Source organism: Paenibacillus sp. FSL H3-0469, assembly GCF_038051945.1.
Classification (GTDB): domain Bacteria; phylum Bacillota; class Bacilli; order Paenibacillales; family Paenibacillaceae; genus Paenibacillus_AQ.
In genome coordinates, this window is the sequence record NZ_CP150302.1 from 806372 (window position 1) to 864042 (window position 57671).

At 49.1% G+C, this 57671-nt stretch carries 48 protein-coding genes, 1 pseudogene and 1 other annotated feature (2 of these 50 running past the window's edge); of the genes and pseudogenes, 40 read left to right on the forward strand and 9 right to left on the reverse strand.

The genetic code is table 11. The features are described from left to right. Positions 1 to 2130, forward strand: the 3' portion of a protein-coding gene (locus tag NSS83_RS03345) for an excinuclease ABC subunit UvrA (RefSeq protein WP_341186802.1). It extends 153 nt beyond the left edge of the window; 2130 of the gene's 2283 nt are visible here — the last part of the coding sequence; its start codon lies off the left edge, out of view; it ends in the stop codon at positions 2128 to 2130. Here the strand turns inward: NSS83_RS03345 and NSS83_RS03350 are convergent. Together NSS83_RS03350 and NSS83_RS03355 are read right to left on the reverse strand one after the other, a co-directional pair. After that, positions 2081 to 2734, reverse strand: a complete 654-nt coding sequence (locus NSS83_RS03350; RefSeq protein ID WP_341347660.1) for a DUF2306 domain-containing protein — start codon at positions 2732 to 2734, stop codon at positions 2081 to 2083. The genes NSS83_RS03345 and NSS83_RS03350 overlap by 50 nt on opposite strands. A gap of 19 nt (positions 2735 to 2753) precedes the next feature. After that, positions 2754 to 3794, reverse strand: a complete 1041-nt coding sequence (locus tag NSS83_RS03355; RefSeq protein WP_341347661.1) for a DJ-1/PfpI family protein — start codon at positions 3792 to 3794, stop codon at positions 2754 to 2756. A 177-nt stretch (positions 3795 to 3971) separates the two neighbouring features. Here NSS83_RS03355 and NSS83_RS03360 point away from each other — a divergent pair, with 177 nt between their 5' ends. The 9 genes from NSS83_RS03360 (at position 3972) to NSS83_RS03400 (ending at position 12777) form a co-directional block, all read left to right on the forward strand. Further along, positions 3972 to 4658 carry a response regulator transcription factor gene (locus NSS83_RS03360; protein ID WP_341347662.1) on the forward strand — a complete coding sequence of 229 codons (687 nt, stop codon included), beginning with the start codon at positions 3972 to 3974 and terminating at the stop codon, positions 4656 to 4658. A gap of 1 nt (position 4659) precedes the next feature. After that, on the forward strand, positions 4660 to 5997 hold the full coding sequence (locus NSS83_RS03365; RefSeq protein ID WP_341347663.1) for a HAMP domain-containing sensor histidine kinase: 1338 nt from the start codon (positions 4660 to 4662) through the stop codon (positions 5995 to 5997). Positions 5998 to 6111: 114 nt separating this feature from the next. After that, positions 6112 to 7119 carry a LacI family DNA-binding transcriptional regulator gene (locus tag NSS83_RS03370; protein ID WP_341347664.1) on the forward strand — a complete coding sequence of 336 codons (1008 nt, stop codon included), beginning with the start codon at positions 6112 to 6114 and terminating at the stop codon, positions 7117 to 7119. A gap of 301 nt (positions 7120 to 7420) precedes the next feature. Continuing rightward, the gene (locus NSS83_RS03375) at positions 7421 to 7801 is read left to right on the forward strand and encodes a hypothetical protein (protein ID WP_341347665.1); all 381 of its coding nucleotides are present in this window, start codon (positions 7421 to 7423) and stop codon (positions 7799 to 7801) included. Further along, on the forward strand, positions 7798 to 8811 hold the full coding sequence (locus NSS83_RS03380) for a CehA/McbA family metallohydrolase (RefSeq protein ID WP_341347666.1): 1014 nt from the start codon (positions 7798 to 7800) through the stop codon (positions 8809 to 8811). The genes NSS83_RS03375 and NSS83_RS03380 overlap by 4 nt, the downstream gene beginning before the upstream one ends. 19 nt (positions 8812 to 8830) lie before the next feature. Continuing rightward, complete coding sequence (locus tag NSS83_RS03385) at positions 8831 to 9532, forward strand: glycerophosphodiester phosphodiesterase (RefSeq protein ID WP_341347667.1); 702 nt, start codon at positions 8831 to 8833, stop codon at positions 9530 to 9532. After that, a complete protein-coding gene (locus tag NSS83_RS03390; RefSeq protein ID WP_341347668.1) occupies positions 9517 to 10446 on the forward strand; it encodes a sugar ABC transporter permease in 930 nt (309 codons plus the stop codon). Before NSS83_RS03385 ends, NSS83_RS03390 begins: the two co-directional genes overlap by 16 nt. A 16-nt stretch (positions 10447 to 10462) precedes the next feature. After that, positions 10463 to 11308, forward strand: coding sequence for a carbohydrate ABC transporter permease (locus tag NSS83_RS03395; RefSeq protein WP_341347669.1), 846 nt, complete (start codon positions 10463 to 10465; stop codon positions 11306 to 11308). A gap of 65 nt (positions 11309 to 11373) precedes the next feature. Beyond that, a complete protein-coding gene (locus NSS83_RS03400) occupies positions 11374 to 12777 on the forward strand; it encodes an extracellular solute-binding protein (RefSeq protein WP_341347670.1) in 1404 nt (467 codons plus the stop codon). Between the two features lie 82 nt (positions 12778 to 12859). Here NSS83_RS03400 and NSS83_RS03405 read toward each other — a convergent pair whose 3' ends face one another. Continuing rightward, positions 12860 to 14623, reverse strand: a complete 1764-nt coding sequence (locus tag NSS83_RS03405; RefSeq protein ID WP_341347671.1) for a HAMP domain-containing sensor histidine kinase — start codon at positions 14621 to 14623, stop codon at positions 12860 to 12862. Next, the gene (locus NSS83_RS03410) at positions 14620 to 15345 is read right to left on the reverse strand and encodes a response regulator transcription factor (protein ID WP_341185738.1); all 726 of its coding nucleotides are present in this window, start codon (positions 15343 to 15345) and stop codon (positions 14620 to 14622) included. Before NSS83_RS03410 ends, NSS83_RS03405 begins: the two co-directional genes overlap by 4 nt. Positions 15346 to 15554: 209 nt before the next feature. Here NSS83_RS03410 and NSS83_RS03415 point away from each other — a divergent pair, with 209 nt between their 5' ends. Next, the gene (locus tag NSS83_RS03415; RefSeq protein WP_341347672.1) at positions 15555 to 16595 is read left to right on the forward strand and encodes a M23 family metallopeptidase; all 1041 of its coding nucleotides are present in this window, start codon (positions 15555 to 15557) and stop codon (positions 16593 to 16595) included. A 299-nt stretch (positions 16596 to 16894) separates the two neighbouring features. Next, a complete protein-coding gene (locus tag NSS83_RS03420) occupies positions 16895 to 17674 on the forward strand; it encodes an MBL fold metallo-hydrolase (RefSeq protein ID WP_341347673.1) in 780 nt (259 codons plus the stop codon). 31 nt (positions 17675 to 17705) lie between these two features. Here the strand turns inward: NSS83_RS03420 and NSS83_RS03425 are convergent, their stop codons facing one another. Then, positions 17706 to 19307 (reverse strand): M4 family metallopeptidase, encoded by a 1602-nt coding sequence (locus NSS83_RS03425; RefSeq protein ID WP_341347674.1) that lies wholly within the window; start codon positions 19305 to 19307, stop codon positions 17706 to 17708. Between the two features lie 742 nt (positions 19308 to 20049). Between NSS83_RS03425 and NSS83_RS03430 the strand changes: the two genes are divergently transcribed. The 3 genes from NSS83_RS03430 (at position 20050) to NSS83_RS03440 (ending at position 23198) form a co-directional block, all read left to right on the forward strand. Continuing rightward, positions 20050 to 21414 (forward strand): MFS transporter, encoded by a 1365-nt coding sequence (locus NSS83_RS03430; RefSeq protein ID WP_341186801.1) that lies wholly within the window; start codon positions 20050 to 20052, stop codon positions 21412 to 21414. A 69-nt stretch (positions 21415 to 21483) separates the two neighbouring features. Further along, a complete protein-coding gene (locus tag NSS83_RS03435; RefSeq protein WP_341185733.1) occupies positions 21484 to 22710 on the forward strand; it encodes a macrolide family glycosyltransferase in 1227 nt (408 codons plus the stop codon). A gap of 56 nt (positions 22711 to 22766) precedes the next feature. Beyond that, positions 22767 to 23198 (forward strand): DUF4259 domain-containing protein, encoded by a 432-nt coding sequence (locus NSS83_RS03440; RefSeq protein ID WP_341185732.1) that lies wholly within the window; start codon positions 22767 to 22769, stop codon positions 23196 to 23198. 118 nt (positions 23199 to 23316) lie between these two features. Here the strand turns inward: NSS83_RS03440 and lpdA are convergent, their stop codons facing one another. Next, positions 23317 to 24693 (reverse strand): dihydrolipoyl dehydrogenase, encoded by a 1377-nt coding sequence (lpdA, locus tag NSS83_RS03445; protein WP_341185731.1) that lies wholly within the window; start codon positions 24691 to 24693, stop codon positions 23317 to 23319. 163 nt (positions 24694 to 24856) lie between these two features. On the opposite strand from lpdA, the gene NSS83_RS03450 reads away from it, so the two are divergent. From NSS83_RS03450 to NSS83_RS03460, 3 genes are all read left to right on the forward strand, one after another. Then, positions 24857 to 25441, forward strand: coding sequence for a TetR/AcrR family transcriptional regulator (locus tag NSS83_RS03450; RefSeq protein ID WP_341185730.1), 585 nt, complete (start codon positions 24857 to 24859; stop codon positions 25439 to 25441). A 53-nt stretch (positions 25442 to 25494) separates the two neighbouring features. Beyond that, positions 25495 to 25738 (forward strand) — a binding site (T-box leader). A gap of 69 nt (positions 25739 to 25807) precedes the next feature. Then, on the forward strand, positions 25808 to 27664 hold the full coding sequence (locus NSS83_RS03455) for an alanine--tRNA ligase (protein WP_341185729.1): 1857 nt from the start codon (positions 25808 to 25810) through the stop codon (positions 27662 to 27664). 337 nt (positions 27665 to 28001) lie between these two features. Continuing rightward, positions 28002 to 29465 carry a 4-hydroxyphenylacetate 3-hydroxylase N-terminal domain-containing protein gene (locus NSS83_RS03460; protein ID WP_341185728.1) on the forward strand — a complete coding sequence of 488 codons (1464 nt, stop codon included), beginning with the start codon at positions 28002 to 28004 and terminating at the stop codon, positions 29463 to 29465. 33 nt (positions 29466 to 29498) lie between these two features. On the opposite strand, the gene NSS83_RS03465 is transcribed toward NSS83_RS03460, so the two are convergent. Next, positions 29499 to 30173, reverse strand: coding sequence for a FadR/GntR family transcriptional regulator (locus tag NSS83_RS03465; RefSeq protein ID WP_341185727.1), 675 nt, complete (start codon positions 30171 to 30173; stop codon positions 29499 to 29501). 216 nt (positions 30174 to 30389) lie between these two features. Here NSS83_RS03465 and NSS83_RS03470 point away from each other — a divergent pair, with 216 nt between their 5' ends. From NSS83_RS03470 to NSS83_RS03520, 11 genes are all read left to right on the forward strand, one after another. Beyond that, on the forward strand, positions 30390 to 31346 hold the full coding sequence (locus tag NSS83_RS03470) for a sugar kinase (RefSeq protein ID WP_341185726.1): 957 nt from the start codon (positions 30390 to 30392) through the stop codon (positions 31344 to 31346). Between the two features lie 30 nt (positions 31347 to 31376). Then, positions 31377 to 32042, forward strand: coding sequence for a bifunctional 4-hydroxy-2-oxoglutarate aldolase/2-dehydro-3-deoxy-phosphogluconate aldolase (locus NSS83_RS03475; protein WP_341347675.1), 666 nt, complete (start codon positions 31377 to 31379; stop codon positions 32040 to 32042). Between the two features lie 3 nt (positions 32043 to 32045). Then, positions 32046 to 33194, forward strand: a complete 1149-nt coding sequence (gene dgoD, locus NSS83_RS03480) for a galactonate dehydratase (RefSeq protein ID WP_341347676.1) — start codon at positions 32046 to 32048, stop codon at positions 33192 to 33194. A gap of 389 nt (positions 33195 to 33583) precedes the next feature. After that, the gene (locus NSS83_RS03485; protein ID WP_341185723.1) at positions 33584 to 34039 is read left to right on the forward strand and encodes a GNAT family N-acetyltransferase; all 456 of its coding nucleotides are present in this window, start codon (positions 33584 to 33586) and stop codon (positions 34037 to 34039) included. Positions 34040 to 34197: 158 nt separating this feature from the next. After that, the gene (locus NSS83_RS03490; RefSeq protein ID WP_341347677.1) at positions 34198 to 34965 is read left to right on the forward strand and encodes an ABC transporter ATP-binding protein; all 768 of its coding nucleotides are present in this window, start codon (positions 34198 to 34200) and stop codon (positions 34963 to 34965) included. Then, positions 34952 to 36883, forward strand: a complete 1932-nt coding sequence (locus tag NSS83_RS03495; protein ID WP_341347678.1) for an ABC transporter permease — start codon at positions 34952 to 34954, stop codon at positions 36881 to 36883. Before NSS83_RS03490 ends, NSS83_RS03495 begins: the two co-directional genes overlap by 14 nt. Positions 36884 to 36896: 13 nt before the next feature. Next, the gene (locus NSS83_RS03500; protein WP_341347679.1) at positions 36897 to 37265 is read left to right on the forward strand and encodes a YxeA family protein; all 369 of its coding nucleotides are present in this window, start codon (positions 36897 to 36899) and stop codon (positions 37263 to 37265) included. Between the two features lie 22 nt (positions 37266 to 37287). After that, positions 37288 to 39486 (forward strand): M1 family metallopeptidase, encoded by a 2199-nt coding sequence (locus NSS83_RS03505; RefSeq protein WP_341347680.1) that lies wholly within the window; start codon positions 37288 to 37290, stop codon positions 39484 to 39486. A 36-nt stretch (positions 39487 to 39522) separates the two neighbouring features. Next, the gene (locus tag NSS83_RS03510; protein WP_341347681.1) at positions 39523 to 40269 is read left to right on the forward strand and encodes a response regulator transcription factor; all 747 of its coding nucleotides are present in this window, start codon (positions 39523 to 39525) and stop codon (positions 40267 to 40269) included. After that, the gene (locus NSS83_RS03515) at positions 40266 to 41681 is read left to right on the forward strand and encodes a HAMP domain-containing sensor histidine kinase (RefSeq protein ID WP_341347682.1); all 1416 of its coding nucleotides are present in this window, start codon (positions 40266 to 40268) and stop codon (positions 41679 to 41681) included. Before NSS83_RS03510 ends, NSS83_RS03515 begins: the two co-directional genes overlap by 4 nt. 59 nt (positions 41682 to 41740) lie before the next feature. Continuing rightward, positions 41741 to 41902 (forward strand): hypothetical protein, encoded by a 162-nt coding sequence (locus tag NSS83_RS03520; protein ID WP_341347683.1) that lies wholly within the window; start codon positions 41741 to 41743, stop codon positions 41900 to 41902. A 312-nt stretch (positions 41903 to 42214) separates the two neighbouring features. Here the strand turns inward: NSS83_RS03520 and tnpB are convergent. Both tnpB and tnpA read right to left on the reverse strand, forming a co-directional pair. Then, positions 42215 to 43287, reverse strand: a pseudogene (gene tnpB / locus NSS83_RS03525) (IS200/IS605 family element RNA-guided endonuclease TnpB). Positions 43288 to 43293: 6 nt separating this feature from the next. Next, positions 43294 to 43695, reverse strand: coding sequence for an IS200/IS605 family transposase (tnpA, locus tag NSS83_RS03530; RefSeq protein WP_341346249.1), 402 nt, complete (start codon positions 43693 to 43695; stop codon positions 43294 to 43296). Between the two features lie 162 nt (positions 43696 to 43857). On the opposite strand from tnpA, the gene NSS83_RS03535 reads away from it, so the two are divergent. The 11 genes from NSS83_RS03535 to NSS83_RS03585 all read left to right on the forward strand — a co-directional run. After that, entirely contained in the window at positions 43858 to 44295 is a 438-nt protein-coding gene (locus NSS83_RS03535; protein WP_341347684.1) for a hypothetical protein, read from the forward strand. Between the two features lie 142 nt (positions 44296 to 44437). Next, positions 44438 to 44905, forward strand: a complete 468-nt coding sequence (locus NSS83_RS03540) for a DinB family protein (protein WP_341347685.1) — start codon at positions 44438 to 44440, stop codon at positions 44903 to 44905. Positions 44906 to 45117: 212 nt separating this feature from the next. Then, positions 45118 to 47430, forward strand: a complete 2313-nt coding sequence (locus tag NSS83_RS03545; RefSeq protein ID WP_341347686.1) for a helix-turn-helix domain-containing protein — start codon at positions 45118 to 45120, stop codon at positions 47428 to 47430. Between the two features lie 157 nt (positions 47431 to 47587). Continuing rightward, positions 47588 to 49222, forward strand: coding sequence for an extracellular solute-binding protein (locus tag NSS83_RS03550; protein ID WP_341185714.1), 1635 nt, complete (start codon positions 47588 to 47590; stop codon positions 49220 to 49222). 41 nt (positions 49223 to 49263) lie between these two features. Further along, complete coding sequence (locus NSS83_RS03555) at positions 49264 to 50154, forward strand: ABC transporter permease subunit (RefSeq protein WP_341347687.1); 891 nt, start codon at positions 49264 to 49266, stop codon at positions 50152 to 50154. A 15-nt stretch (positions 50155 to 50169) separates the two neighbouring features. Then, a complete protein-coding gene (locus NSS83_RS03560; protein WP_341185712.1) occupies positions 50170 to 51069 on the forward strand; it encodes a carbohydrate ABC transporter permease in 900 nt (299 codons plus the stop codon). A gap of 39 nt (positions 51070 to 51108) precedes the next feature. Beyond that, on the forward strand, positions 51109 to 52947 hold the full coding sequence (locus tag NSS83_RS03565; RefSeq protein WP_341185711.1) for a hypothetical protein: 1839 nt from the start codon (positions 51109 to 51111) through the stop codon (positions 52945 to 52947). A gap of 323 nt (positions 52948 to 53270) precedes the next feature. Then, a complete protein-coding gene (locus NSS83_RS03570) occupies positions 53271 to 53936 on the forward strand; it encodes a GntR family transcriptional regulator (RefSeq protein ID WP_341347688.1) in 666 nt (221 codons plus the stop codon). Positions 53937 to 53956: 20 nt separating this feature from the next. Next, the gene (ilvD, locus tag NSS83_RS03575) at positions 53957 to 55645 is read left to right on the forward strand and encodes a dihydroxy-acid dehydratase (RefSeq protein WP_341347689.1); all 1689 of its coding nucleotides are present in this window, start codon (positions 53957 to 53959) and stop codon (positions 55643 to 55645) included. 511 nt (positions 55646 to 56156) lie between these two features. Then, complete coding sequence (locus tag NSS83_RS03580; RefSeq protein WP_341186800.1) at positions 56157 to 57011, forward strand: ABC transporter permease subunit; 855 nt, start codon at positions 56157 to 56159, stop codon at positions 57009 to 57011. Positions 57012 to 57024: 13 nt separating this feature from the next. Beyond that, a protein-coding gene (locus tag NSS83_RS03585; protein ID WP_341185708.1) for a carbohydrate ABC transporter permease crosses the window boundary here: on the forward strand, positions 57025 to 57671 show its 5' portion. 235 nt of this gene lie beyond the right edge of the window; the window shows 647 of its 882 coding nt (coding positions 1–647); it begins with the start codon at positions 57025 to 57027; its stop codon lies beyond the right edge, outside the window.

Genomic DNA, 57671 nt, shown 5'->3' on the forward strand with positions numbered 1-57671 from the left:
AGTGTCGAAGCTCAGCGGCAGCTTAATGAGACGTTCTCCGCATACATCCGCAACCGGATGCCCAGGTATAGTCAGCCAGACGCCGATCTCATTGAGAACTTGTCTACAGCCGTTGTCATCGATCAGAAAAGACTCGGTGGCAACTCCCGTTCAACGGTTGGCACGATCACGGATATCTATGCGATGCTCCGGCTGCTGTTCTCCAGAATCGGCAAACCGCAGATCGGCAATTCGCATGTATTCTCCTTTAACGACCCGGCCGGTATGTGCTTGGAGTGCTCCGGAGTGGGACAAGTGGTGCAGTTCGATGTAGAGAACCTGCTTGACAGGTCCAAGTCGCTGAATGATGGCGCGATCCTGTTCCCCGCTTTCAAAGTGGGGGGCTGGTTGTGGAATACCTATGCCCAATCCGGACTGTTCGACAACGATAAGCAGCTCGCTGACTACACACAGGAAGAAATGGATATCCTCCTGCATGGCAGAGAGAGCAAGATCGTCTACAACACCAAAGGCGGAGCCATCGAATCGGATTACGAAGGCCTGCTGTCCAAGCTCACACGCCTGTATCTGAAGCGGGACAGCAGCGAGCTGTCCGAAGCCAAACGTGAATCCATTGACCGGTTCTTGTCCTACAGTGAATGCAGCCTGTGTAAGGGCAGCCGGCTTAATCAGGAAGCCTTAGGCTGCCGGATTAACGGATACAACATCGCAGAGTGTGCGGAAATGGAGATTGGCGGGCTTATTCGTATAGTCGAAGCCGTTCAGGACCCCGTTGCCGGGCCCATGAAGGAGGGAATCCTGACCCGGTTGAATCATCTGGTCTCGATCGGGCTGGAGTATCTCAGTCTGGACCGGCAGACCTCAACGTTGTCGGGCGGGGAGTCGCAACGTATTAAGATGGTACGCCATCTAAGCAGCAGTCTTACCGACATGATCTATATTTTTGACGAGCCAAGCGTCGGGCTGCATCCGCGGGATGTTCATCGTCTGAACGGCATGCTGCGCCAGCTCCGGGACAAAGGGAATACGGTACTTGTTGTTGAACATGACCGCGAGGTGATGGAAATCGCCGATTATATTATTGATGTAGGACCTCATGCAGGTGCCCGTGGGGGTACAATCGTCTATGATGGTGACTTTGCAGGCTTACTCCGTGCGGATACGTTAACAGGACGGTACTTGAAGCAAAGTCTGCCCTTAAAGACATCTGTCAGAGTGCCAAAGGGACAAATGAGCATAGCCTGCACCAGCCTGCACAATCTGAATGAGATAAGCGTTGATATCCCTGTTGGAGTACTGACTGTGGTAACGGGAGTTGCCGGCTCAGGCAAAAGTACGCTGATAAACGGAGCCTTCCTGCCCTCACATCCGGAAGCCATCGTCATTGATCAGTCGGCTGCGGGCACATCCATCCGCTCTAATCCGGCTACCTACACGGGAATAATGGACGATATCCGCCGGCTGTTCGCGACCGCCAACAAGGTAAGCGCTTCCCTGTTCAGCTTCAATTCCAAGGGAGCCTGTGCCAACTGTCAGGGTCTAGGCATGATCTACACAGATCTAGCGTTTCTTGAGCCCATACGGACGACTTGTGAAGTGTGTGCGGGCAGACGGTTCAGTGATGAAGTATTGGCATACAAGCTGAATGGACAATCTATCAGCGACGTCCTTGCAATGACGGTACGGGAAGCTTCGGAGTTCTTCAGCAAGAAGGAGCTGCTCCGCAAGCTGCAGACGCTGGAGGATGTAGGGCTTGGATACGTAACGTTAGGCCAGCCCTTGAGCACCTTGTCGGGCGGTGAATGCCAACGTATCAAGCTGGCTGAGGAGCTTCACAAGGAAGGCAGCCTCTATGTTATGGACGAGCCGACAACCGGACTGCATATGTCCGATATCTCTGGTCTGATGGACATCATGAATCGCCTGGTCGACGGGGGCAACTCCGTGGTGGTCATCGAACATAATCTGGATGTAATCAAGAGTGCAGACTGGATTATTGACATGGGTCCCGAGGGCGGACACCGGGGTGGGCACATCGTATTCGAGGGCACACCTGCCCAGCTTGCCGCTGCTGAACATTCTATAACGGGAACGTATCTGCGGAAGGCTTTCCATTCTGATTTATTCTGATAATGATCTCAGGAATAACTAGCAGCAGCGCTATTGAGCCATACACACCGATGGTGTAGCTAATAGGGTAACCGTACCCGATTCCCTGATGAAACAGGGAGGTAATGAGATGGATCAACATGTTCGTGAAGCAAAAAGCGTAACTGCGAATCATCCAGTGGCGGTGTTGGCTGATTCTTTTCCTCTTAATTTGAACGAGCGCCGTAATGGTGATCACCAGCCAGAGCAGATTCAGCAAATTGAATCCTATACTGCTTATTCTGCCGCCTGTTGCGTAAGGGGCCATATATCCGGAAGTTAGCACGACCAGCAGAACGGAGATGATGTATACATAGCCGTTGATGCGATGCAGCCTGCGGCTTTTTTTTAATATCCGATTCGAAAAGTTAATCAACCCCGATGCCATAGCCACACAAGCGAATGCAACATGAACATACATGACATTCAGCCAAACCGGGAGATTGAGTTCGCGCTTCAGCCCGGTCTTATGGCTTAAAAATCCCGAAGCCCCTGGATCGATCCAATAGTTTTTCACCAAGGTGTGTAGTATAAATAGAATGCTGACACAAGCCAGCAATAGATATAACGATTTGCTTTTCTTCATCCGTTCGCAACTCCCTAAGCTAGGAAATTCGATTTCCTGTTAATTTGGATGCAGGCAGAAGACCCGCTTTTGCAATACCAAGGATTTGATCTCCATTGACACCAACTTCAAATTTGAGATTCAAGCGCATCGGTTTGGTAATTCGCAGTGACCAGCTCAGCTTGTTATCTTGGAGCACCGGGTTCATAAACTCGCTGGTCTCATCTCCTTGCGTCGCCGTGCCGTAGATCTTATTGTTTCTTGTGGAGATGGAGAGCTTGACCCCCAGCTTCCCGATGGGCGTAGCGAGCGTAGTATCCCAATTTCCATCAAAAAGCGATGGCCGCGTGTTATTGCTATGTAGCGTGCCGGACGCGGGGTTCATCGCTGTTTTGTTCACCGTGGTGCTTAGTTCATCGCTTGCCGGTGAGTTATTTACGCTTGGATTTATGCCGGTATCCTTCCAAACTGTGCCTCTACGTTCATACTCGAATAATTGTTCAACCGCGTGCGCGATACGGGGCCCAAGCTCCCGTTCCACCAGATATAGCGCTACATCCAGTCCTGAAGTTACGCCGCCGCCGGTCACCAGATTGCCGTCGTCCACAACGCGAGCCGGGACGGGAACTGCACCCGTTGCACCAAGTAAGTCCATGCCCAGATGATTCGTTACCGCCGGTCTGCCTTCCAGAAGGCCGCCCATGGCAAGCACCAGTGAACCGCCGCAGACGGTAGCGATTATCCTGTCGTCGTGCTGGAGAGCCTGCCCGATCATGCCGGTCAATTCGGTCTCCATGGCCCGGCGCAGAAGAACCGGAACCGAATCGGGCCCATCCCCCTCGGTATCCCCGGACGCGCCAGGTACGAGAATGATGCCCGCCCGTTCCGGGTCCAGTCTGCTGCTGGCTTCAATCCTCAACCCGTTAATGCCGCTAGGCACAGATCTCGGTCGCTCGGCGGTGACCAATTCTACATGTAACGAATTCTCAGCATACATAGCGGCAGCACAGAAGACCTCGTAAGGGGCTATCGCATCCAGAAGGTCGAAGCCGTCAAACAGCACAATTTGAACATTGAGCATCTATAAATCCTCCTTGACTATAATTTCACTATTGGCCATAGCAAAGCATACCAAACGAATATCTCAAACAAAGCTGCAGAAAGGTCACAAAAGTATAAACAAATCATCACAATCCATAAGCACACGTTAGTTCCAGCCGAAAAAATGATAAACTATGAAAGCAAAGGTGGGATAAACGTGAGCGGATCAAAGACGATTCTGGTGGTAGACGATGACCCGGATATTGTTGAATTATTAAGAGACTTTCTGGAGAATGACAACTTTCAAGTGATAACCGCTTGCGGAACCGATCAGGCGTGGGACATTTTTAAGGAAAACCCGGTGCATGGTATCGTTCTTGACATTATGATGCCGGGACAAAATGGATTTGAGTTTTGCCGCCGGATTCGTGGGGAGAGCCAGGTTCCGATCCTGTTCCTGAGTGCCCGCAGCGATGATGTGGATAAGATTCGTGGTCTGACGCTCGGAGGCGATGATTACATCGTCAAAACGGCTTCGCCGGGAGAGATCGTAGCCAGAGTGAAAGCCGTATTACGGCGTTCCGCTTCCCCGCAGCCATTGGACGACAGAGTCCTGGATTACGGACGCATCCGGTTAAACCTGTCCACAAGAGAAGTAGAAGTGGATGGAAATATTGTCGCGCTCACACCCAAGGAATATGAATTGCTGCGTTTTTTTGCCGAACACCCGAGACATGTATTTTCCTATGAACAATTACTGGCGAATTTCTGGAACGGGGTCGGCGACCGGCATACCATTCGGGTCCATCTTAGCCGGCTGCGTGAGAAAATCGAAGCAGATCCGAACCAGCCTCTATTCCTGGTCAACGTATGGGGCGTAGGTTATCGATTTGAGGGAGGGTAATATGAGGTCAATCCGCATTCGGACGTTTACTATGCTGTGCTTCTGTTTTATCCTCATGTTGCCGTGGATCTTCTATGTGATTGCCCACTTTATGGAAACTAAGACACTCAGCTTCGAGCAAGGCCGGCTGCCGAGCGAGTCCCTGCAGCGCAATATATCTGAAATAACGCAACGAATTGAACAGGGCACAGACCAATGGACGGATCGGGATTGGCAAAACCAATTGTATCCCGCGCTGGATGAAGCAAACATGGATGTGCTTATTCAATCTGCAGCAGGACAGGACATTTATCGTTCCAATCCCGAGCGGCATGGCTCCAAGCGGTCAACCGAGCGTTTCTCCGTCATCGAGGAGGGTCAATTGCTGGGAAGGGTTATTCTGTACTACCCTCAATCCAATCCAATTCAAGTGATGGCGGCTTTTGCCGGACTGCTGCTTGCGCTCTTTGTTGTCGGAATGGAAATGAGGCGATTCGTGCTCAAACCACTAGAGAAGCTGGGCAATGCAGCAAGACAAATGGCAACAGGGGATTGGGAGGTTCGGTTACCCATATCCAGAGTCACCGAAATCGCTGAAGTCCGCGATGGCTTCGAGGCTATGGTCAAGGGAATGGAGCAGTCCTACCGAATACAGGCTGAACTGGAAGAGGAGCGCCGGTTCGTCATCGCGGCTGTTGCGCATGATTTACGGACCCCGTTGTTCGCTTTGCGCGGCTACCTGGATGGTCTGGAGCAGGGGATCGCACAAACTCCCGAGAAAATGGCACAATACGTGGCGGTTTGCAAGGATAAATCCGCTCAATTGGACCGTTTGGTAGAGGATCTGTTCACCTTCACCAAAATGGAGTATATGGAGCCGGAGCTAAACACGGAAACGGTTCATTTGAACCGGGTAATCCGCAATTCGTTAGACAGTCTGAGCCCTCAGGCCAGGCGGAGAGGAATATCCATCGCATTCCATGAAACAGATGGCTGCACCATCCGCGGAGATATACATTTATTAGAGCGGGCCATGAACAATCTTCTGGATAATGCCGTAAGACACACAGCGGCGGGCGGGGATATCGAGATCCAATGTAACCAAGCAGGGGATAGGGTCATGTTTAAGATACGCGATACCGGGCAGGGCTTCACTGCGGAAGAACTTGAGCGTGTTTTTGAACCCCTATACCGAGGGGAAGCATCCAGAAGCCGTTCAACCGGCGGCAGCGGATTAGGCTTAACCATTTCACAAAGGATTATCAGGCAGCACGGAGGCGGACTTGCCGCAAGCAATCATCCGGAAGGCGGAGCAATGCTTGAAGGATGGTTACCTGCAGCAGCGTTCAAGCAACAATAATCGTTAACACAGGCCTTACACTTCGCAATGCAACAGTCTGTATAATGGGTGATATGAAATCTCTAGGTAGTTGTATGAATCATCCGTACCGACCTTGCTAAGGAGTGAAATCGCATGAGCGCAAGAATTAAAGATGTAGCTGAACGGGCCGGTGTATCTGTTACTAGTGTGTCCCGGGTTCTGAATAGTGAGAAATATATTAGCCAGAAGATTCTGGATAAGGTGAATCAGGCGATCAAGGAATTGAACTACACCCCAAGCCAGATTGCCCGCAGTTTAAAAAAGCAGAAAACGGATACCATTGGTGTCATCGTTCCCGATCTGACAAATTATTTCTGCTCAACAATATTAAGCATTATTGAAGAGAGTGCCAGTGAGTATGGCTATAATCTGATCGTCTGCAATATTGCCGAGAATCTGGATAAGGAATTGAAGTATCTGCACGCCCTGCAGGAGATGAGGGTAGACGGGATCATCATCATGCACCAAAAGTTTGACGAACGGATCCTGTCTTTTATAGAATGCGCCGCTATGCCAATCTTATTTTCTTGTGTCCGCTCTCCGCTGCAGGGCAGGTTCTCTGTGCTAATTAATGACTATCAGGCGGCGCTGGATGCCACGGAATATCTCATCGGATTAGGCCATCGCCGGATTGCCTTCCTGGGCGGAGATCTGGAGGATATAACGGCTGGCTACAGCCGGTATCAAGGATATTTGGATGCGCTGAGCAAATCCGCTATTCCGCTTAATCCCGATTTTATCAGGTTCGGCAACTATAAGCAGGAGAGCGGACGATTAATGATGCAGGAGCTGTTAGAGCAGCAAGAGCGGCCTACTGTTGTTTTTGCCGTCAGTGACGATATGGCAGTAGGCGCGATGAACTGTATCCTTGATTACGGGCTTCGCATTCCTGAAGATATCTCTGTCATGGGATTTGACGACAGTCTCTTCGCCGAAGCCGTGAGGCCCATGCTTACTTCAATGCAGCAGCCTGTCCGGGAGCTCGGAAGAACTTCACTTGAATATCTGCACAATTTAATTCAAAACGGGAGTGAACCTGACTGTAAAGAAGTATACCTGCCGCACCGGATCATGGAGCGGGCCAGTTGCCGCAGAATATAATCTGAAACCAATGTATAAGCTCATCGAAGCTAAAGCCCCACTTTGTGGGGTTATTTTTTTTGTAAATTATCAATTAAGCCCCCAACATACTTTTAATATAAATAGGCTGGAAAGAAGGATTTCTATTAACAAGCAGTGAGTATGCTAGTGAAAGATTAATTTTCAGGTATCGATACCATATAGGTGATTAAAGGGGAAAGAGGTACAGGCTATGCATAAAGATATCATTTGGGTTCAGGGAAAAATCACGCCGAGCAGCTCTAAAACGCATATTGCATACCAGTTTCATTTGGAGCATTCTATGACTTCCTTGGAGATTGACTTCGGTTATGCCCCCAAACAATTCTTGGATCGGGAAGCATCGAAGCCGTTGATATTAGAGGCGATTGAGAGATACTCCGAACCGGCTTCGGCCGAACTGCATAAGAGACAGTGGGAGAATTACTACCCCCTGCAGAATCTGCTGACCTTATCGCTGGACAGCCCCTCGGGCTTCCGCGGTTCTGCACACCGGCATGCTCCAGAGCAGAAGCATATCATCTGCCCGGATTGGAGCAAGACTTCTCCCGGCTTCATCGCCGGAGATGTTCCCGCTGGCGTATGGAAGGTAACCGTCAGTGTACATTGCGTGGTTACACCGGATTGCAGCTATGAATTAACCGTGAGGGGGACCGGCAGATGAAATGGCTTCCATTCGAGCTTCACACCCACACGCCGCACAGTGACGGGACACATTCTCTGCTGGAGATGTGCCGGACAGCCTCAGAGCTGGGACTTGCAGGTATTGCGCTTACAGATCATAACACTGTATCGGGACTGGCCGATGCCGAAGCCGTTAGCAGGCAGACAGGCATCACGATCATTCCCGGCATGGAATGGACGACGTTCTACGGCCATATGCTGACCCTTGGGGCTCCGTACTGTGAATGGAGAGATCTCGGCCCGCACGATATTCATAAGGGCATATCGCGTGTTCATGAGCAGGGAGGCATCGTGGGCATTGCCCATCCCTACAGCTTAGGCAGTCCGATCTGTACAGGCTGCCACTGGGATTACACAATAAGTGACTGGAATCAGATTGATTATATCGAGGTATGGCATGAGATGATGCCTTCTATGAAAAATCATAATGTACCGGCATTTAAACAATGGACCGGTTTGTTAAACGAAGGATACAGGATATCCGCTACTGCCGGCCGGGATTGGCACAGATCTGAGCCTGCGGACAAGCTGGCAGCATATACGTATATTGGTCTTCCTGATAGACCCATACAACGATCGATCGCTGACATTATTGCGGCAATCAGGCAGGGGCAGCTCTGTCTGAGCATGGGTCCGTTACTGGAGGTCAGCCTCTCTCTTGGAAATGAGCGATACGGGCTTGGAGATCAAGTTCCCCTCGCTACCGTTGATACCTCTGCCATTGCCGGATTAACTGTACAGATTACACGTTCAACCCAGCCGGAGCGTCCTTGGGGAGCAGAGGAGGGGAACTGGATCATCGTAGATTCCAATCAGGGGGAACTCGCCAGATTACCAGCCTCTGAACATAACGGACGGCCTATTATGCTGCCTACAGAAGGGTTAATGTGGCTGCGGGTACGGCTTTTTGGCATCATCGACGGTGTTCTGACAACAATAGCCTGCACCAATCCGATTTATTTCTCAAACGGACTTCTGGAGGAAGAATAATACAAAAGGAGGGAATGCTGTGCAATACCCGAAACTGATTGCCCATACAGGCTGCGAGAGTACAAGCTACAATTCGCTTGCCTCCTGCGAAGCCGGGATAAAGGCGGGGGCATCGATTATAGAAGTGGATGTGCGTGTAACCAAAGATCATGTTGCTGTTCTCCTGCATGATGATCAGCCCCCTGTCAGCCGCTTGAACTATGAGCAGCTATTAGGGTCAGGCGAGGAGCCGGAGACACTGAACCGGATACTGACAAGGTTCAGTCAGCTTCCTGCCGCTTTTAATCTGGATCTTAAAACAGAACAGGCGGCGCAAGCCGCCATAGCCGAAGTAACAGCCACCTCTACCTGGAGTAAGGTATGGTTCACCGGAGCTACAAGACTGATAGCAGAATTCGGTTATCCGGGACATGTAATCTGGAATTTGCCTGATGAGCTCTCTGAGCTGGATGAAGCAACCTACCGGGAGCAAGCGGAAGAGCTGTGCCGGCGGGCAGCTGAAGCGAAGTTCGGGGGGATAAATGTTCAATATGAAGGCTGCCGGCCTCATATGGTGCAGCAGGCCCATCTTCACGGGCTGCAGGTTTGGATATATACCTTACCCTATGATCTGGAATTGTTCTATACCTATGTGAATATGGGGGTAGATGCCATTACTGTTTATGAGGTCACCAAGTATGTTCATGCAGGGAGGGATAAGTACCCTTGTCCGACCATATGACAAAAGCTACGACACTAGGAGTCTTAGACCGGAAACTTCTGCGTAACCGCAACAAAATAATCCGGAGGCAGCCTACACTGGCCTGGTACCTGTTTCTCCTGCCCACCTTGATTGGCATTGCGGTGTTTATGATCTACCCGCTGGCAGAGTCACTACGGCTTAGTTTTACCAAGGGGGCTGACGAGCATTACGTTGGACTTGAGAATTACGCCAGTGTACTAGAGTCAGGCACCTTTTGGTATTCCGTATATAACACGCTCTACATTACCGTCTTCCAGCTTCTGATTGCCATACCGGTTGGTTTCATCATTGCTTGTCTGATCAACAATTTACGCCGTGGCGCCAACTTCTTTAAAGTATTGTTTTATCTGCCCAATGTCACTTCTATTGTCGCAGCAGCCACCGTTTTTCTGGCCGTTCTTCATCCGGATGGGCCGCTCAACTATGTGCTGCAATTGCTGGGATTCGAGAAGATAGTCTGGCTGTCACAGCCTCTCTCTGCCAAGTGGGGCGCGATCATCCTTTCAGTCTGGCATTGGTTAGGCTTTGTTATCATCATTAATCTGGCTAATCTGCAGGCCATATCAAGCGATTACTATGAAGCAGCCTCCATAGACGGGGCTTCGCGATTCAGACAATGGCAGTATATCACCCTGCCGAATATGCTTGGAAGTCTGACTGTTCTGTTCATTATTGGCTGGATCGGCGGCCTTCAGCGGTTCTCTGACGCTTATATGCTCGGCGGACTGCAGGGTAGTCCGGCCCGGTCGCTGCATACTGTAGTCGGTTTTATCTTCGAGCGGGGGTTCGGCGGTAACGAATATGGCCTGGCCTCGGCTGCGTCCTATATTTTGTTTTTCTTTATTCTTGTGTTCACTTACATCAATACCAAGGTCACGAAAATGAAAATATAGGAGGGAAACCTGTGACATGTTGAGCGCAACAGGAAAAAACAAACTGTTGAGTGGACTGCTGTTCCTGCTCCTGCTTGGATTGGGTGCGTTGATGTTGTATCCCTTTCTATGGATGGTAAGCGTCAGCCTGGAAAGAAGCAGCAATATTGCCGTCCCGTTTCCTCCCCGGTTAATTCCAGAGCAGTTCTCCCTATTCAACTATAAGCTGGTTTTCGAGAATGGGGTTCTGTTCAAGACCTATGCCAACTCTGCAAATATTGCATTGTTTAGCGTCATCCTCAGCGTGTCTTCTGCCTTGCTGGCCGGTTACGCCTTTTCCAGAGGGGAATTCAGAGGGAAAAAGCTTCTATACTTCGCAGTACTGGCTACCATGATGATTCCATTTGAAGCCAGACTGATTCCAATGTTCACGATGTTCAATGATCTTGGAATGATCAATACGAAATACCCCCTGATCTTCCCGGCAATCATTAATGCGCTTGGCATCGTGCTGGTGAAGCAGTATTTTGACCGTCTCCCTGAAGGGCTGCGCGAATCTGCAAAGATTGATGGAGCCAATGAATTCACCATTTTTGTGCGGATATTTGCTCCCCTTACGGGACCGATTACAGCGACATTAGCCATTTTGGCCTTCCAGGATAGCTGGAATTCCTTTCTTTGGCCGCTTGTTGTTATCAACGATCAGGACATGAAGACCGTACCCTTGTTTCTATCCAGCTTTTCTTCCGAAAATGGCAATAGGCTGGTGGGCGTTACGATGGCTACTGCAGCCATGAGTATCCTGCCGATCGTACTGGTGTTTCTATTTTTACAAAAATACATCATTCGCAGCATTGCCCTCAGCGGCTTAAAGGGGGAGTGATCACCGGAACAAGCAAGGTCCAGTGTAATAAATGTATAAAAAAAATGGAGTAGAGGGAGCTAACCATGTCTAATAAATCAACCTTGAAGATGACAGGAACGCTGCTGCTGGCGTCCACTATGATTTTGAGTGCATGTAATAACGGGAATTCGAATCAGACAGTGAAGGCAAACACTGAACCGGCTGCAACAGAAGGCGCAAGCAATGCAGTGCCTGCTGCTGAGAAACCAACAGGAACACTGAAGGTGCAGCTCGTAGGCGATTTCTCGTTGGAGGACAAGACCGATCCAATCTCCGGCAAAACCTCTAAAGGTGTAAAAGTGCTTAAAGAGGAGTTCGAGAAGCAGTATCCTGATACATCCGTCGAGTTTGTACTTATGGGTTGGGATAACTATAACGAGAAAACTCAGACGATGCTTCAGTCTGGAGCAGCAGATGTATATCAAGTCCCGGGGATTACCACTTTTGTTGAACAGGGGTTGCTGGAGCCTCTGCAGCCGTATATTGATAAGGACAGCTATGATCTAGGGAAATACTTGAATGGACAGGTGGAAGGCTGGAAGGTAATGGGACCCGATGATCAGGAACCGCAGATTTATGGCCTTCCGTTTATCGGAGATGCCCGGGTAATTGTATATGACCGTCAACTGTTTGACGATTGGGGAGTGGACTATCTGTCCGAGTCGCCGACCATCGAGGAAGTCCTGGACAAGGCCTCCAAGATGACAGGCAAGAATCCCAAAACAGGAGAGCAGAACTATGGTCTGACCTTTAAGGGGAGCGATGCTGCCGATTCGGTAATGAACATCAATGAATCGCTCGGCGGGCAATGGGGCACAGGTTTTCTGTGGAAGGATATGAAGCTGGAATTCAATAGTGATACTATGGTGCAGGCCCTTGATTTAATGAAGGATGCGATAAAGTATGCACCCGAGGGTGTAATGGCCGGACAAGGTGCCGAAAATTTCCTGACAGAAAAAAATAATATTGCGATCAATCTGCGTGAATCCCCGGGGTTTATTAATAACCTGGCTAACCTTGGGCTGGAGGACCGTTACGAGGCTGCCTTGTTATTCAAAAATCAGAAAACTGGAATGGGTGGTATGTTCGCGGGAAGTCCGTTTGCCATTGGAGCCTCCAGCAGTAATAAGGACCTGGCTTGGGAATGGCTGAAATTCAGCGGAAGTGAATTCTTCCAGCAATATATGTGGGAGGAACAGCGTTCACAGAGTATGCCTGTTATTAAGGCGGCAGAGAACTGGTCTTCTGTGCAGGAGATTAGACAGATGGACACCATTGTGAAGCAAATGGGCCAGTTATGGACACCACGTTATCCATATCGGTCCGGTCAGCCGCGCTATATTCTATCTGAGAATGTGGAGCGTGTCCTATTAGGTGAGCTGAGTTCAGCCGATGCGCTGAAGAAAGCACAGGAGGAAGCCACTAAGTGGCTGGCAGGTCAGCAGTAATCAGCTAATCATCAAAGAAGACGCCTGGGCAGATGCCCGGCGTCTTTCTTTTGAAACCTTGATGGCTGTCCAAGTCTCCTGATTATATCACCCTCGAACGGGCATCCCATATCAAACGTATTTCCGTTCCCTCTTCGGGACTGGAGCGAACCTCAATTCGCCCTTGCATCGCCTCGATCAGCCCTTTGGTTACCGCCATGCCCAGGCCTGAGCCGACATCGGGTGCCGCTGTATCTGTGCCGCGATAGTATCGTTCGAACAGCTTCCACACCGTCTCCTGATCCATCCCGCGTCCATTATCGGCAAATTTAACGATGAACTCGCCCGCCCCTGTGCCTACCTGCACACTTACGATCAGCTGCGCGTCCGGCGGATTATGGAGCAGGGCGTTGGCGGTCAGATTATCAACGATCCGTTCAAAGGAGGGAATGTGTACATGTCCCAGTACCTCCGCCGGGGCAGGCTGGAACGTAATGCGGCCCTCTCCATAAGCTGGGTTACGTTCAGCACGCTGTACCAAATCCTGAAGCAGGGCATTGATATCCGTTAACTCAATAGGGGGCTGGTACCCGCCACTGCGCAGACGATAGGTCATGGCCAGGTCGCTTACCAGCCTGTCCATGTACATCGATTTGTCCAGCATAATGCCAGCGAATTCGCGTACTTCATTAGAAGCCCACTCGTATTTCTCTGCTTCCAGCATATGTGCATAACCCTGGAGAGAGGATAGGGGTGTTTTTAAATCATGGGTGATTCCAGCAATCCATTCCTCCCGCAGAGAGTCGGTCTGTTTGCGGAGTTCCTTATCCTGTTTCAGGGTATCGGATAACGTCTGTATAGAATGTAACACTTCCGTATATACCCGATAGTTCCGCCGCCATTTCCCGTTTTTCTTCCGGCTAAGCGGCCTGCCGCGGGGGCCGGCCGGCTCCTCATATTGTCCGCGTTCAAGCCGCTGCAGCCATTGGAGCATATGGAGCATGGGATAACCGAACAGGTTGGCATACCAGACAGCAAGCAGGATCAGCAAGCCGATAATGGATACCAGAAGTGCAATCATGGCAGGTCCAAAAATAAACCCGAAGGGGTTCACGTTGCTCCCCGCCGGATTGCCCGCAAGAGGAACACTCAGCATCCAGGTGGAATGGTTCTGCTCATCATAGCTGGTCACTGTAGTCATTCCATACCGGGAGGGGTAGCGTGTACGCAGAATCAGGTCCTGGATGCTGTAGCTGTCCGGGATGCCGCTTGCGGGTTTGTTGAAAGAAGCCATCTCCTGTCCTTGTTCGTCCAAAATCTGAAGATAGGCATCCGCCGCGCGGATGATGTCCTGCTGTCCGGACGCCAGTTCAAGCTTGTTATTGGCATAACGTCCCCCGTTATATGCTTGATCCAGCATGGTTACGGCCTGGTTGTTCTCTCCGTACAGCAGGGTGAAATTGATCCCTTGTCGTTCCCGGATAAGCAGATATAGCTCGTAGGGAAAGGGCTTTTTTCCTTGCCAATAGGATATAAGCTCTCCAGATTTATAGTGATCCGGCACATCGGGAGGGGTATGGAAAGCATCCAGCACACGGCCCTGCTCATCGAGAATCTGAAGCCAGCCGTTGTTCTCTTCGATTCGCTTCAGCAGTTCGGGATCATACTTAACACTGCCGTCCGGCAAAATATCGGCTGTACTGATTAGCTGGTCGAGCCCGACAGTGGCAAAATCTTCAACCAGGTTAGCCTCATTCAACTGCTGAATGACCCAGTAAGCTATACTTCCGCCGATAACCAGGATCAGGACCACTGTACCCGCAAGCAAGCCAATGAACCTCGTCATCAATCTGCGTCTTACACTCATCGCCCAGGCACCATGCCGGACTGAATGAGCTTATACCCTAGCCCGCGAACGTTCACCAATCGTTCAGGGTTGGACGGATCAGCCTCAATACGCTCGCGAATCCGGTGAATATGTACCATGACGGTGTTGTCATCCGAAATGGCCTCCGATCCCCATACCCGCTCATACAATTCCGCCTTGGTGAAGATACGATTAGGATGTTTGCAAAAGAATAGCAGTAACTGGTATACCAGAGCAGGGCAATACACCAGTTGACCTTCTACTCTGAGTTCACCGGCTGGCTCAATGACCTGAAAGCGTCCAAAATCATAGATTCCTTCCTGTGGCAGTCTTTCTGCTTCTGTCTGTCTGGGCAAATATCGTCTCAGCAGGGATTTGATCCGTGCAACTACTTCCAGCGGGTTAAAGGGTTTAACGACATAATCGTCTCCGCCAACCGCGAAGCCGGTCAGCTTGTCGTAATCGGTTGTTTTTGCAGTCAGAAAGAGAATAGGGGCATCGGTCATTTGACGCAGGAAAGGGCAGATTTCCAGCCCGCTTCGGCCTGGAAGCATCACGTCCAGCACGATGCAGTGATAGGTTTTCTTTTTACATGCAGCAATCGCATCTTCACCGCTAGTGACCGTATCGATATCCAGGAATTGCTCTTTGAGCAATACCGTTCGGAGCATATGCAGAATCGCCTGTTCATCATCAACAAGCAGGATTGATACTTCATCCATGACGAAATAGAACCTCCCAGCTTTTTATATAGGTATCATACCATTCTGCAGCACTGTGCTGCGTGCCGGCAACCTTAACGGATGCTTAATTTTGGAGAACCAGCATGCCGCAAAGTTAAGATAGACGTAAGAGTAGGTTAGACGGCAGGTAAGATTGATTTCGTACACTGAACTAGAAAAATACCGTTCTAGCAAAGGAGTGCAGGGAAATGACTAGAGTATATTCGAAAAGCTGGAAGGGGCTTGCCGCAATGCTGGGTACGTGTGTGATGTTGTCTGCCTGCGGCACCCCGGAATCAGCTGAACCACAAGAGCAATTACCTGTAGAACAGACAGCCAGTGCAGCCCCAACAGAGGAAGCTGCGAATGAAGCCGGGGAGGGCGCAAAGATTACACCTGACAATTTCATGGATACCTTAATGAATGGGCCGAAGGAGGACATTTACGAGCAGATGAGTCCGGAGCTACAGAAAATCATAACGCTTGACGAATTCAAGACGACTGCCGATAGCTTTATGGAAGGCGTTACTTCATGGAACAAGGTTACGGAAGTTAAACTGAACAAGCTGGTTGATCGTTCGTGGAAGGATCAGAGTGGGACTAAGGGGATTCAGGCCTCTTTTGCTGAAGATCACCAAATTGTGGGGCTCCTTATTCAGCCGCTTGAAACACATGAAGCAACGGATAAGGCGTTGACCAAAACTGAATTCCAGTTTCCACTGAAGGGCGAATGGTTTGTGTTCTGGGGCGGGAATGATGTGTTATCCAACTATCATTATGCTCATGAAACCCAGCGTTACGCTCTCGACATTATCCGCACTCAGAATGAGGCAAGCTATCAAGGAGAGGGAAAGGACAACGAGGACTATTATGCTTTTGGTGAACCGCTCTATGCAGCAGCAGAGGGCAAGGTGGTTGAAGTCAAGAATGACATCCCGGATAACACTCCGGGCGTGATGAACGCTGAAGAACCGGAAGGGAATGTTGTGGTCATTGATCATGGAAATGGGGAGCACAGCATCACAGCACATCTCAAACAAGGCAGCGTAGCCGTCAAAAAAGGAGATAACGTCAAGCAGGGAGATCTCATCGGACATCTAGGTAATTCAGGGAACTCCAGTGAAGCACACTTGCATTTTCAAGTATCGGACGGGCCCGACATCTTCACTTCACGTTCGATTCTGATCCGCTGGGCCGATCAGAGTCAGAAGCTGACACGGGGGAAAACGTTTCAGGGACTGCACGATTAATTGCGTCAGTTTTTGCCGTTCCAAGTAACGTGCATGTGCTTCGGCCTTCCCAAGCGCAAACTGCGCGCTGTCGTGGTCAAAGTAAATAGGTGCTGCTGCGCCGAGGGATGGGTCCCATGCTTCACTGCCAGTACATTTATAAAAAATCCTGCAAATGTGCAACATTGCTACTCCTTACAAGTGGCCGGTTATAGATGGCACCAGCATCCTTCACCCGCAGGTGAGTGACTATAGATCATGGACAATTTTAAAGCCTATACCGAGCACAATTAACAATCAAAAGAAAGACGCCCGGGAAGATGGAAGATACCCGGCGTTTTTCTTTCAAGAGTGAAAATAGTGTTGACTTGCGGCTTCCTTTAAGGAATATAATATACCTACTTATAGGAAAGGAAGATGAAGGAATGTCCATGTCTCGGCCGAATACCGGAATTAAAGCAATAGAGCTTCGAATGGGATCTTTTATTGTATATCCGACATTGTTGTGGGATGAACGGAATCTTGTACTTGTGGATACTGGCATTCCCGGGCAATTGGATAAGATTCGAACGTTGCTTGAAAGGGAAGGCTTTGGACTAGATCAGCTGACGCATATCATCATTACGCATCAAGACAGCGATCACATTGGCAGTCTGCCGGAGCTAGTTCAGGCCAGGGGGAACGAGTTGACGGTGCTCGCACATGAGGAGACTGTACCCTATTTGACGGGAGCCATTCCGCTTGTTAGAGGTAGAACTTTTGCACCGTCCGTGCACGTTCATACGGCACTTAAGGATCGAGACATTCTGCCCCTGGCCGGTGGCATTCAAGCCGTTTTCACCCCAGGACACACGCCAGATCATATGTCGCTCTATCATATCCCGACGCAAACGTTAATTGCCGGCGATGCATTAAACTCAAAGGACGATAAGCTCCTGCCCTTCGACAACTATTACACGTTGGATCATTCTACTGCGCTGAAGTCGATTGCCAAGCTGCTAGACCTGGATATTAAAAAAGTGATCACCTATCATGGTAACGAAGCTACTCATCGAATTAAGGAAAGTCTCCAGAATATAGTAAATACAACAGGCCAATGATCTTGAGGATCATTGGCCTGTTATTCTGTTCTTAGTAGACGCCTACCGCATTGTAAGCTTTAGTTACAGCAGTTACTTGAGCCGAGCCTGCTCCAAACAATTCAGTAGCCGATTGAATGATTGCTGTACGTGCAGCAGAGAAATTAGATGAGGTTGTAAGGTAATATACAAGTGCATTGTAATAGATTTGAACAGCATCCTCACGGCCGATACCTGTGACCGTTACACCGTTAAACGTACCGCCCTGAGCAGCCAGATAGAAGGCTTTGTTATTGATGCCGCTGTTCGTATGCACACCGCCTTCGTCAGCGGTGCCGGTATAACGGTCGCTGTATTTGTCAGGCTGGCCGTACAATGGCGGATTAGCCAGTGAGCGTAGTGCGTCCCCCGCTATGCCCGGTGTATAAATTTTATCACCAATCAGCCAGTTCGCACCTTCAATTGAATTTCCGATGATGTCGGAGAAGGACTCATTGAGTGCCCCTGGTTCTCCGTAGTATTCAAGATTGGATGTTTTCTCAGTCACGCCATGCGTCAACTCATGGCCTATCACATCCAAATCACCGGACAGCAGAGTAAAGGTAGACCCATCCCCATCACCGAAAACAATCTGCGCACCATTCCAAAAAGCGTTGTTATAGGAAGTGTAGTAATGGACGGTTGAACGGATCTGCAGTCCGTTGTTGTCCAGGCTGTTGCGGCCGAAATGCTGGAGATAATAATCATAGGTTCTCTCAGCATAGGTGTGGGCATCTACAGCGGCTTTGTCTGTCCAGATATTGTTAGTGCTGGTTAAGAGCGTCCCCGGAAGAGAGGTCTTGTTCTTGGCGGTATAGGTCACAATGCCCTTGCCGCGGGTGCTGTCGTAGAGCTGGTAGGTTGAACCCGAGAGGCGTGTCTCGAACGTTTTGGTATCTCCAAATACTCCAGTACCCGTACCCGTCAGGTTCTCTAAGATATTATATTTGAACACTACGCTGCCATTCTCTGCAGAAATGAAGTACCGTATCCGCAAAGGCTCGGGTTCCAGAACGTTCACTTCTGTTTTATAGACTAATTGAGGTTCTCCGTCAACGATAAAATAATACAAATCCGCTGTAGGAGTAACTTGGGGCTCACCAAGCGGTCCATGTTCCAGCGTAGCATCCTGACCGGCTGCCGCGATGGCATCTGCTCCGGATATGGTTTGGAGTTGAATCAGCGGCTGCGGAATGGTCTGGTAGACATCTTCAACTACACTTCCCAGCAGGGAGGTAACATTGCCGGCTTTGTCGATATGCAGGGTCTGATCGGCTCCATATACCGGAATCCCCGAGATATACTGGCTTAACCGGTAATGCTGGCTGCCTGTTTTGCTGTTTGTTTCTTGCTCTGTGATTTTAAATTTCCCCCGAATGTCCCCCTTAGCCGAAAGATGCAGGTTCCCTTTAACACTTTCAAGATATCCCCATACCTTGTCCTCAGAAGCAGAGTCTGCTGGGGTTTTCCAGGCTTGGTCCGTAATTGAAATAGGAGAAGAGCCTGAGAAGAGCTCTACAGGATTACTCTCATTGTTTTCAGCGGCACTGCCCATCGAGGCAAAGGACCCAAGCGCCACAACCCCTGCAAAAAGTGTAACTACAGTCTTTTTCATAATCATTACTCCTCCGATCAAATTGGTTGGTTTAAAGATGTGCCTGTGCACTTTCTCAAGCTGCGATCTGAGGTGCAAGGACTACGGCGGCAAACAACCCTAATGTACGGAGGGAAAGTGTGGAGACGGCAAGACCCCTTTCATGAAATTTACAACTACATACTTGTTTCACAGAGCCTAGAAATGGATATTTATGTTAATAATGTAATTATAGTGTTTTCAGTATATTCAGGTTTTTGCATATCAACTATGATCAGAATCACAATTAATGCAATAAAAATAATTGCGCAACAAGCAGTTATATATGCAAAGTAAATTTTACTTAGGGAATCAAGAGATTGGAGAGCGGTTGTTCAGCGAGGGGAATTTTCACAGCCATGCCGGTCATCAAGTGCTTACACGTTACATTGCCAAGACGGAATTTCTGCTCGGCCTGAGTATAGTCTGGACAAATACAAGGCGATGATTGATGAATTTCTGCACCGTGGGGAAACCCGCTGATTCTATAGCCGTGACTCATTCTTGCAAGCCGCCTTTGGCGGTTTTTTTGTTAGTTAAAAACCCTTTATGTTATTCATACTTTTTAAACATTAACCTTTACAAAGTAGAAAGGGTATTGTATATTTAGATCATAAAAAGGGTATTTTTACCATTACACTTAACTATTATGGAGGTGTAGGAGACAAACAACAATCAGATTGGGATTTTTGACAGGCAGCACAGGGCGTTGACGATTGGTATTATGCTGGTTCTAACCACCGTAGCTTTCGAGGGGCTGGCTATTACGACAATTGCTGCGAGAATGGCACAAAGCTTGCAGGGTATTCATTCATACGGTTGGATTTTCAGCGCATTTTTGTTATCTCAGCTGATTGGAACCTTGGTTATCGGTCAAATGGTTGACAAGCGCGGCGTTTTCACCTCGTTGCTCGTGTCGTTTAGTATTTTTGTGCTTGGAACTGTGGTTGCGGCTGTTTCTTTTGATATGCACATGCTTATTGCAGGAAGAGCCCTTCAAGGTTTTGGGGCGGGAGCTCTGATCACATGCATTTATACCTGTGTAACGTTGCATTATTCGGATGCTCTGCGCACTCAGATTTTAGCGGCATTCTCCATGGCATTTGTCCTGCCTTCCTTAATAGGACCTTACCTGGCAGGCCTTATTGCCTCCTATATGTCATGGCGATTTGTTTTCTGGATGGTTGTACCCCTGATTGGATTGGCATTGAGTCTCACCTTCCGCTCTTTCCGTGAACTGCAACTTCGGCAAGTACTGACGGGTCCAGCCCCAAAGGCAGACTCGAAGACTCTTCATGCAATCCTGCTTACCATTGGAACGGGGCTACTACTCACAGGACTCGGTATGATAACCGATTGGACAGGAATTGTACTCACTCTAGGTGGTTTAATCGTCATGATCCCACCCATGCGGATACTGCTGCCTAAGGGCTCTTTTGCGGTAAAAAAAGGATTGCCTGCTACATTGGTTTCCAGGGGGCTGTATGTGGCTTGTTATTTTACAACGGAGAGTTTTGTGATTTTGGCGCTAACCGAAGTAAAGGGCTTATCAGCAGATCTTGCCGGCCTCATTGTCGCAGCAGGTTCCTTGAGTTGGTCCGCCGCAGCGTGGTTGCAGGCGAAGCTTGATGTACGAGATCAAGGTTATGGCCGAAAACGCAGAGTTATGGTAGGTATCGGGATTATGATCGCTGGGACTGTACTTGTGATCCTGGCCCTTATGCTGTCGGAAGGTGGAATCATACTCGTCTTACTCTCGCAAATGATTACCGGCTTCGGTGTTGGATTGGCTAATCCTACGACCGCAGCCATTGCTCTACAACATGCGGCGCCCGGGAAAGAGGGAGAAATGTCTTCGAATCTGCAGTTTGTGGATTCCTTTTATATGGGCGTAAGCATAGGAGTGGGCGGCGCTCTAATCGCCTTATCCGATACTTTACAGTGGGGCATATCGACAGGAGTGGTGATAGTGTTAACACTCCAATTACTATGGGTCTTATTAAGTTTCTTGGCATCTCTACGTATTACCGAACTCGTTCATCAAGAACATCATCCGATCAGCCAGTCGAAAGAGAACCTTCCCATGTAAAGGATGACCATCGCGTAGCTACATACATCACGAAGAACGGAGGAAAAATTGCATTGGGAGGGAGATAGAATGGCACGTGTATTAGTGGTCATTACTCCGGCTGAAGGCCATGTGAATCCGTCGTTAGGATTAGTTACCCAGTTGATTGACAGTGGAGAAGAGGTTGTCTATGTGTGCGTGGAGGAGTATCGTTCCCGAATTGAACAAACCGGAGCCTTGCTCATAACCTATCCATTTCCGCAAGATGCCTTTTCTCATGATCCCGTGTTGAAACCGCAGGAGTACATTCATCCTTATCAATTCATTTATATGATGGTAGGCGGTATCATTCAGAGGATTATACCCGAGGTGTTTCGAGTGATCGGCAATCAAAAGTTCGATTATTTGATTTTTGATTCACTGATGGGCTGGGGAGGGACTATTCTTGCAGAAAAACTAGGGATTCCCGCCGTATGTACGATTGCTTCCTTTGCTTTCGTTGATCCGTTGGGGACTGGCGAAGGCATGAATGAGCAGGAGATGGATACGAATACGATGGAGCTGTATGAGGCTACGATGAAGATAACACGGGAGTTAGCGCAAGAGTATCAAGTGAGTCTTCCCGCCATGGAAGAAATCCCGGCACATACAGGCCGGTTAAAGCTTGTGTATACAAGCCGTTATTTTCAGCCGCATGCAGAAAAACTGGACAATCGTTTTATTTTCACAGGTCCTTCGATCATACCGCGTCAAGATGCTGAGACTTTCCCGTTTGAGCTGCTTCGTGAACGTTACCCGCATACCGTGTACATTGCTATGGGTACTATTTTAAATAAAAACTTGGATTTCTATCAACTTTGCTTTGAAGCATTTGGGGATATGCCGGTGAATGTGGTTCTATCTTCAGGGAGATATACGGATATGGAGCCGCTGGCTGATCAAATTCCCCCTAATTTTATCGTCGTGCCCTATATTGCACAGCTCGATATGCTACAGCATACGGATGTTTTCATCACACATGCCGGAATGAATAGTACGAGTGAGGCGCTATATTACAACGTTCCGTTAGTAATGATTCCATTAACGTCGGATCAGCCTCTTGTAGCCAATCGGGTACAGGAGTTAGGGGCGGGTATCTCTTTAAATAAACTCAACCTCAGTGCAACGGATATGAGAGAGGCATTGTCAGAAGTCCTAAGCAATCCATTCTATAAACAGCAGGCTTGCCTCATCGGTGAATCTTTACGGCAATCCGGCGGTTATAAGCGGGCCGCCGAAATAATTATGAGTCACATGGCTGTGATTACTACTATTTGACCTGCATTGGACACGCTCTATATAATGAAGAGACGAGAGTGACAGGGGGGCATCGAATGGGAGCATGGGGAATCAAAGCATTGGAAAGTGATGAAGGGCTGGATCTGGTGGCGGCGATCGAGGACTTGCTTCCTCGTGACACATTGGATTTGGGTGAGTTGATGGCGAAGTTTGGTGAGGATGACTTCCTTTATGACGGAACAGTGCTCGCCCTCGCGGAGCTGTATATCGAGTTTCAAGAGAATGGCAGTTTGGATTACGATCATGAGGAGGAAGAACGCACCTGGACGCAAGTACGGGCGTTCACGGCCGATCATTCCGCGCTGGGGACTTTGCTGGAGCATTTGAACGTGATTTGGACTGACATTGAGGGGGAGTGCGAGGGCGATTTGGCGGAACTGTGGCGGGAATCGTCAAGCTGGGACGAATGGCGGGCACATGTACAGCAGCTCATTTCCAAGTTGGAGGCGCGGCTTGCCAAATATTAGTAGTAGGATGATTGAATGTAAACAAAAGCGCTGCAATCCGAATGATAGGGTTGCGGCGCTTTTGTTTAGTTGATTTTCCGATTCGCGGCTGATTTGCTTCTGATACTGTTTTTGTTTGTTATAGCCTCCGTTGGGCCTGTTCTGCGGCCTCCTTGACAATTTCGCCTAACGTTGGATGCGGGTGGATGGTCATGGCTATATCTTCTACGGTTGCCCCCATCTCAATCGCAAGGGAAAGCTCCGATATAAGCGTAGATGCTTCAGCGCCTACAATCTGTGCACCTAATACAAGTCCAGACGCAGCATGAGCAACAATTTTGACAAATCCTTCGGTTTCCTTCAGAGCCAGCGCACGGCCGTTAATAGAGAAGATAGATTTTCCAACGATAACAGGAATGGATTTGTGTTTACAATCCGTTTCGCTAAGACCAACGCTCGTAATCTCCGGGTGAGAAAACACAACCAGCGGAAGAGCTTTGTAGTCGATGACAGAGGGTTTACCCGCAATCGCTTCTGCTGCAATTTTTGCTTCATATGAAGCTTTATGGGCCAAGGCAGGGCCTTGAACAATATCTCCAATGGCATAGATATTCGGAATGGATGTTCTGCACTGCTTGTCAATCTCGATCAAGCCTTGCGGAGTAGGGGACAAACCAATCTTTTCAAGACCCAAGGTTCCATCTGTATTCGGTTTTCTGCCAACCGTAATTAATGCATATTCAGCTTGAACAACATGGTGTTGATCCTGACGCATATATTGTAGATCAATGTGACTCGTATATGGGTCTGCTCCTGTAACCTTAGCTTCCGTTAGGATTGTTATCCCGTCCTTCTTCAGTTGACGAACGACAGGTGCAACAAGCTCTGCTTCAAATCCGGGTAAAATCTGTCTACCCCCCTCGAGTATCGTAACTGCGGTTCCAAATCTCGCAAACATCTGCCCCAGTTCCACACCAATATAACCGCCGCCAACTACAACGAGGCTCTTAGGAATGTCGGCCAGCGATAGCACCTCCGTGGATGAAAGAATCCGTCCGCCGAAAGGAAGCGCGCTGATTTCAATCGGACGGGAACCGGTTGCCAGGATGAGATGCTTAAAGCCCATTCGGCGCTCAATCTGTTCATTGTGATGAATTTCAACGGTATTCGCATCTATCAAGCTGGCTTCTCCTTCAATAACAGTCACACCTGCCGATTTAAGTAAAAACCGAACCCCTCCAGACTGCTTATCCACCACAGCTTGCTTAAACAACTGCGCCTCCTGAAAAGAAGAAGCTTCGTCAACAGCGTACCAGTGTCTGCGCAAATGAATACGCTCCGCTTCAGCAATCAGCGCTTTGGAAGGAATACAGCCTACATGCGTGCATACCCCTCCGATCTGGTGGCGCTCCACAAGGACTGTTGTCATGCCCAGTTGTGACGAACGTAATGCAGCCACATAACCGCCAGGTCCCGATCCAATAACCAGGGTATCTACAGCTTCTAATGAGTTCATGATGGGTACCTCCAAGTTATAATATGTTAATCATAATATATTATAGTCATCATATTTTAGAAGAGTCAACACTCCATTACCAATTGACATTAAATAATATGATAAATATAATATTTCAAAAGACATTCATAGATACAGACTTATACAAAGGGGAGGGAGCAGGATGCCTTATCCGAAAGGGCACAAGCTCAAAGTTCGGAACCATATCATTACCAGCGCAGCCAAAGCATTTCGCACCCACGGCGTGCGGAATATCAGTCTTCCGCATATTATGAAAGGTGCTGGACTGACGCACGGAGGATTTTACTCCCATTTTGAAAATAAAGATCAGCTTGTGATGGAGACCTGTCATTTCGCCATTAGTGACACCATTGAAATGCTGCAGAGAATTGCAGACCATAACAAAAACGAAGATCAGACGCCGCCGATTGAGGCCGTCATTGATTTTTACTTAAGCCCCCTGCATCGGGATCAGACGGAAGCCGGTTGTATCTTACCTGCTTTATCGGGGGAAATTTCCCAGCTATCGGCAGATATCAGGCAAGCCTACACACAAGAGCTTCAACGTTTCATCGCATTTATTACAAATATGGCTGGGATCGATCCCTCAAATGGTTATGCATTGGTAAGCAGTATGGTGGGTACCGTTGCACTGGCACGGGCAGTTAGTGATACGCAGCTCAGTGATGCTTTGTTACAGGCCAGTCGTATGCAGGCTAAGCAGATGGTAAACGCCGGCTCCAGGTAACTCATTAATTGACGAAGCAAGCGGATTGTGCTAGCATTGCTTTAACTTAAAACGAAAAGGCTATGATGAGAAATAGTAACTATTAAGGATCTCACAGAGAGAAGATGGTTGATGCGAATCTTCATTGATCTAATAGTGAAGCAGTCTCGGAGCTGTGGACCGAACAGAGGAATCTTAGTAGGCTTCAACGGAGTTCCACCGTTATTCAGGAAACAGTATCGGAGTAATCCCGTACTGATAGAGCGCAGAGCAATCTGAAGTTAGGTGGTAACACGGACATAATCGTTCGCCCTAAGTTGACAAGTAATATGTCAGCTTAGGGCTTTTTTGTTTTAAGCATAAATAATATTGGATGGAGGTATTAGAATGACGCCAGATGAATTGAGACAATCCTATGTTGATTTTATGAAAGGAATAGGGGCTAGCCAAGTGCCTTCTTCTAGCTTGTTACCGGAAAATGATCCCTCGACCTTGTTTACAGGAAGCGGCATGCAGCCGATGGTTCCCTTTTTATTGGGGGAAAAGCATCCGGCCGGTAATGAGATTGCTAATATTCAGAAGTGCTTGAGAACAGTGGATATTGAGGAAGTAGGCGATACGTCGCATCTGACATTTTTCGAAATGATCGGCCGGTGGGAGTTCAAAGCAAATGAACATAACTATAAGCAAAAACAAATCGATGCCATTTGGAATTGGCAGATCATCGAATTAGGAATGGATCCTGCCAGGCTGTATATCAGCGCTTTCGCAGGAAGTGATGAACTGAATATACCGAAAGATACGGAAGCCATTGAGCTCTGGTCAGCAAAATTCAAATCCGTCGGGATAGACCCTATCATTGAAGAGGATCCCTGGCAATACGGGGCATCTAGAGGCGGGAAGATTTTCTTATACGATGAACAAGAAAACTGGTGGAGCCGGGCCGGAAGTCCGCTTCAGATGCCGGTTGGTGAACCGGGTGGGCCTGATAGTGAAATGTTCTATGATCTTGAACCGGACGGTGATTCACTGGACCATCCTGCTTCTGAAAGCGACAGATTCCTGGAAATTGGGAACAACGTATTTATGTGTTACACCAAAGGAGACACAGGATTTGTTAAAATGCAAAATCCCAATCTGGATTATGGAGGCGGATTAGAAAGGGTGGCTACAGCCCTTAATGGGGACAAGGATATATATAATACAGCTTTCTTCCATAACCCCAAGAAAAAATTGATGGAGCTAAGCGGTAAATCCTATACGGACGACTTAAAGTCCTTTAGAATCATACTGGATCATGTGAGAGCAGCTACTTTTCTCATTAATGACGGTGCGGAGCCAGCTAATAGTGATGCAGGATATATAACAAGAAGGCTATTAAGAAGGGCAATTCGTGCAGGTAAAAAAATAGGGATACAAGGAAGCTTTGCGGGTCAGTTGTCTGAAGTTTATATAGATGAAGCTACAGCTTATGAAGATTTAATCCGCAATAAAAAGAAAGTCATCGAAATCGTAAATAAGGAAGAGAATCTTTTCTATAGAACGTTACAGCAGGGAGAATTTGAAATACAGAAACATCTGAAGAATAAGGGTAACGTTACGGGTGCAGATGCATTTTATTTTTACGAAACCTATGGATTCCCCTTGGAGTTGACGGAAGAGTACCTAACAGAAAGTGGATATGGCATGGAAGACAAGGCGTCTTATACTGAGGCAGCAAAAAAACATGCTGAAATGAGCAGAACTGCTTCTGCGGGTAAATTTAAAGGTGGCTTAGCTGAACATTCCACAGAAACAACCGCGCTGCACACGGTATCTCATTTGTTGCTTGCTGGTTTAAGGGAAGTGCTAGGTGATCATGTCCATCAACAAGGAAGTAATATTACTTCCGAACGATTACGGTTTGACTTCAACCACGATGATAAACTTACACCCGGGCAAATAGCTGAGGTGGAGAAGTATGTGAATGATGCGATTGCATCGAAAGCAGTTACCTCTATTGCAGAGCTGCCTAAGCTTGAAGCGAAAGAAAGTAATGTGGAGGGTAACTTTTGGGATAAATACCCGGATATCGTTAAGGTATATACTATCCAAGATCACGAAGGGAAGGTGTGGAGCCGGGAAGTATGCGGAGGACCTCATGTAGAAGATACCACAAACTTAGGAACGTTCCGTATTACAAAAGAACAATCTTCTGCTGCTGGAGTCAGAAGGATTAAAGGAGTCATTGTCAGTAGACAATAACATAGTGCGGCCTATGCTGAAATCCTGCACGAAATGCAACAAATCCAGCGCTAACTGGCTCTCTGCAACGGAATTTGTGCAAATAATGCAACATTGTACCGCAGCCAGCAACAGTTATAAAGAAATCCTGCAAAATGTGCAACAATACTCTCCGCTACCCTGCGGTTGTCTGAGTATTGTCCGCTAAAGAGCTTACTCAAGTCGTTGAAATAGATGAAAAAAAGTAAATGTTTGAACATGGACAATGTACTGCTTTTAACACCACCACATATTTTACAGAAACTGTATTAGTCAATTTGGCTAAACCGTTGAATGTTCATGAATGGGGTGGTGGGCCATGGCAGTTAAGAGCGGCAAGGAATATATCGAGCGTATCGATCGCCAGCAGATCAAAATATGGTATCAGGGTAAAACCATCCAAAGGGCTTTATCCAGCCATCCCGCCTTCAACGGATTAATGAAGACCCAAGCTGAAATGTATGATATGCAGCATCAGCAGAAAACCATCGAACAAATGACCTTTCAAACCGGGACGGACGGGGAGCGCTACGGACTTTCCCTCCTGGCCCCGAGAAGCAAGGAAGACCTGGTCCGCCGGAGGATCATGATGGAATTGTGGGCCGGGAAGCACCACGGGTTTTTAGGGAGATCACCCGATTATATGAACACGACGCTGATGTCTTTATATACCGCTGCGCATCTGTTACAAGAATACAATCCGGAATATGAAGATAATCTTAAAAAGTACTATGAGTACTGCCGCAGCCAGGACATTACCTTATCCCACGCATTTATTCAGCCGTTTGCCAGCCGGTTGTCCGAAGTGGTGGACGAGGTGGAGGATTCCATTACAGCTAAAGTTGTCGAGCACAAGGAGAACGGAATTGTGGTAAACGGTGCTTTTATGATGGCTACGCAGGCAGCAACCTGTGATGAAATACTGGTGATCCCTTCACCTCTCCCTTCCATGCTGGAACAGGATAATCCATATGCCTTTGCTTTTGCCGTTCCCAATGATCTGGAAGGGATGACCTTCATTTGCCGTGAGAGTTACTCAGGCTCATCTCCATATGATCATCCGCTGAGCAGCAGATTTGAAGAAATGGACGCCATGGTGATCTTCGATCACGTCTTCATCCCACGCAACCGTATCTTTTACTTAGGGAATCAAGAGATTGGAGAGCGGCTATTCAACGAAGGGAATTTTCACAGCCATGCCGGCCATCAGGTGCTTACACGCTACATTGCCAAGACGGAATTTCTGCTCGGCCTGATCTCTAAATTGTCAGATGAACAGAATATCGCTCTCGAAGCGGTAACGATGGAGCGGATATCCCGGATTTTGACCATGCTTGAGAATTTAAAAGCTCTTCGCCTGGCTTCCGAAATGATGGCAGAACCGGATGCCAAGGGTTATTATGTGCCGGCCCACAAGCCGCTGATTGCGGCTACGATGCAGTATTCCTCTTTTTATCAGGAGATGCTGGGTATGCTCCAGGACATCAGCTCCAGCAATCTGGTGATGCTTCCTTCCGAGACAGACCTGGGATCTGATGCCGGCGGCTTTATCCGTCTCTATCTTAAAGGACAGGAGTCATCCGCTCGCGACCGGATTTCTCTTTTCCGGCTGACCTGGGAACTGGCGGTCAGTCCTTTCGGCGGCAGACAGAAACAGTTTGAACGCTTTTTCTTCGGAAACACCCGCGCCCTTACTTCCCGGATGTATAACGTGTACAGTCTTGATAAATACAAGGCGATGATTGATGAATTTCTGCAGCGTGGAGAAACCCGGGTCTTTTAAAGACTCTGGGTTTCTTTTGTATTCCGAAAGAAGCTACTGCTTAAGGGTGGTCAGCATACTTTGAATATGGCTTTCCATTAGCTGCCGTGCTGTTTCGCTTTGCCGTTCCTCGATGGCAATGGCGATCAGAACATGGTAATTGGAGGCCTTGGTCCGCATATTGGGCAGCGTATTGGTTTGCTTGCGCCCTTCAGCCAGCAAGGGGAGAATCGAATTCAGCATCCGCGCCACCACCGGATTGGCTGCCCCTTCGGCGATTAACTGATGAAAGGCGAGGTCGGTCTCGAAGAAGGATCCACCTTCCTCCATTTGCCGCACCATTCGATCTGCCAGTACCCGTAGGCGCCGGATCTGATCCTCATCGGCCCGCTGCGCGGCTAAAGCGGCAAGCTCAGGCTCAATGAGCAGTCTGGCTTCCAATAGGTCCACAATCGAAATGTTATCTAATTCCTCTAAAGCAACCGCCGGATCATCGAGCAAGAGCGGATCGTTTCGTACATACATCCCGCGCCCGTGCTCAATGCTGACATTCCCCTGACTCTCTAATATCCGCAGCGCCTCACGTATTGTAGTGACACTCACAGAGAAATCAACGGCTAGCTGCTGCAGCGTAGGGAGCCGATCCCCTGGAGCCCATTCCCCATCGAGAATTTTCTGCTTCATAATCTCTATTGTTGCTTGAAACGCGGTTTGTTTATTCTGTTTCATGTTTAGCCGTCCCTTTGACTTAGAATACATTCATTCTAGCATAAGAGCTTCGTGACGATAAACAGATACGTCTGAGTCTTGATTTAGTATTGACTAGCGAAGAACAAGATAATATGATCATACCGTAAAGATCATATCTATTTCAAAAAAATGATAATAAAGATATGATCTTTGTGAAGAAACACTATCAGCGTAGAATCCAAAGGAGGAGGGGCAATGGAGGTCGTAACCTTTGGGGAAACCATGGTACTTCTGGCACCGGACCGGATGGTTCCCCTGGAGTACGTGAACGGTTTTCACAAGCATGTAGCAGGAGCCGAGACCAATGTAGCCATTGGGCTTGCCCGTATGGGGCATAGCGCAGGCTGGTTCAGCAAGCTCGGAAATGATCCATTTGGACGCTATATTAAGCAATTCGTAAGAGGACATGGCGTTGATACTTCCGAAGTCAAGGTTACTGCTGATGCGCCGACGGGAGTGTTCTTCAAAGAACAAATATCCCCGGACAAAATACAGGTGTACTACTATCGCAAGCATTCCGCTGCCAGCCTGATGCAAGCGGATGAACTTAATGAGGCATATGTGGGAGGTGCCCGCATTCTGCATGTTACGGGCATCACACCGGCGCTTAGCCCCGAGTGCAGGAAATTAACCTTTCGCGCCCTCGAAGCAGCCAAAAAACACGGTACGGCCATTGTGTTTGATCCCAATATCCGTTGGAAGCTGTGGAACAGAGAAGAGGCTTATCGTGTTCTTAACGAAATCGCGGCGCTTGCTGACTACGTAATGCCCGGCATCGATGAGGGGCAGTTTCTGACAGGATGCAGTGCGCCTGCAGAGATCGCAGACCGGTTGCTGGAATCCGGGGCCGGTGCTGCCGTAATCAAACTGGGCGCGGACGGTGCTTATTACAGTAACGGACACAGCTCTGGAAATGAGCCAGGGTTCCCCGTGAAAAGACTCATTGATCCGATGGGTGCCGGTGACGGTTTTGCCGCAGGCTTTATAAGCGGCTTGCTCCAGGGGGAGGACCTGCCTTCTGCCGTGCGGCGCGGTAACGCTGTAGGTTCCATTGTTGTCGGGGTAAGCGGCGATGTGGAAGGTCTTCCGACCCGGCAGGAGGTGGATTTTCTCTTGGCAGGGGGAGCTGGCATGGAGGATATTATCCGGTAGGTGAGGTACATTCCAAGGAGGAGGAAGGACATGGACAAAGATAGACAGATTGAGCAGCTGATGACCTCCGGGCTGGTCGCCGTCATCCGCAGACCAGCGCCTGAACGGGTGGATGCAATTGCTGCGGCACTGGCAGACGGCGGTGTTGGAGCGCTGGAGATTACAGCCGATACCCCGGAGGTTTACAGGCTGATCGGGGACATGAAGGCGAAATATGGAGATCGCCTGCTGGTAGGAGCAGGTACCGTACTGAAGCTGGCGCAGGCCGAGCAGGCGATCGCGGCGGGAGCCGATTTTATTTTCTCCCCAAATTTGAATGAGGCGATTGTAGAACTGACCTTACAGCATGGGCGAATCTCGATTCCAGGTGTAATGACACCGACCGAAGCGGTCAGAGGGCATGAAGCGGGTGCAGACCTGCTTAAGGTGTTCCCGGGCGGTTCACTCGGTGCCTCCTACATCAAGGAATTGCAGGGGCCACTTGGCCACATCCGCATGATGCCGACAGGAGGCGTGACCCTTGCGAATGTCGGAGCCTTCATTGCCGCCGGAGCCGTTGCCGTCGGTTTGGGAAGCGCTCTCGTAGATCGGGAAGCGGTGGAGCAGGGCGACTATGGGAAGATCACAGAGACGGCCCGCCAATTTGCCAATGAAGTCAGCAAGGCCAGAATGAATAACACAATAGGAGCCAAATAATCAATGAAAATCACCGGATTTGAGACCTTTATCGTTCCTCCCCGCTGGCTGTTTCTGAAGATTGAAACCGATGAAGGCCTATCCGGCTGGGGGGAGCCGGTGGTCGAAGGCAAGGCACATACGGTGCAGGCCGCAGTGGAAGAACTGATGGATTATGTCATTGGGCAGGACCCCCAGCGGATTGAAGACCTATGGCAGCTCATGTACCGGGGAGGCTTCTATCGTGGCGGGGCTATTCTGATGAGTGCGATAGCGGGGATCGATCAGGCGTTATGGGATATTAAAGGGAAAATCTACAATGCGCCTGTGTATCAGCTGCTGGGCGGCGCTTGCCGCAATTCCATGCGGGTGTACTCCTGGGTAGGCGGAGACCGCCCCATCGATGTTGTCAAGGCAGCTCTGGAGAAGAAGGCCGCCGGGTTCACGGCAATTAAGATGAATGCCTCAGAAGAGATGCAGTTCATTGATACACATGACAAGATTTATGCTATCGTCGAGCGGGTCGCCGCCATCAGGGAGGCCTGCGGACCGGAATTCGGGATTGCCGTTGATTTTCACGGACGGCTTCACAAACCGATGGCACGCGGACTGGCCAGAGAGCTCGACCCCTACCGCCTGATGTTCATAGAAGAGCCGGTGCTGCCGGAGAACAATGAGGTACTGCGGGAGATCGCACATCATACCAGTACTCCAATCGCCACAGGTGAACGAATGTACTCGCGCTGGGAATTCAAAAATCTGCTGAAGGATGGGGTGGTTGACATTATTCAGCCCGATCTGTCCCATGCAGGAGGGATTACGGAATGCAAAAAAATATTCGCCATGGCCGAGGCGTTCGATGTCGCAGTCGCTCCGCATTGCCCGCTTGGGCCGATCGCTCTGGCCGCCTGTCTTCAGGTGGATGCAACGTCTTACAATGCGGTCATTCAGGAGCAAAGCCTCGGCATCCATTATAATCAAGGCAATGACCTGCTGGATTATATCACCGATCCTACCGTCTTTGCCTACAGTGACGGTCATGTCCAGATTCCTTCCGGACCGGGTCTTGGCATTACCGTGAACGAGGAGTATGTGCGGAAGATGGCGGAGGACGGCCACCGCTGGAGAAATCCGGTATGGCGGCATCGCGACGGCAGCATTGCGGAGTGGTAGGCTTAAGCAAACCCTAAGCAAATATAGTTCTATTGAAGCCGCTATTTAGCGGCTTTTTTCTTTTTAAGGTACCCATCCCTTGTCCTTGGCTTAAGACAACAACTATAACGGATATTGCATCTTGATGTAGGGAGAGTGAAAGCTTTTCTTTTGTATTTTCACTTTGCATATAAGGCTAACAAGCAGTACAAGCAAATATTAAAAGGTTAATCTAATCGCACCGAAAGATAAATGAACGATTCCAGTCTAACATTTTATTATTCAAAGCTTTACGTTAACCGCGCCAATCTTCATCATAGGGTTGTCAGGAAACCTGCCATCGGAGTAATATGATATACAGAAAGTTAACAGGTATAGTTCATACTTAATATTAACTAGGAGTGGTAGCAGTGAAGATTCTTGTAGATGATTTGAGCGGGGGACAAGTGATTGGATTAATTGCAGAACACCTGCAGGGAATGGCCGAGGACTCTCCGCCAGAGAGCATTCACGCCCTTAATCTGGACGGGTTGAAGCAGCCGGAAATAACCTTCTGGTGTGCCTGGGAGGATGAAGAGCTTATGGGCTGCGGGGCGATAAAGGAATTGGACACAGAGCATGCAGAACTCAAATCGATGCGGACCGCTAAAAAGCATCTGCGCAAAGGTGTAGCCAGAAATATTCTTGCTCATATTATCGAAGTAGCCGTAAGCCGCGGATACAAGCGGATCAGCCTGGAGACCGGGTCCATGGATTCATTCATCCCTGCCCGCAAGCTGTATGAAGATTTCGGCTTCACCTATTGTGAGCCGTTTGCCGATTATATCCCGGATCCGAATAGCAAATTTATGACGAAGGAATTGTAGGTTTATTATAAAAATACTTGAAGAATAACCCTCAGGGATGCATTAGAGCCCTGGGGGTTTTTGCATAACTGTAAGGTTGCTGTAAGGTTGGGATGATCATGGTGTAAGGTACGCTTGTTACAATTGGATTTGTCTTCATCAATTTAAGGAGTGACACCATGACAACAATACTGCAAGCCCAAAACGTTACCAAAACCTTTGGCGCCAAAGGAAATAGCTATACGGCGCTGCAAAATATTAGTCTGAGCATTGAAACAGGGGAGTATGTCGGGATTATGGGCCCGTCGGGCGCGGGCAAATCAACGCTGCTGAACATTTTTTCGACCATTGATACGCCGACTTCCGGCGAGATTACGATTGACAACCAAAACATTGTCACCATGAACGAGGAGCAGCTGTCTGATTTCCGCCGGAACAAGCTTGGCTTTATTTTTCAAGACTATAATCTGCTGGATACCTTGACGGTTAAGGAGAACATCCTGCTGCCACTGGCCCTATCCAGGGTTCCCGCAGCGGAAATCGAACAACGGGTTGAGGATATTGCCGATACGTTCGGCATTCGAGAGATCCTCGATAAGTACCCCTATCATATTTCGGGCGGCCAGAAACAGCGGGCTGCCGCATCGCGGGCTATCGTGTCGAAGCCCAGCCTGATCCTGGCGGACGAACCAACCGGTGCCCTCGACTCCAAATCGGCGGCCGGTCTGCTGGAAAGCTTAAGCAAGCTAAATCAGCATAATCAGGCGACAATCTTGATGGTTACGCACGACGCCTATGCGGCGAGCTACTGCAAGCGGGTCATCTTCATCAACGACGGCCAGCTGTTTCAAGAGCTCCATAAGGAAGATATGACGAGACAAGTATTTTTCGGGCAGATCCTTGAGGTTTTGGCGAAGCTCGGAGGAGGTCATCATGACGCTGTTTAAGCTCGCCGGGAGAAACATCCGGCAAAATATCACGAGCTATTCTCTGTATTTCGTCTCAATGGTATTCAGCATTGTCATCTATTTTACGTTCGTATCCCTGAAATACGACAGCACCATTCAATCCGCCTCGGACAGCTCGCAGAAGATCAGCTCGGCCTTCAGCGGAGCGGCGGTCGTACTGATTATATTTGTGGCGGTGTTCATCTGGTATTCCAATTCATTTTTCATGCGCAAACGCAAAAAAGAGGTCGGGCTGTATTCGCTGCTTGGCGTCCGCAAAAAACAGATCGGCCGGATGCTGTTTTATGAAAATTTCCTGATGGGCATCCTGGCTCTGATCGCCGGGATCTTACTGGGAGCGGTGCTTAGCCGTTTTTTTGTCATGATCCTCATGAAGGTGATGGGGTACGCGGTCGTGGCGGATTTCTCCATTTCCCCGGCTGCGGTCTTGAATACGTTACTCGTGTTCATGATCATCACGCTGATCACATCGGTCCAGGGCTACCGCCTGATATACCGGTTCAAGCTGATTGAGCTGTTCAGGGCGGAGCAGGAGCATGAGAAGGAACCGCAGGCCTCCGCAGGCATTGCTGTATTATCTGTCGTCCTTATCAGCTTCGGGTACTGGCTTGCGCTGCAAAATATGATGACCTCCAAGGCGTGGGACATCTTAGGCTTCCTGTTAACTCCGCTCCTTATTATCGCTTCGGTTATTCTGGGCACCTATCTGCTGTTCAACACGTTGACAGTCAGACTGCTGAAGCTGGCCCGGAATCACAAATCAAGCTATTGGCGCGGCTTAAACCTGATTGGGACGTCCCAGCTGCTGTATCGGATGAAAGGTAACGCCCGGACGCTTACAGTCATTGCAGTACTGAGCGCAACAACGCTGACTGCGGCCGGGACGGCCTACAGCATATATTACAACACCCGGGTGAATGCGGCGCTTGCGAATCCCAACAGTTATATGTTTATTGGGGTGGACAGTACGGTGACAGAAGCAGCCAATAGGGCGGTTGCACAGGCTGAAGGACACAACCTGCTGTACCATGAATCCATCCCGTTCCTTGAGGTGGATGCCGACACCTCCGGGCTATATAAGGATCAAGGCGCAGAGGCGCAGGTGTATACCGTTATATCCAACCGCGATTTCAACCATTTGGCCAAGCTGCAGGGGAGAATTGACTCCTTAAGCCTTGAAGGCAGTGAAACGGCAGCGCTGGAACCAGCCTATCTGCAAGGCCTCTCGCCGGAGTATGCCGGTTCGTCGATCATACTGAAGAGCGTAGGGCTCCGGTCCCCCATCCAATTCAAAACACTAAAAAAATACAGTGTGCTGAACCCTGGAACGGTTTACTCCACTATTGTCGTCAGCGATGACCTGTTTGCAGAGCTTAAGCCGAAGGCCAAAGCGATGACTGCCGAAGCCTATGGTGTCACACATCAGGACAAGGCAAAAGAGCTGACACAGCGGCTGCAAGAGCTTTTACCGGAGGATGCCCGGCTTGCAAGCTATTACAGCGATTATTCAAAGGGCATGGAAGCCTCCGGGCTCCTGATGTTCATGGGCGGATTCCTTGGCCTTGTGTTTCTAGCCGCAACAGGCAGCATCATCTACTTCAAGCAGCTGACGGAAGCGGGCAGCGACAAAGCGCGTTATGTGATTCTGCATAAGATCGGCGTGACCAGGCAGGAAATCCGCAAATCCGTTGCCAAACAGGTGCTAATCGTTTTTGCCCTGCCGCTTGCTTTCGGAATCGCTCATTGCGCAGTCGCGCTGTCCGCTCTGTCAAAGCTGTTGATGGCCAATCTGACCGTGCCTGTCATGATCTGCATGGGGATCTATGGAGGCATCTACCTGATCTATTACTTCTTGACCGTGCACGCGTACTGCAAAATCGTTACCCATACAACCTAAGGAGTGAATGAATATGAAAAAAGGGATTATCGCTATAACGGCCGTTGTGATTGTTCTGGCCGGGCTGGTCGTATTCCTCCAGAACATAAATTTGAACCGGATCGGCGCACAGCCATACTACGTGCAGATTAACCAAGCGGGAAAGAAGATTGAGGAGACATTAAGCAGCGGGCAGAAGTATGTTTCCTACGAATACACCCAGCAGGGCTACGATTCTAAAGGCAAAGAAAGGCTGCTGGTCTTCACCGCTGCGAAAGAGCTGCGCAAGGATGCTTACCTTCGCATCTATGTGAAAAACAATGACGTCAGCTCCTATCAGGAAGTACAGGGCGGAGAGCTGCCCGAACCAGCGAAGCAAAAGCTTGAGAGTGCCCAAAAATAACAGTTACCGGGGAGAGAATCCAATGTATCCAAAAATAATTAGATCTGTATTTCAGAAAACGCTGGTTTACTCGCTGGCGGTTGCACTGGCTGCCTGTCCGGCGGGCGGAGCGGTCCAGGCGTCTGCACAACCTGCTGCCGCATTAACGGAAAGTGCCGCAAGGGCGCAAGCGCAGGCCCAGGTCCAGTACCGGATCAATGCAAGGCTGGATGAGAAGAATATGCGTATTCAAGGTAGCGAGACGGTCACTTACAGGAACGATTCCCCTGATACGCTGGGGGAGCTGGTCTTCCATACGTATGCCGACGCCAACCGGTCCAAGGCCACGCAAAACTCGATGTTTGAGCAGGATAACGAAGAGATCGGCAAGGATAACCCGCAGAAGAAGCCGGAAGACTTTCTTGGCGGCATCGACATCCGGAGTATTACAGCGGAAGGGCAAGCCTTGTCCTTTACGAACAGCCATCAGGCGTTGAGGGTGAGCTTGCAGCAGGCGCTTAAGCCAGGGGAGACGCTTACGCTCGATGTGAACTTTGAAGTAAAGATCCCTTACGGCATGCAGCGCCTGTCCTATTACAAAGACATCATCAACGGCGCACATTGGTTCCCTGTCATGTCGGTGTACGACGGTGAGCAGCATGCGTGGAACACGAAGCCGTACAGCACGTCCTTCGAGAGCGATTATTACGATTCATCGGATTTCGAGGTGCATTTTAACGTGCCGGAAGCCTATCAAGTACTGATGCCGGGCCACTTAACGACAGAAGCCGATCTGAAGGAAACGGGCCGTAAAGTGATAACCGCCGTAGCCGGGAATACGAGAGAGCTTGTCTTTTTTGCCAGCCCGAATTATAAGGTGGAGCGCGTCACACGCGGCGGTCTGAGTGTAGAATACTATTATTTCGACAACATGCCGGATAAGAGCAAAATCGTTAATCAGTATATAGATACGGCGTTTAAGGCCATTTCCTTTTTCAGTGAAAAGTACGGGAACTACCCTTACCCTGAATTCCGGATTGCTGAGTCTTATGTCGAAGGGGTGGCGGTCGAATTCTCGCGGGTCATTCAAATGGGACTCATCCGGCAGAACAGTGATCCGGCACATGATTATGTATTCGTGCATGAAATCGCCCACCAATGGTTTCATGCCCTAATCGGCAACAATTCCGAGACGGAATCGTTTCTGGATGAAGGATTTGCCGATTTTTCAATGGTATATTTCGCGGAAAAGCAAGGGGATGCTATCAACGGGTTCAAATCGATCCAAATGGATGATTTAACATCAATAGACAAGCCTATCGCCGCAACCAATACGGAAGTGGAGGACTTGGCGAATCCGACGTTCTACGGCAAAGGACGCCAGGCCCTCTACCAGCTCTACCGCATGGCGGGTGAGGACAAATTCGATTTGTTCATGCAGGAATATTTCAAGCGGTTCGAATATAAAAATGCGACGATTCAGGGGCTTCTTCAGACCATTCAGGATACGCTCGGTGCTGAGATGCGAAAGGAAATGGACAAGATTCTGCATGATCCGCATTATGTTCTGAAGCCGGAATATCAATTGTCCGGGGCGGAGATTGCTGCGATCCGGCATGAGCAGTTCAAAGAGCTATACCAGTTCTCCCTGGCCCAAGTCCCTGATCTTCCGGCGGAAACGATGAGCCGCATTGAGCACAAGGCCCTGCAAGGAGAACCGCTCACCATTGTGTTAAGCGAGCCGCTAGGTGCTCTGGCTAACAAACAGCAGCAGACCTTATTAGCGCAGCTGGAGGGATCGCTAAGGATTATGAGCATCCCATACGAGGTCATTTCCAACCGGCAGATGCTCAAGCGTAAGCTGAAAAAGGAGCTTGGCTCCAGCAACCTCATCGCCATTGGCAATGCCAAAGCGAACGGACTGATTCTGGCGCTTAAGCCCGGCATTATCCAGAAATCGAAGGCCATCGGCTTCGACTGGAAAACTAAGATGAACCTAAAAGCAGCTTCGGGCGCATACGTCATTAAGCATCCGTACAATCAGAACCGACTGCTGCTGCATTTATTCTGGACTGGTGACGCCTTGAGCCGCGATGCGTTTGAGCCCTATGCAAAGCAAATGCTTACTGCATCCAATTTCAGCAGTGATTTCTACCAGTACTACATGTTGGATCGGGCAGGCCGCATCGTTTCAGACCAAAAGACCGGCAACCCGCTGGCGAAGGTTTTCGGCGAAGAATAACCCCAGCCCCTCTGGTCAATAAGGCTATTTCAATATATGGTTATACTCATAGAAAGGGGGCTGAACCCATTGGCGCCAAGTCAGAACATATTGATCGTGGATGACGAGGAGGATATCGTCAGGCTGCTGCAAACCGTGCTGGCCAAGGAAGGCTTCGAGCATGTCTACGCAGGCTTCACCGCCCAAGAAGGCTGGAGGCTGTTTCAGGACATGCAGCCCGACCTCGTCATTTTGGATATCATGCTTCCAGACGGCGAGGGCTATGACGTATGCCGGAGAATTCGCAGTGTTTCAAACGTGCCGATATTCTTTTTGTCGGCCAAAACCGAGGAAATTGATAAAATACTCGGTTTTGCCATAGGCGGTGACGATTATATTACCAAACCGTTCAGCCCGAAGGAAGTGGCTTACCGGATCAAAGCCCGTTTCCGGAGAACGGAGACTGATTTATATGAGAAGAAAACAGAACACCTGCTGAAAGCCGGCCCGTTCGAGCTTGACGAGGATAGACTGGAGCTAAAGAAAAACGGTAAAATGATTGAACTCAAACCCAAAGAGCTGGGTCTTATCAGTTATTTACTGAAGTACCCCAACCGGATCATCAGCAAGGAAAGCCTGTATGACCAGGTGTGGGGGGAAGACTCCTTTGGTTATGACAACACTGTCATGGTGCATATCCGGCGGCTTAGGGAGAAGATCGAGGACAACCCCTCAAGCCCGCAATATCTGGTGACCGTAAAGGGGCTTGGCTATAAGCTTGCCGTGGAGGAGGCGGGACGGTGAAATGGCGGCTGACCGGCAGATATCTGGCTTCCGTCGTGCTTATTGTTATCCTCGTCACGTTCATCAATGCTCTGATGATCATCGGGTTATTCATATACCAGAATTCTGCGACCAACAATCCGATCCGTGAACAAGACAATTCTGCCGAGGCCCTGACCCGCTCGTTTGAACAGCAAATTGTGTTATCCGCATCGGGAATGGATATCACCGCACAGGGGAAGGATGTGCTTGAACGCAATCTGGCCTGGCTTCAGGTGCTGGACGATAACGGCAATCAGGTCTATGGCTTTCATGTGCCGCCGGAGGCCAAGACCAAATATACACCGATGGATATCGTCCAAACCTATAAGTATATGGAAAAGGAGCTGATGTCGACTGTATTTGTCGGAGAGAAGCAAGACAACGGGAAGCGTTACAGCTATTTGATCGGCTTCCAGAACCTTGATCTGGAACGGACTATCCTTACCTATGATACCCGTAAGGTCCGATGGCTCCTTCAGATCGGATTCCTCACCGTGATTGGGGTCGACGGTATCATTGCACTTTGCATCGCTTATCTGTTCAGCAAAAGGTTAACACGGCCGCTTGCCGTGCTCGTTGACGGGATCAAACAACTGGCCCATAAGAACTACCAGGTACACTACGTAACGAAGGACATTTTCAAGGATGTGTTCCACAATGTCAACAGGCTGGCTGAAGAGCTGCGGGCTAGCGATTTGGAACGCAAACGGCTGGACCTGATGAAAGAGGAGTGGATCGCCAACATTTCGCATGATATCAAAACGCCGCTCGCTTCGATTCAAGGCTATGCGGAAATGATGCGGGACAAGGATTATGATTTTACAGCCGATGAAATGAGGGATTACGCGGAAATTATTGAACGGAAGTCACTGTATGTAAAGGATGTAATTGAAGATCTGAACCTGTCAACCCGTCTGAGAAATAAGGGGATTACGCTTAATCTAATGACGGTAAACATGGTCAGCCTCGTCCGGAGTGCTGTCATAGACATGCTGAACGATGCCCGTTACGGCAACCGGAACATCCATTTTCAGTACAGCGATGAAGTTATCCTCAAGAAGGTTGACGACATCCTGATACGACGTGCGGTCACCAACTTAATTTATAACGCGGTAGTGCATAACGCTGAGGATGTTTTTATTCATGTAAACGTTGAAAAGATAGGCGGCGATGCGGTCCGGATCGTTGTAGAGGATCATGGAAAAGGAATCCCGGAGGAGGAGCTGGAACGTATTTTTGACCGGTATTTCCGTGGAACCCATACGGGGGAGCTGCATAAAGGCTCAGGCCTCGGGCTGGCTATCGCCAATGATATTGTGCAGGCCCATAATGGAGAAATACAGGTTAAGAGCGAGCTTCAGAGCGGAACAAGCATCGAAATCTTGCTCTAAAGAAATTCAAGGCCTACACCGAGAACATCAATGCGCGATCAGGATGGAGGGGCGAAAACATGCCTGAAGTTACGTTTTACCTGGAAGATCCTGTATCGCTTTCACAAGTTGGGCGAGCGATTGATCTAGATGATCTAGTCGCTCTCCTATGGTTTGTAATACATAATAAGGAAGCGGGCAACGCCGTGATAAATGGCGTTGCCCGCTTTTTTATGCATTAAAGCAGCGTATATCTTATAGATGAGGAAGAGTGAGTAAGCCTCATACAGGAAGTGCAACGGAAGCAAATATCTACTTGCGAGGCGCATCTGTAAATCCGCTTGTTAATTTTGCTCCTGATATTGATTGGGAATACAATGTAATGGAGATCAACGTAAATGCAACAGCTTAGGCATCATAAAATAAAGCTATCTGAAATACCCTTAAGTGTGAACTACCATCCACCTAAGAGGTGGTGGCTTCTTGGTCAATGAAGCTACTGCTCCAAGTTTACCCAAGCTCAAAGGCTAGTCCCTAGCCCAATCATTGCAATATCACATGGCTAGTTTCAGTAGGTTTTGAGCAGCATTTACATCCCGATCATGATGCGCGTTACATTCTGGACAAGTCCACTCTCGCAAGGCGAGATTCTTCACCTCTGCGTTCTTATAACCGCAACAGGAGCAAAGCTGACTGCTTGCATAGTGCTTTGGGGCAATAATTAGTTCTCTGCCATACCATTGAGCCTTATATTCAAGCATCGAACGGAACATACTCCAAGATACCTCACTAATCGCTTTTGCAAGTTTGTGATTCTGCATCATATTCTTTACACGTAAGTCTTCCATCACGATAACTTGGTTTTCGTTTATCATTTTGGCAGACGTTTTATGCAAGAAGTCTTTACGCTGATTCGCTATTTTTTCATGGTGCTTGGCAACTTTCAGCCTAGCCTTATGACGGTTATGGCTTCCCTTCTTCTTCCGCGATACATCCTTTTGCAGCTTCGCTAATCGCTTTTCAGACGTACGCAAGTATTTAGGATTGGATATGATTTCGCCATTTGAAGTAATAGCAAAGTCTTTCAGCCCAAGATCAACGCCAATCTTCGTATGCATGTTGGGCAACTGGACGATATCCGTTTCAACCAATACGGAAGCATAATACTTTCCCGTTGGTGTTTTTGAAATCGTGCATGATTTGATCAGCTCCACGAATGGGCGGTGCAGCTTGATTTTGATACCCGTTTTTAGCTTTGGAATCTTGAGATATCCATCCTCTATAGCCACTGTTCCCTTTTGGTTATTCGTTGTGAAGCTATGATTATTCGTCTTCTTGCTCTTGAATTTAGGAAGTCCCGTTTTCTTATCCCGAAAAAATTCTTATACGCCTTGTCTAAATTTAGTTGTGTATTCGCTAAGGCAAGGCTATCGACTTCTTTCAGCCAGTCGAATTCCTTTTTGTATTGTGCGGGTGTATTCCTCAGCATCGTTTCCGTTTGCTTGTAATGTTCAATTTTATCTGCAAGCATTCTGTTGTAGATGAAGCGAACGCATCCGAACACTTTAGCGAAGTAGTGTTGTTGCCCATGGCTTGGATAGATACGGTATTTGTAGGCTTTCAGCAATGGCGATCACCCTCTCACACCTTGGTTTTCGATGTATTTTTGAATAACGTCTATTGGCGCTCCACCCGTTGTAAGCAAGCAATAGGAGCGTGACCAAAAAGCCTCTTTCCAAAGTGATTTTCGGAGGGTAGGAAACTCCTTTTTGATCAGCCTAGATGATGCACTCTTATAAGCGTTGAGAAATTTAGAAATGTCGGTATTAGGATGAGTTTTCATTAGAATATGAACGTGATCCCTGTCATGATTCCATTCCTGCAAAGTCACATTGTAAGTAGGCTGAATGTATGCAAATATCTCTTTCAGACGTTCGGATATTGGATCTGTAATGACTTTCCTACGATACTTGATGACTAGAATAAGGTGGAAGTGAAGAGAGAACACTGAATGGTTATTTGAGTCTAATTCCATTAATTTCACTGACCTTTCCAAGATACGACTGAATACTTTGATTATAGCATCTTAGGCGGTTAGAATCCATGTAGATTAGACCGTTCCCATTCATCCCCCACTTAAAGAAGATGGGAGAATTCTGTCAACTGAGGGTTAAATACACTTTAAAGGAGAATAGTCATGCGGATTAAAACACTGATTGTAGGATTATTATATGGTTTCTGTGCCAGCATAGTTATTGGTTTCCTTATAGCTATTTTCGGAAACGGTATTGCAGGAGGAGCAGGAAGTGATGGCTGGTCATGGTTTTTCTTGACATTATGTGTTCCATTATCCTTGTCTTTTGCGATATCCGGTTTTCACTTCCACCGTATCCAATTTAAAGGTGTCAAATTTATGGTGTTATGCATGATCATCGCTCTTATAAACGTGTTAATTATGGGTACAGCAGGGGCCATTATTGTTAGTGGTGAAACCAGAGGGTATGAGACCGTAAACATTGAAGGTTATTTGCAATGGGGGCCTGTTTATGCAGTTCTTTTCCTCCCATTATCTACTCCCTTGGTAGCAGGACTTTTACTTGGATTCCGAAAATCATTGAATGCGATACAACGTTGACCGTTTTTTTAGTCCATAATATTGAACTGCTTATTCTCAAGCAATGTCCTTGACGTAATGAAATATAATAGTTATTATAGATATCTAAAGTCTTTGTTCGGAAGGTTCGTTGTATGAGTAGACTCAAAAGGAGAGAGAGAAGATGGATGTATTCAAAGGTCAGTATGAAATGATCCAACGCACAAGGGAATCATTATTTCGTTATTGCGAAACGATGTCCCCCGCAGATTATGTTAAAGAAATAGAAACCTTTGGCGAAGTTTCCATTAGCAGTCTGCATGCTCATGTAGCGGATTGTTATCGGGTATGGTTAGGGATTCGTGCTCTTGGTAAATCACTTCCCAAAATAAACCCGGAATCCGTTGACAGTGTACAGAAAATGCGTGAGATTTTTAAGAACGCGGATGAGCTGGTTTATGAATTTCTAAATGACTTTAAAATCAAATGGGACCCCACCAAACCAGCACCCTGGCATAGTGACAGTGTAGAGTTAACCGAATTATGGTTATTTACGCATACCATCACCCACGAATTTCATCATAGAGGCCAAATTGTCAAAATGGGCAGGCAGCTCGGGTATATCCCGCCGAAAATGAACCTCGCTAAATGAACAACCAGAGCCGCTAATATAGCGGGTCTCGTATTATTGGGTCAGCCAGAGATTTCTGGTTGGCCTATTTTTATAACTGTCTCACTATAGTGGTAACCGGGAGAACGAGGCTGGCTTATCGTACTCTATGACAGAGCATACAAGAAATTGGAGGTTTAATTTTGAGACATTCTCCTATACCTTTATTGTAAGCGATTGCAAGGAGGCGCATCATGATAACCCAGTTCATAAAGAAACATACGTCCTGGCTGATTTTCGGCAAACGCTTCATGAAATACGGTCTGATATTGGCCATTCTCATGCTAATGATCATTCCGCTGTATTTCAAATCCTATACGCTTGCCAAGCAGCTGACACTGGATAAAAGCGAATCCAAGCTGCTGGACGGCGTGGAATCGTTAGAGCAGCAGGTGCTGCGGGCCCAAACCATTACCAGCCTGCTGCTCCAGGAGGAATCGTTCATGCATTTGTTTTTTCTACAAGGTGTTCCGTCCAGCGGATACTACATGGATATCAAAGTGTTACAGGCCAAATTAAAAACCCTGGCGCTGACCCAGGATATGTATTCCAATGTATATATCCGCTTCAAGGACAATCCGGTATTTATCTCCAACTATATTTCATCGGACGACTATGAAGATGTGTATGCCCGGTACTACCGTTACGGAAACCTCTCGGCGGAAGAGTGGCAGGATCGGCTGTTCGGCGAAAACTACACCATGAAGCTGTTTCCGGCCAAGGAGGTATTCTCTTCTTACTACAGCCGTAAGCCGTTCGACGGCATTACGGCCGTCATTAACAATTCCTATTTCAATGCCATTGAGCAAAAAAGCGTCCTGGCCATCGACATGGACCGTGAGGATCTTGTGGGCAAACTGCTGTATGCGGATCAGACGGATGATCATTTCGTCTACATTGCAGACAAGGAAGGCCGTATTTTACTGTCCCATAATTACGAAACCGGTGATCCGCTGGAAACGGCGGAGACGCTTGGCGAAATTGAGATTTCGGGCAGCAAGTATATCTTGCTTACGCGTTCAAGCGAACGGCTGGGACTTCAGGTCGTAGTCGGCATCCCGGCGGAAGCCTTCGCGGATAATGTTAATTCCTTGCTCGAACTTGTAGTACTCTACGTCCTAGCGGGTATGGCACTTACCATGCTTCTGGCATTCCTTTTTTCGATGAGGGAGACGAACTCCTTGAAGAAGCTGGTAGAGACGGCGGCAAGGTCGACCCAACAGAGCTTTACGCTCCGCAACGAATTCGAGTACCTTGACAATGCCTTTACTGAGATTCATACGCGGAGCGAACAGCAGCAAGGGCGGATCGAGGCATTGAACGATTCCATTAAATATTCCATTGCCAAGCATATGCTAATTCTGGGTGCCTTTACAGAACGGGAAAAGGAAGAAACGGAAAGCTATTTCGGCTCCGCATTCGAGCGGTTTGGTGTGGTGAAGGCCATATACAAGGTGGACGGCCCCCATGCAGGACTGAAAGCCGTGCAGCAAAATATCGGACTGCAGTTGGAGGAACGGTTTAACGCCGTCATGCGCCATCGTCCGCTTGCACTCAATTTTCATACCAACGAGACGGTTTTTATCCTGTTTTTCGATCCGGAGGAAAATGCGGTAGGGCGTTCGGAGATCAAAGTCCGGCTGTCGGAGCTGATCCGGTCGCTCAATGCCGAAACGTCACTGGCGATGACGGTAAGTATCGGCGTCAGCGAAATCATGTCCGGTCCGGAGCAGGCCAAGGCGGCTTATCAGCAAGCGAAATACGCGCTAGGTGTCAACGAGAACGAGGTAGCCAGCGGGGTGTATCTGTTTGAGCTTCCTTCTGTTGATTCCGATATTCGTCCTTCTTTCGACAATGCCTTGCTGCTGAAGCTGCACGATGCCCTGATCGCCGGCGAGACAAGCCTGGTATCGCAAATATTGGATGATTGTCTTGGACTTCTGGCCGACTACTCCCTAACGGAGCAGGAGCAGCTGCAGATCTTTTTCTCCGTCCGGCAGACGGTGTTCAGCGCCCATAAGGTGATCGGCGGAGACAAGAGTGGTTCGGGTGAACAAACACTGACGATTCCGGCTTACGACCAGTCGCAGGATATGATCCGGCTGGCTGACCGCCTGCGGAGGACCGCGTTCGATTTATGCGACATCGTGATAGGCAACAAGAAGAGCAACAACAACAGGCTGAAAACCGACATTTTAAATTATATCGGGGCGCATTATGGAGATGCTAGCCTTTCTGCCGGCAGTATCGCCAGTGAGCTGCTTATTTCCGAAAAATATGTCTTTTCCTTTGTTAAGGAGCAGACCGGTAAAAGCCTGGGCAAATATATTGAAGAAATTCGGCTGCTGAACGCGGAGCAACTGCTTTTAACCACTGATTATTCCAACAACCGGATTTGGAAGCTGTGCGGCTTTGGCAGCGAAAATACATTCTACCGGGCTTTCTCTAAAAAGCACGGTGTAACGCCAACCGTATGGCGGGAGAACCAGTCCAGTCTTACCGACTGACAATGAGGGGAGAATTGCCAGCCCCTCTGATCTTACCCGGTGACAGCGTATAGGAGAAGTAACGGTTTTCACGGTGGAGGCTGCGGGAATACAATCGACCTGTAAGCGATTACAAAAACATTGTGGATCACGCGATCACAAAAGGGAGGAATACCGTTTGACTCAACAGATCAGTAAAGAAAGGAAGGCGCTGTCGGCAGGCTTGCTAGTTCTTCCTATGCTGGGAGCGCTGCTCTCGGCTTGCTCGCAAGGCAATCAACAAGCGAACGAGAGCGGAGAGGGAGGACGCCCCGTCATTACGGTTGCCGTTCAGGCTAATCCGAATGTAGAGGACTATGAAACGAACCATTATACGAAGCTAGTCGAAGATGCGATGAACGTCGATCTGAAATTTCTGGAGCTGCCCAGCCAAGCGGAAGAAGCGTTGACCAAACTTTCGCTGATGGTCTCCTCAGGAGCGGAGCTTCCGGATGTCGTCAACATTTATTTAAATGAATCGACGGTGTTCGATTATGCTGCCAAAGGCGTGTTCGTTCCCCAGGACGATTATTTGAATGATCCGGAGCTTGCTGTCAATTTCAACAAAATACCGGAAAAAGAATTCGTTCGCAGCTCCATGAAGCTGCCTGACGGCAAGGTGTACGCACTGCCTAGATACTCCCCTCAAAAATGGAATGAAGGCTCCAACCGTGCCTGGATCAACAGTGAATGGCTGGAGAAATTGAATCTGGACATGCCGAAAACGACAGATGACCTGTACAACGTCTTGAAAGCGTTTGTAGAGCAGGACCCGAATGGAAACGGCAAGAAGGACGAGGTCGGTTTTGTAGGCTCGCTGAACGGCTGGTCGCAGAACCCGCGCATCTATTTGATGAATGCCTTTATTTACGCTGATCCGGGCAAGAGCTACATGAATGTGAAAGATGGCCGGATCTTCCCGGCTTTCACTCAGCCGGAATGGAAGGAAGGGCTGGAGTTTATGAACAAGCTGGTTAAAGACGGCCTGTTCTCGCCCTTGTCCTTCACCCAGGATGAAACCCAGATGAAGGCGCTTATCAACGTGCCGGGCGGCATGGCTGGCGTGGTTACGGCCGGCAGCTACAGTACATTCGGTCCGGAGCTGAACAACACAATGACGCTGCTGCCCCCGGTCAAAGGTCCTTCCGGCCTGAGCGCGACTCCGTACAGTCCGTCCCTGCCAACCCAGCTGTGGTTCATCACGAAGGACGCGAAGGATCCGGAGCTTGCCTTCAAAGTCGGTGATTATATGCTTAACCCTGAGCTGTCTATCGTCAGCCGTTACGGCGAGAAGGGCGTCGACTGGAGCGATGATCCAGCCGTTGTCGCCGAGTATGTCGGCCCGTTTGAAGACTTGGAGGGAGTACCTGCAGCCATTGCTGAGCTGAATCCGTCCATTTGGAACAACCCGCAAAATAAACACTGGAACGATGCCAATCCCGCTTACCGTTCACTGGAACTGGGGAAAACGGTATCCAATCTCAAGAAGGACGCGGACGATGTACTGCCCAACTGGAGACCTGCATTTGAAGAAGGGTATGTACCGGCTTTCCCGGAAGAAGTCATCGTCAAGCTGAGCTATCTGCCGGAAGAGTTGAAGCAAATTGCCAACAGCAAAACGGCGATCGACAACTACGTGAACGAAAGCGCCGTTGCCTTCATCACTGGCAACCGTCCGCTGTCCCAGTGGGACGATTATATTGCCGAACTGAATAAAATGGGCCTTGAGCAGTATTTGGAAGTCACTCAAGCCGCCTATGACCGGTCGAAGTAGCCATGCGGGGATCCGTACTTAATTGGCTGAAAAAAGAAGTTTTGCCGAGCTGGCAGCTGTACCTGTTTCTCATTCCGGCCACCGTGTACATCATCATTTTTGCTTATGTGCCGATGGCAGGTGTTCAGATTGCCTTTAAAAACTTCAATTTCAATCTTGGAATCTGGGGCAGTGAATGGATCGGATTGGACAATTTCAGGCGGTTCTTCGATTCCTATCAGTTTACAACCCTGATTTGGAACACCATTAGCCTGTCCGTCTATAGTTTGCTGATTTCCTTTCCTTTGCCGATTCTGTTTGCCCTGGTACTTAATTCGTTTACGGGGCTGAAGTTTAAAAAAATCGTACAATCCGTTTCGTATATGCCGCATTTTATCTCAACGGTTGTCATCGTCGGCATGCTGGTTCAGCTGTTCAATCCGCGTACAGGTGCTTTTGGAGCGCTGTATACGTACTTTAGCGGTGAATTACTGGCGGACGCTTTCGCCAATCCGGGCGCTTTCCAGCACTTGTATGTCTGGTCCGGCATATGGCAGGGCATCGGCTGGAGCAGCATCATTTACATCGCCGCCTTGTCTTCCGTTGACGAGCATTTGCACGAGGCCGCTCAAATCGACGGGGCTTCGCGCCTGCAGCGGGTGCGGCATATCGATTTTCCGTCCATTTTACCTACGGCTACCATCATGCTGATCCTTGCGGTCGGCAATATCATGGAAGTTGGATTCGAGAAGGTGTTCCTCATGCAGAATGAATTGAATATTTCGAAAAGCGAAGTTATCTCCACTTATGTATATAAGGTAGGGTTGACTATCGGTTCAGGCGATTTCTCTTTTGCGACTGCGATTGGGTTGTTCAATTCACTCATCAACTTTGTATTGTTGATTATGGTGAACTACGCCGCCAAGAAATTCAGCAATACCAGCCTGTGGTAAGGAGGGAGACCGGCAATGAGCCAGACCAAATTTTCAACGCATCCGACTTCGGATAAAGTGTACTACATCATTTCCGGCTTTATTTTAACTTTTATTCTAATCGCTGTGTCCTATCCGCTTATTTACGTGCTTTCGGCCTCATTCTCTTCCGGCAATGCCGTATCGTCCGGCCAGGTTCTGCTGTGGCCTGTGGATTTCAGTCTGGAAGGTTATGAAGCTGTATTCAAAAACAAAGATATCGTCAGAGCTTACGGCAACACGTTTCTGTATACCATTCTGGGAACGCTGGTGAATGTCAGTGTCGTTATGACCTGCGCCTACGCGCTTTCCAGACCGGGGCTGAAGGGCAGAGGCGGCTTTATGTTTCTGTTCACGTTCACGATGTTTTTCAGCGGCGGCCTGATTCCGTTCTATATATTAATGAAAGACCTCCATCTGATCAACACCATGTGGGCGATGGTACTTCCGGGTGCGTTATCCGTGTACAACATGATTATAGCGAGAACCTTTATCCAGTCTTCCATACCGGGAGAATTGATCGAAGCAACCAGCATAGACGGCTGCAGCGATGCGCGCTTTTTCTTCTCTTTCGTCCTGCCGCTGTCCAAAGCCGTCATCGCGGTCATCACGCTGTTCTCGGCGGTGGGCCACTGGAACGCCTATTTCAATGCTTTGATGTATCTGAATGACCGCTCGCTGTACCCGCTGCAAATTATTTTGCGGGAAATTCTGATCATGAACCAGGTGGATGTGAGCATGATTATGGACCCTGAACTGCAGGTGGCCAAAGCTCAGGCGGCGGCCGTGCTGAAGTACTCCCTGATTGTCGTGGCGACGGTCCCCATTCTATGCGTGTACCCGTTCATTCAGAAATATTTTGTCAAAGGGGTAATGATCGGTTCGCTGAAGGGCTAGGTCTCCCAAAGAAACAGGCAAGGAGTTGAGCCACAGGAAATGAGTCCATTACGAGATTTGCAGCCGCTGTCCGGCGCCGATCTGTATGCATATATCGACGCGATGGAGCGGCCGGCGGCTTTCGAACCAACCGGTTTCTCCAAGGATATCTATCTTGATCTGATGGAAGGGTCGATTCAGGAATACGGGCTGGAGCAGGCAGACAAGAGCTGGGGAACGGACCCGCAGGGGCGTCCTGAAGATCTTCAGACCTATTGCCGCGTGGTCTCTGTTGTGGCAGGGTTGATGGCGGGCGGACGCAAGCTTGAGCTTTTTCCGCTATGGGAGAGCATGATGGACACGGGCTGCCGGGAACTGCCGCGAACGACAGGCAATCAGATGGCCGATTTCAGTACCAAGGAGCTGCTGCTGGCCTATAAGGCGATGAAGCCGCATGTTTCCGCAGAACAATCCGTAAGATGGAAAAATGAATTGGCCCACATTGAGCCTGCGGTCAATTATGTGTATACACTGGCTTCCGTATCCAGACCTGAACAGCTGCACAATATCAATATTTACAACATGGCCGGCGAGTATTTACGCGAAACGGAGGGGATGACAAGCGCCGCCGGTTATTTGGCCGAGCACTGGCCGGTGCAGCTGCGGAAATTCGACGGGAACGGGATGTATATGGACCCGGGCTGTCCGCTGTTGTACGATCTGGCGGCCCGCTGCCACATCCAGCTGATCTTGGTGGCCGGGTACCGTGGAGCGTTTCATGAAGAACTGAACCGCAAGCTGGCGGCCGGCGGAATGATGACCTTGTTCATGCAATCCGCCGCCGGTCAGTTTCCCTACGGAGGGCGCAGCAGCCAGTTCCAGTTCAATGAAGCGCTGGCGGCAGCGTGCGCGGAATTTGAAGCCGCCCGGTATCGGCGGCTGGGCAGGCACAAGCTGGCCGGCGCTTTCAAACGAAGCGCCAGACTGTCGGCGCAGGCTATCTTGCGCTTCGTCCGTGATAGCACGCCGCCGCGCCATGTCAAAAATCACTACGGCATCCGTTCCGGTTACGGGACGGAATCCTACGGATATTATGACAAGTATATGATTACGCTAGGCAGCTTCGCTTACATGGCCTATCTGTCCGCGGAGGATGATATTGCCGAAGAGCCTTGTCCTGCCGAGTGCGGGGGATATGTGCTGGCGACCTCGGAGCATTTCCACAAAGTGTTTGCCTCTGCCGGAGGCCAATCCGTGCAATTGGATACTGCCGCTGATCACCATTACGACTCCACGGGACTGGGAAGATATCACCGTCAGAGTGTTCCCACGGAACTGGCATTGTCCAGTCCGCTGTGTGCCGCGCCTGAATACCGGCTGCCCGGAGGGGTCAGGTCCCTGAACGTTGCGATTGGTCCGGGCTGGGAGCGGCAGGACGGGACAGTAGTATATCTGGCAGATTTGAGCGGCGGGCTGGAGCATGAACTTCAGGTCATCCGGCAAAACAGCGGCCGTGTGGAGTTCAGGATCACTTATCGCGGTCAGGGTCTGCCGGAAGACGGACGGGTGACGGAACGATACGCTTTGTCGGAGGATGGCTTGGAGATTGTTTCCGAGCTTGCTGTGCAGGATGCGGGACCTATTCTTTACCGGGTGCCCCTGTTCTGCAGTAATGGACAGGAATCGAGCGTGATAACGGCGGAGCGGCATGCCGTAAATGTCGCGCTGGGCCCCTTCCGCTATACCGTTGGCGCAACCGGCTGCTCCTTCGGGATAGAGGAAGAACACTACGGAAACCGGAACGGGGAATACCGTCTGGCAGTGATCCGGTCGCCCGGCCCATCCCTGAGTCTTCGGCTTAAATTATGGACGGAAGATAATAGAAAGATATTGGATTAATAGTATTGACTTAGAGTGCGCTTAAACTCTTATACTGGTCACGGTGCAAAAAAGTGGGAGCGAAACCGGTAGTGCCGAAAAGCGAAAAAATGGAAGGCTTAGGCCGCCAAGCGATTGAACTAACCATTCAGCAGGCTGCTTAGATGACGGGGTTAAGCGTACATACCCTTCGTTATTACGAACCAGTTCATCCAGGATTAGTCTCCTGGAGTTCATACATTACCTTTATCAAAACAACTCTTTATGAGTTGTTTTTTTCTTGCTTTAAATATATGTATGCGATATATTGCATATAAGGAAATTGAGAAGTGAGGAAGATAACTATGCCAGTACCTAAAAATTTTGTCTCACCTGCACGGATGTCTGCGAAAGAAAGAGCCTTCTCCCAGATTCAACGATGGATTATCGACGGTACACTGCAGCCCGGGGAAAAACTGCTTGACGCCGAATTGGCTGAGTCGCTTGGTGTAAGCCGCACACCGATCCGGGAAGCCTTTCAGCTACTCGAAGCACAAGGGCTCGTATCTACTCATCCTGGTAAAGAAACCAGAGTACAGGAGATTGAGAAGGATGACATCTTCAAGATGTATTCAACGATGGCGGCTCTTCAGGCTTTAGCGGCTGAAACTACCGCAAAAATTATTATTCCAGAACAAATTGAGCAACTGCGGGCACTTAATTTAGAATTTGCCAGTGCCATTAATAGCGGTCAGCCTTACCAGGCCATGGAGGCGGATGAACAGTTCCACAATCTGATTGTGGAGCTGTCTGATAATCCCTATATCGCTTCATTCAGCGCATCCCTTCAGATTCATATCCGGCGCTTTAAATACGTGTTCTTAGAGCGGCCGATTACGGAGACACAGGCTTCAGTCGATGAGCATGGTTTAATTATTGCAGCGTTCGAGAAGAATGATTCTGATCGTGCTCAGGCAATGATGAGGCAAAATTTCATCCGTCCGATGCAGGAACTGCACGGATTACTTTAAGCAGACAGGAGCGGAGACAAATGGTGAACGGAAAAGATCTGCGTATTAACAGCAAGGTAATCAGCGAGGGTGTCAACCGGGTGCCGAACAGAGCGATGCTGCGTGCTGTTGGTTTTACAGATGAGGATTTCAAAAAACCGATGATTGGCGTAGCCAGCACCTGGAGTGAGGTCACCCCGTGCAATATGCATATCAATGAATTGGCTGTTCAAGCCAAACAAGGGGTGCGTAACCATGGTGGTGCTCCGCTTATTTTTAATACGATTACAGTCTCTGACGGTATTTCAATGGGGCATGGGGGCATGCTGTTCTCACTGCCAAGCAGGGAAGCCATCGCGGATTCTATCGAGATTGTAACAGGAGCTGAGCGCTTTGACGGCCTGGTGGCCATCGGTGGCTGCGACAAGAACACGCCTGCCTGTCTGATGGCGATCGGGCGGTTGAATGTCCCTTCCGTGTACGTATACGGCGGAACGATTCTGCCCGGAAAGCTCGACGGTAAAGACGTCGATATTGTAACGGCCTTCGAAGCGGTAGGCCAATATCATGAGGGGAAAATAACCGATGAACAGCTCCATAAGGTAGAGTGCAGCGTTTGTCCGGGTCCAGGCTCTTGCGGCGGCATGTACACCGCCAACACAATGGCCGCGGCGGCAGAAGCCATGGGCATGAGCCTTCCCGGTTCGTCCTCTACGCCGGCCGTTTCGCCTGATAAAGCGGCAGAATGTGCGGCGGCGGGCAAACAAGTCATAGCGCTGCTGGAGCAGGAGATTTACCCGAAAGACATCATGACCAAAAAAGCGTTTGAGAACGCCATTACGGTCGTTATGGCTTTGGGAGGTTCAACCAATGCGTTCCTGCATTTGCTCGCTATTGCGCATTCGGCAGGCGTAGATTTAACCCTGGATGATTTTGAGCGGATTCGCCTGCGTGTTCCCCATTTGGCAGATCTGAAGCCAAGCGGCCAATATGTAATGCAGGATTTGAACGAAATTGGCGGTATTCCCGGCGTGATGAAGCTATTACTCGCTGAGGGACTTCTTCATGGTGATTGCCTGACAGTCACAGGTAAAACCTTGGCAGAGAATCTGGCGGAAGCAGCTCCGCTTAGAGACGATCAGAAGATTATCCGTCCATTGAAGCAGCCGCTGAAGCCAAATGGACCATTAGTTGTACTTAGAGGTAACCTTGCCCCTGAAGGCGCCGTAGCCAAAATGTCAGGCATGAAGAAGCTCCGGTTTGACGGGCCGGCCAAGGTGTATGACAGTGAGGAGGCCGCAACGGAAGCGATTTTAAGAAATGAAATCCACAAAGGCGATGTACTGGTTATCCGTTATTGTGGTCCAAAGGGCGGTCCAGGCATGCCGGAGATGCTGTCTGTTACTGCATTAATTGTAGGTAAGGGTCTTGGCGGGGAAGTGGCCCTAATTACGGATGGAAGGTTCTCAGGTGGCTCGCATGGATTCGTAGTCGGACATGTCTCACCTGAAGCGCAGGTAGGTGGACCGATCGCGCTACTGAGAAGCGGAGACCTCATCACTATCGACAGCGAAACGCAGCAGATTAACTTTAACGTGACAGAAGAGGAGCTGAGTGCCAGGGCTCAAGCATGGGTACAGCCTCCGCTAAAAGTTAATTCAGGCGTGCTGGTCAAGTATGCAAGATTAGTCTCCTCTGCATCTAAAGGGGCGGTGACTGACCAAGCATAGATAGCGATCAGGCGGGAGAGATGAGCTTGATATAGTTCATCTCAAATCCGAAAGAAAAGGTGCTGCACTCTTTACTTAGAGGACAGCACCTTTTCAACTTAACAAGCGCTTAAAGCTTTCTCAATTCCTGCTGAGTATCGTCTGGATCGAACCGCTGCAGCAGGATCGTTGTGCACACCGTTAACTAATAGCTCACATATCCCAACCCGAACATGAATTCGGGTTGTTTTTTGCGTGAAGTTGATGAGTTTGGGTGTGGAATATGGTTGTTCCCGGCCAAGTGGTCAAGAAATTCACCTAAAAGGTCATGCAAATGCCCTTAAAGCAAATGCCAAACGGCAGGTACAATGAGGATGTCACACGGATAAGAGATTATGACTAAGGGTAAAGGAGGTATCCTATGGATTCAGATTTGGCAGCGGCGGATCGGCAGCCCGAGAACCATCCCCTTCGTACGGTCAAGCCGGCGCGGTTTCAGGCCCTGAAAAAGTACTGGGATTTATACCTGATTATGCTGCCGGGGCTCGCGTATTTTATCATTTTCAAGTATGTGCCAATGGGAGGCATCATCGTTGCCTTTCAGGATTTTAGCGCCTTTGCCGGCATCCGCGGCAGCGAATGGGTGGGACTTACGCATTTTAAAAATATGTTTACGGACAGCGAGTTTTACACGGTATTCAAAAATACGCTGCTGATCAGTTTATACAAGCTGATCTGGGGATTTCCGGGTCCAATCATCCTGGCCTTGATGTTGAATGAAGTCCGGCACATGCTGTATAAGCGCGGGGTCCAGACGCTTGTCTATTTACCGCATTTTCTGTCCTGGGTCATCATCGGAGGTATCCTGGTCAACGTGCTGTCCCCGGCAACGGGCATCGTCAATCAGCTTCTGGGCATGATCGGTTTGGAGCCGATCTTCTTCCTGGGCAGTCAGGAATGGTTCAGAACGGTGCTTGTGGTCAGCGATATCTGGAAGGAAGCGGGATGGGGGGCCATCATCTATCTGGCTGCGCTGGCATCGATCGATCCACAAATCTACGAGGCCGCTGTCGTAGACGGCGCGAGCAAGTGGAAGCAGTTGATCCACGTCACCCTGCCATCGCTCATCGGGACCATCGTGATCCTGTTCGTATTGCGCTTGGGAAGCGTTCTGGATGTCGGCTTCGAACAGATCTTTGTGCTCTACAATCCGCTGGTATACAATGTGGCCGATGTTATCGAGACTTATGTATACCGGACCGGAATCACGCAGGGTCAATTCAGCTTTACTACCGCTGTCGGGTTGTTCAAATCGGTCATCAGTCTGATATTGGTCGTCCTCGCCAACAAAGCCGCCAGAAAGCTTGGCCAGGACAGCTTATGGTAGAGGGGGTGAATCTATGAGACTTACTAGGGGGGAACATCTGGCATCGAGGCTTAATTACCTGGCCCTAGGCTTCATTGCACTGCTTGCGCTTCTCCCGTTCCTGCATATCGTGGCCCAGTCTTTCAGCAGCCATCAGGCGATAACCTCCGGCAGGGTGACGTTATGGCCGGTGGATTTCAGTTTCGAAGCGTATGTTAAGGTACTGCGCGAACAGGCTTTTTTGAATGCCTTCAAGGTCAGTTTACTGCGCACGGTCATCGGCACGATGTTGAATGTGGTGATCACTTGTATGCTGGCTTATCCGCTGTCCAAGGCTTATATTAAAGGACGATCAGCCATCATGTTCCTGATTGTGTTCACGATGCTGTTTAACGGGGGCATGATTCCAACCTTTCTGGTCGTGAAAGCGACCGGGCTGCTGAATTCCTTCTGGGTCTATATCATTCCTGGAGCGGTTAGCGCGTTCAATGTTATTATTATGAAAAATTTCTTTCAAGGCGTGCCGCCTGAATTGGAGGAATCCGCCAAGATTGACGGCTCCTCCAATATCGGAACGCTCATCCGGATCGTCGTTCCGTTATCCATGCCGGTCATTGCCACGATTACCTTGTTCCATGCGGTCGGACATTGGAACGCCTTCTTTGACACCGTCCTGTATGT

Excerpts from the sequence above, each read along its gene's own strand:
- NSS83_RS03350 (WP_341347660.1), bottom strand. The coding sequence starts at position 2,734 with ATGAAGAAAAGCAAATCGTTATATCTATTGCTGGCTTGTGTCAGCATT.
- NSS83_RS03355 (WP_341347661.1), bottom strand. The coding sequence starts at position 3,794 with ATGCTCAATGTTCAAATTGTGCTGTTTGACGGCTTCGACCTTCTGGAT.
- NSS83_RS03365 (WP_341347663.1), top strand. The coding sequence starts at position 4,660 with ATGAGGTCAATCCGCATTCGGACGTTTACTATGCTGTGCTTCTGTTTT.
- NSS83_RS03370 (WP_341347664.1), top strand. The coding sequence starts at position 6,112 with ATGAGCGCAAGAATTAAAGATGTAGCTGAACGGGCCGGTGTATCTGTT.
- NSS83_RS03375 (WP_341347665.1), top strand. The coding sequence starts at position 7,421 with ATGACTTCCTTGGAGATTGACTTCGGTTATGCCCCCAAACAATTCTTG.
- NSS83_RS03380 (WP_341347666.1), top strand. The coding sequence starts at position 7,798 with ATGAAATGGCTTCCATTCGAGCTTCACACCCACACGCCGCACAGTGAC.
- NSS83_RS03395 (WP_341347669.1), top strand. The coding sequence starts at position 10,463 with ATGTTGAGCGCAACAGGAAAAAACAAACTGTTGAGTGGACTGCTGTTC.
- NSS83_RS03400 (WP_341347670.1), top strand. The coding sequence starts at position 11,374 with ATGTCTAATAAATCAACCTTGAAGATGACAGGAACGCTGCTGCTGGCG.
- NSS83_RS03405 (WP_341347671.1), bottom strand. The coding sequence starts at position 14,623 with ATGAGTGTAAGACGCAGATTGATGACGAGGTTCATTGGCTTGCTTGCG.
- NSS83_RS03410 (WP_341185738.1), bottom strand. The coding sequence starts at position 15,345 with ATGGATGAAGTATCAATCCTGCTTGTTGATGATGAACAGGCGATTCTG.
- NSS83_RS03415 (WP_341347672.1), top strand. The coding sequence starts at position 15,555 with ATGACTAGAGTATATTCGAAAAGCTGGAAGGGGCTTGCCGCAATGCTG.
- NSS83_RS03420 (WP_341347673.1), top strand. The coding sequence starts at position 16,895 with ATGGAAGATACCCGGCGTTTTTCTTTCAAGAGTGAAAATAGTGTTGAC.
- NSS83_RS03425 (WP_341347674.1), bottom strand. The coding sequence starts at position 19,307 with ATGAAAAAGACTGTAGTTACACTTTTTGCAGGGGTTGTGGCGCTTGGG.
- NSS83_RS03430 (WP_341186801.1), top strand. The coding sequence starts at position 20,050 with ATGCTGGTTCTAACCACCGTAGCTTTCGAGGGGCTGGCTATTACGACA.
- NSS83_RS03435 (WP_341185733.1), top strand. The coding sequence starts at position 21,484 with ATGGCACGTGTATTAGTGGTCATTACTCCGGCTGAAGGCCATGTGAAT.
- NSS83_RS03440 (WP_341185732.1), top strand. The coding sequence starts at position 22,767 with ATGGGAGCATGGGGAATCAAAGCATTGGAAAGTGATGAAGGGCTGGAT.
- lpdA (WP_341185731.1), bottom strand. The coding sequence starts at position 24,693 with ATGAACTCATTAGAAGCTGTAGATACCCTGGTTATTGGATCGGGACCT.
- NSS83_RS03450 (WP_341185730.1), top strand. The coding sequence starts at position 24,857 with ATGCCTTATCCGAAAGGGCACAAGCTCAAAGTTCGGAACCATATCATT.
- NSS83_RS03455 (WP_341185729.1), top strand. The coding sequence starts at position 25,808 with ATGACGCCAGATGAATTGAGACAATCCTATGTTGATTTTATGAAAGGA.
- NSS83_RS03460 (WP_341185728.1), top strand. The coding sequence starts at position 28,002 with ATGGCAGTTAAGAGCGGCAAGGAATATATCGAGCGTATCGATCGCCAG.
- NSS83_RS03465 (WP_341185727.1), bottom strand. The coding sequence starts at position 30,173 with ATGAAACAGAATAAACAAACCGCGTTTCAAGCAACAATAGAGATTATG.
- NSS83_RS03470 (WP_341185726.1), top strand. The coding sequence starts at position 30,390 with ATGGAGGTCGTAACCTTTGGGGAAACCATGGTACTTCTGGCACCGGAC.
- NSS83_RS03475 (WP_341347675.1), top strand. The coding sequence starts at position 31,377 with ATGGACAAAGATAGACAGATTGAGCAGCTGATGACCTCCGGGCTGGTC.
- dgoD (WP_341347676.1), top strand. The coding sequence starts at position 32,046 with ATGAAAATCACCGGATTTGAGACCTTTATCGTTCCTCCCCGCTGGCTG.
- NSS83_RS03490 (WP_341347677.1), top strand. The coding sequence starts at position 34,198 with ATGACAACAATACTGCAAGCCCAAAACGTTACCAAAACCTTTGGCGCC.
- NSS83_RS03495 (WP_341347678.1), top strand. The coding sequence starts at position 34,952 with ATGACGCTGTTTAAGCTCGCCGGGAGAAACATCCGGCAAAATATCACG.
- NSS83_RS03500 (WP_341347679.1), top strand. The coding sequence starts at position 36,897 with ATGAAAAAAGGGATTATCGCTATAACGGCCGTTGTGATTGTTCTGGCC.
- NSS83_RS03505 (WP_341347680.1), top strand. The coding sequence starts at position 37,288 with ATGTATCCAAAAATAATTAGATCTGTATTTCAGAAAACGCTGGTTTAC.
- NSS83_RS03510 (WP_341347681.1), top strand. The coding sequence starts at position 39,523 with ATGGTTATACTCATAGAAAGGGGGCTGAACCCATTGGCGCCAAGTCAG.
- NSS83_RS03520 (WP_341347683.1), top strand. The coding sequence starts at position 41,741 with ATGCCTGAAGTTACGTTTTACCTGGAAGATCCTGTATCGCTTTCACAA.
- tnpA (WP_341346249.1), bottom strand. The coding sequence starts at position 43,695 with ATGGAATTAGACTCAAATAACCATTCAGTGTTCTCTCTTCACTTCCAC.
- NSS83_RS03535 (WP_341347684.1), top strand. The coding sequence starts at position 43,858 with ATGCGGATTAAAACACTGATTGTAGGATTATTATATGGTTTCTGTGCC.
- NSS83_RS03540 (WP_341347685.1), top strand. The coding sequence starts at position 44,438 with ATGGATGTATTCAAAGGTCAGTATGAAATGATCCAACGCACAAGGGAA.
- NSS83_RS03545 (WP_341347686.1), top strand. The coding sequence starts at position 45,118 with ATGATAACCCAGTTCATAAAGAAACATACGTCCTGGCTGATTTTCGGC.
- NSS83_RS03560 (WP_341185712.1), top strand. The coding sequence starts at position 50,170 with ATGAGCCAGACCAAATTTTCAACGCATCCGACTTCGGATAAAGTGTAC.
- NSS83_RS03565 (WP_341185711.1), top strand. The coding sequence starts at position 51,109 with ATGAGTCCATTACGAGATTTGCAGCCGCTGTCCGGCGCCGATCTGTAT.
- NSS83_RS03570 (WP_341347688.1), top strand. The coding sequence starts at position 53,271 with ATGCCAGTACCTAAAAATTTTGTCTCACCTGCACGGATGTCTGCGAAA.
- ilvD (WP_341347689.1), top strand. The coding sequence starts at position 53,957 with ATGGTGAACGGAAAAGATCTGCGTATTAACAGCAAGGTAATCAGCGAG.
- NSS83_RS03580 (WP_341186800.1), top strand. The coding sequence starts at position 56,157 with ATGCTGCCGGGGCTCGCGTATTTTATCATTTTCAAGTATGTGCCAATG.